Source organism: Leptospira idonii (genome assembly GCF_004770995.1).
In the GTDB taxonomy this organism is placed as follows: domain Bacteria; phylum Spirochaetota; class Leptospiria; order Leptospirales; family Leptospiraceae; genus Leptospira_A; species Leptospira_A idonii.
In genome coordinates this window covers 115,344-173,014 of record NZ_RQHW01000047.1, presented here as the reverse complement: position 1 = coordinate 173,014, position 57,671 = coordinate 115,344, and the positions used below count along the sequence as shown (strand labels likewise).

Sequence of the window (57,671 nt, the reverse complement as noted above, 5' to 3'; positions counted from 1 at the left end):
GTTCCGATATGATAACCAATAAGTCTTGGGTATGCAGATCACTCGCTTTAGATTCAAGCCAAGTATGACCGTGTTTATTATAAACTTCTATACCCCGCATGGCATCCGACATATAAGCTATGCTCTAATTACAAGGAAGTCATCGAATAAAAGTCCGTCCAACTCAGATCTCTCCAAGGTATGCAAAGCATCAGAAGGATTGCATACGATAGGCTCTCCGTGTAAATTGAAGGATGTATTCAATAAAGCTCCTACTCCCGTATGTTTTTCGAAAGCTTGAATCAACGCGTAATAATTCGCATTTCTCTCAACCGTCAAAATTTGCGGCCGAACAGTAAAGTCGGCAGGATGAATCGCAGCTGCTAGATGTTTACGAGCAAGTTCAGTCGAATCAAAGGCAACAGTCATAAAAGGAGAATCAAAAGGAGATATTAGATAATCTTTCGCACGATAATCCAATAAAGACGGAGTGAAAGGCATCCAAAAATCTCTACCTTTAATCTTCTGATTGATTTTACGCAAATTGTCGTAATTCGCAGGATTTGCAAGAATGGAACGATTTCCTAATGCTCTCTGTCCGAACTCCATTCTTCCCGCACATCGTGCAATGATTTTGTCTTCTGCCAAAAACTTAGCAACCGTATCTACATCCGGAGATTCAATTACCTTGAATTTTTCCTTTGTTCTTCTTTCTGCAATGGAATTTGCCACTGCTTGTTTGTCGAAAGAAGGACCAAGGTAGATATTATTCAAAGGATCAGGATTTTTATCCTGATTCGATTCTTTGTAATACTGATAACAAGCTCCGATACAAAGAGAACCGTCGCCGGAAATCGGATTTACGAAGATCGAATTAATCTCCGGCAAATCCTTAAGGACCTTCATCGCTTTAATATTCTGAGCGACACCACCACTGAAAACAATATCTTTAATTCCTGTTTGTTTAACGTGATAAAGCACCCAAGCACTTAAACGATCTTCAAGATAACGTTGTAATGCGCCTGCAATTCCGTCAAAACGCAATCCTTGGAAAGCTTCGATAAAATGGAAATAACTGTCAGGGATTTGACGCCCTTTTACCAAATTACCGTCTTTTACTTCCAAAAGCCCTTCAAACACGGGCAAAACTTTATTGATTTCGTATTCAGAAGCATAAGGGGCAAGACCCATTACCTTATACTCATGCTGATTCGGCTTCATGCCCAAAATCAAAGTTATATAACGATAATAATGTGCTAAATGATTTTCTTTGGTATGTGTGATTTCAGTAAGTCCTTTTTCATCGGCTATACTTACTGTTGAATTCGAATAATCGCCTTCGCCTTCACACGTAAAAACCAAAGCCTTTTTACGTATATTAGCGCCATAATAACCGTAATAAGAATGGCAATGCTCATGAGTAATAAAATGAATTTTATCTTCAGAAACACCCAAATCATCTTTTGCCTTTGCGAATCTTATTTTTCTGAATCGCTCTTGATCGACTCCGTTCAAGTCATTAAAGACTCCTTCGTAATCGTATGACTTATCATGAATATATTTCGGATTCTCGGTGAAGAGTTTATGGTATGATACTTTTTCACCCGCAAACTTCTTCTTCCAATACAGATTTTGCTCATCAACCCAATCTTTTATGGAAAAAGTGGCTTCCCTTTTGATCCGAATATGAGCGGCTGGACTATCATTCGTAGCTAACACTACAGCATCCAATTCTTTGGGGTCAATTCCTGCAAAATCCAAACAAAACCTGATTGCTTGTGATGGATAGCCCATGTCCGACTTTAACCTTGAAAATCGTTCTTCTGCTGCGGAAGCTATCACCTTTCCATCAACTAAAATTGCCGCTGCTGCTTCATGCGTATCTGAAATTCCTAATATTTTCATAATACCTGTTTATCCATGTTTATATTTTATTCTTACTTATTAACAATAATTACTTAAAAAAATCTTCTGCCAAGATGGCCATTTTGATATCGTCATAATACTTGCCGTCTATATAAATCTTCTGACGGCTAAGTCCTTCGTGCTGAAAGTTATTTTTCTCAAACATCCGTTTTGCGCTCGGATTAAATGTACCGATTTCGATTCGATTTAAATTCAATCTTAGGAAACCATATTCGACAATCAACTTTACCGCAGAAGTTCCATATCCGTTTCCCCAAGCGGATTTATCTCCGATCAATATCCCCAACTCTGCGCATCTGGCTTGCCAATGAATCGACTTCAGGCAAATATTCCCTATATGAAGTTTATCAGACTTTCTTTTGATAGAAAAATGAACTTCATCCTCTCTTTTAGAAATGTCCTTCAAAAATATCTCTAACGAAGCGCTAGTTGTGGGAAAATAGCGACGATATGAATATTTATTTACCTCTTCATCATTCAGCCAATTCAAGTAGGTTTCGGAATAATCAGAAAGAGATAAAGAACTCAAAGCAACAATATCGGATTCTAAAAATATACTTTCCATAGGAACCTTCATGCAGGAATAAATTCAGAAAGAATCTTATCGCCAATCAATTTGCAGGAATTAGAATGAAGTAGAATTTCAACGGAAGAAACATCGTTCAAAGACAAAAGTTTTTCTCTTTGATCTGGGTGAAAACTTTTCACCCAGCTTAACCTTTCTCCAATCGATAATTTTCCGGATACAAGTGAGCACAGACTGAAAGTGGGGACATTCAGAAGAGAAGATTCCAAAAGAAGCATAGAGTCGATTCCAATAACAAAGCGTGCGGATTGTATAATTTCAAATTTATCTAAATGAGTAGGAATTACCTCAATAGGAAGGTCCGAATATTTTTTTTGATCGTCTCTCGGATGAAGCTTTATAAACAATTGAATTCGATTTTGTGTCAGCCATGAAAGTTGTTGAATCAAAAAATCTTGAATCACTGTTCTTTCGTCTATTTCGGAATCACTGTGTTCATCCTGAGAAATGGGCTCGGATACAAAAACTGCGAACTCCCAACCGCTTTCCAGTTTTAAATTTTTATGAATCCTATTCTTATCTTCCGAAGTAAGTTTATGTATTTTCTTTTCTAAAGAACCTAAACCGGGATGCCCGGAAGAAATAATTTTACTCTGATCAAAACCGAATGACTCCATTTCAACTTTTGCCAAATCATCAGGTACAAAAATAATATCGGGGACTGAATCGAAACTGCCCTCTTTTTCTTCATAACGGAAGAGATAGTTGCACCAATGATCCACAATCGAATAAGATTTAATCTTCAAACGAGTTGCTTCACGCACCACAGTCTTCTCTAAGTTTCCCGAAATACTCGTTCCACTCAACACAAACTGATACTGATTCCAATCGAGAGATCTTAAATCTTCGGAACTTACATTCTCAGGAAGACAATAAGCATGAACTCTTTCTTTAAACTCTTCTTCTAAGCCGGAAGATTCGGAGGTAATAGCAAAGTCTAATTGTAAATCAGGATGTTGATTTAACAAAAAAGAAACAACAGGAAGAACTACATTCTTTCCTCCAGGATGATTGAACGTAATTAAACCCTTCAAAAATACTCTTTAGTTATTTTATCGAACATGACAGGGAAACAATCTAAAATATCATCCGTTAACGCATAAGAACATATTTCAAAAGTAAGACATTCTTTTTCATAAAGGCTTTCCGCATTGGGACAACTTCCTTTTTGATAGTTATTCTTATTCTTTTCAGAAAGTAAATTAAAAGGAAAATGATCTTTTCCATAACAAATTTGGCTTTGATAAATAGGGAACCAATACAATGGCTTATAAGAATCTGTGATCGGAAGATTCTCTAAAGCTGTGATTTTTCTGAGTTTATCTAAATCCAATCCGGTTCCTTCAAGATTGAGTCTCATAGGAAAATCATAATACACATGGGAGCAATTTTCCAAAACCACTGGGGTCTGAAGCCACTTATAACCGGACAATAAAGAAGTAAGTTTTTGCGCCTGCTTTTGTTTAGTTCCGACCAGTATGTCTATCTTTTTCGTTTGCTCAATCGCAATCGCCGCCTGAAGTTCTGTTAGGCGAAAATTCCAGCCAACAGTGTGGGATAAGTCTCCCTGGAAACCTTTTACTTCACCATGATTACGAATCAAACAAAGCCTTTCTCTAAGTTCCTCATCATTAACGACAGCGATTCCGCCTTCACCGCAATTGATGTGTTTATGAAAATTAAAACTAAAAATACCTATGTCACCGAAAGTTCCCACGTTCTGATTTTTGTAATATCCGGTAGGAGCTTGCGAACAATCTTCAATGATCTTTAAATTAAATTCCTTCGCAATCGAAAGAATTTCGGCCATATTTGCCGGATGGCCGTATAGATGAACGACAACGATAGCTTTTGTCTTCTCGGATATTTTTTCCCTAAGGGACTTAGGATCAATGCAGTATGTTTCTTTTTCTACATCGGCAAAAACAGGAATTGCAGAATATGCCAAAGCGCATGCCGCTGAAGCGGACATTGTCTGAGCAGGAACAATCACCTCATCTCCGACAGAAAGTTTCAATGCACCGATTGCAGCAACCAACCCTGAAGTCGCAGAATTGAAAGACACAGCATATTTAGTTCCGATTCTTGCGGAAAAAAGTGATTCGAACTCCCTAACCTTTTCTCCTCCGTAAAATCTTTTATCTCCGGTTGCAACGAAACCAGATAGATTGCCGGATTCTAATACTGCGATCGCAGCCTTCTTTTCCTCTTCACCGAAAGGATTATAATCAACCAATTTTCCATTGAAGGCAGGAGTATTACCTCCGTTAAATACTAATTTTGACATGGAGCCCTCATAATATCGAATAATGTATTCATCGTTGCAACACAATCATCCAGTTTAGATCGGAAATAAAGATCATTTCCAGTACGAATACCTAACACGACATCATCTATAACATTTTTCATGCTTTGATTTTGAAAACATTCTATCTTCTCAGGAACGGAAGTTAAATATTTATAATTAGGTATGGAAGGGTGATCGACTAGAGGATATCTTTTAATAGAAGTTGTTAAATCATCTATCACAAACTTATCGGATTCGGTAAAAATAGAATACTCAAAGATGCTAAACCTGCTTTCATCCAAAGCAAAGAAAGAGATTTCAAAATCATCATAGATTAAATCGAAATCAAGATTTAGGTAACCCAATCCGTCAGAATGTTCTTTCCGTTTCGTCACTTTTTTAGGAAGACCGAATAGATACAAGGACAGGTCAACGACATGTACGCCATTATGCAAAAAACCTTTCGCATATAGCACAGTAACTTTTTGAATCTTTTTTCCCACCAATTCTCTTTGAATGGAATGAACCCCAGGTTCCCATCTCAGGATATGATTGATAATGAGTTTTGTTTTTGATTTTTGAGAAAGTCTTACGATTTCCTTTAACTCGTCTTCTTTTTCCGTAATAGGCTTTTCACAAAGTACAAAAGGAATATTCCTCTCGAAAGCGGACTTTAGAATCTCAAAATGAGAGTCAGTATTGGAACAAATAGATAAAAGATCTATATTAGAAGACGAATCGAAAAAATGATTTATATCGGTAAAAGAATCTACATCTAACGACCACTTCGCTTTAAAGCGTTCCGACCTTGCGGAATCCTTATCCATTATGGAAGTTATATTGCAAAATTCATTTTGTAAAAAAGCCTTTGCATGACTATTCACATCTGTGCCTTCCGGACCAGAATCGTAATCACTTGCAATTTTACCTAGACCGATGATTCCGATATTTAATTTACGAATTTCCTTCTTTTTTCTTTTGATTTCGGAATTGATAGAAGATATCTGCTTGTTCTCATCCAAAAACTTAATAATATCCCTTAGGGAAAAATCATTCTTTTTGGGATATAAGGAATCTACAATAGACGTTAATGTAGCGTAATCTTCAGGAGTATCAAGGGTCAAAGCAAGGTCAGGACGATCCTGTTCTTCATCGGCGCGGACATTGAGTAGTTTATAACGAATAGGCCTTTCTACAATATATGTAGTTACGTGTTCTTTATCAGCTTCGGTTAAATCCTCTTCCTTATATGTATCTTTCAAAAGAGGGAGAGAAAAAACAGCTATATCCATTCCTATAGGATAGGTTCTCACCAATTCATTCGCTACATAATCATAGTTACCGTTTAAGTAGTGAGAAATACACTCATCGATCAACAAAGGATCCATCAAAGGACAATCTCCGGTAAGTTGGACGATCGTATCCGCCCCCTGAGACTCAGCAGCTCCGATCACCCTACTCAATACGTCATCCTCGCTTCCGCGAAAGCAAGGAATGCCTATTTCTTTAGCCAAAGTTTCAATAGCATCGTTTTCCGGATTAGAGGAAGTGGCGATGATAATGCCATTAAGAAGTTTGGACCTTTTCAGCCTTTCAATTAAAAACTGAAGGACAGGGACTCCGCCTAATGGCAATAAAACTTTGCCGGGAAGTCTAGTGCTTGCTAGCCTGGCCTCTATTGTGGCGAAAATCTTCTTGGTTGCCATATTTGCTTAAATCTATATCCGTCTTTTTTACTATGTAATCTTCCAAAACCAAAGCATCAATGTTAGTCCCAAGAAAACATCTTACAGCATCCTCCGGATTACATACAATCGGTTCATCCTTGATGTTAAAAGAAGTGTTCATGATCACTGGCACGCCTGTCAGATTATAAAATTCATTTATGATATTATAATATCGAGGATTAATATCTTTCTCCACCGTCTGCACCCTTCCCGTACCGTCTTGGTGAACCACTGCAGGGATTTTATCTTTAGCGAAAGGTTTCGCCTTATAAACAAGAAGCATATAAGGGGACGTATAATCGTTTTCAAAATAATCCTTACAATGATCTGCAAGAATCGCAGGTGCGAAAGGCCGGTATGCTTCCCTGAATTTTACTTTTTCGTTCACAATATCTTTCATATCTTCGAATCGAGGATCTGCAATGATACTTCTGTTTCCGAGAGCACGAGGACCAAACTCCATTCTACCTTGATAAAGTCCGATTACATTTTTTTCTGACAACATTTTGGCGGTTTCATTGGCGACATTCGCAGATTTATAAACCGGTAAATCGTACTTCTTAAGAGCTTTGATGATATCTTCTTCAGGATATTCCGGTCCTAAATATGTGTCTTTTTCTACGAAAACACGTTTCTGCTTTTTCAAAGTATTATAAACATAAAAAGCGGCGCCTAACGGCAATCCGTTGTCACCACTGGCAGGTTGGATAAAAATTTCTTTAAACAGCCCCTGCTCGACGATTTTTCCGTTTGCTACGCTATTCAAAGCAACCCCGCCTGCCAGACAAAGAGCCTTCATTTTTGTTTTATTATAGAGTGATTCGGAAATATGTAGAACAGTATCTTCTAATACTTTTTGAGCCGCAGCGGCAACATTTATATGACGAGTAGTCATTTCTTCATGTTTAGCTCTTTTGGGTCCAAAAACTTTATAAAACTTATCACTAACCCAAGTATCTCTTTTCTTGTGATATTCGAAATAGGAAAGATCCAATTCGAAAGTTCCGTCTTTTTTCAGTTTAACCAGCTTCTTGAAATCGTTATAATATTCGGAAGCATCTCCATAGGCAGCAAGACCCATTACCTTTCCTTCATCAAGCTCTGCCGTATAACCAACAAAATGTGAAATACAGGCATACATAGAGCCGAGAGAATTCGGGAAAAGTATATTATCTAATCTTTTTATTTCAGTGCCCTTACCTACTGCTTGAACACTAGTTTCATATTCACCAAGCCCGTCCAGAGTGAGTATAGCAGCTTCGTCAAAAGGAGAAACTAAAAAAGTACTTCCGATATGTGCATCGTGGTGTTTGATCAGGATAATCGGTTTATCTGTCTTCAACTCTTTACGAATATTGGATTTCAAAAACATAAATTTTGAAATCATTCTTTTCGCGTATTTAATTTCACCTAACGCATCAGGGAAGAAGCGAAACTGATGATACAAAAACCTTTGCAAAAGCCAAAGATGAGGCTGATAGGCATAGGTTATATAATCTACATCTTCAAATTTAATACCGGCTTGTTTTAAACAATAATCGATTGATAGATGAGGAAATGCTCTTGTGCTCTTTTCACGATTTAATCTTTCTTCTTCCACCGCAGCGATTAACTTTCCGTCAATCACCAAAGCTGCCGAAGTATCGTGACCGAATGCATTAATTCCTAATATTTTCATTTCTTTACTTACCTTTAAATACCTTAATCATTGCAGAATTTATTTTTTCCAATGCCTGCTCTTGCATGTTTACCTGAATCGGTATAGCAACGCTTTTATTCAATAGCTCCAGAGACTTAGGGAATGCATTTTCTAAACTATTATATTTAGAATTAAGTTCCTCAATATGATTCCATGTTCCCGCAAAATGCCAGGAAATTGCTTCCGGTAAAATCTTAGTCCCTAGTCCTTGTTCCAACATCGCTGCTCTAAACTCTTTGGCTTTTTCCGGTGTTTCCGTAAAAAAAACAAGAGCATCTGCTGTTTCTTCCCCGGTTTCAGGAACTTCCCTGAAACGAATTCCCTGAAATTGAGAAACGATAGATTTGATTTTAGCCTGATTTTTTCTTTGCGCTTCGACGATCGTATTTAGTTTTTTTAATTGAGCGAGACCTACAGATCCCTGCATCTCCGTCATACGATAGTTAAAACCGGAACTACTTCTGGAATCTTCCCATCTGGGAAGTTTGGGATTATTCTCATGACCATGGTCATGGTATGCTTTCGCTCTATCCAAAAGGTTTTGATCTTTAGCGACAATCATTCCGCCTTCGCCGGTAGTGATGATTTTGGCGAAATCAAAGCTGAAACTTCCTATATCACCCAAGGTTCCCAAATACTTACCTTGGAACTTACCGCCGCAACCCCAAGCAGTGTCTTCCATAACTAATAATTTGTGTTTGCGGGCAATCGTAAGTATCTGGTCCATTTTCGCAGGAACACCTAACATGTGCACGGGAATAATCATTTTCGTTTTCGGAGTAATCAAAGATTCCAATAAAGATGGATCCATATTAAGAGATTCATCTATCTCACAAATAACAGGAGTTGCACCTGCTTCTACGATTGCTTCCACTGTAGCTAGAAAAGTAAAAGACTGAGTAATCACCTCATCTCCTTTTCCGATTCCAGCGGCCTTTATAGCAACTTTCAAAGCTGCGGTTCCTGAAGTGACCGCCAAAGCGTCCTTATACCCGAAATGTTCGGCAAAGGCTAACTCAAAATCCCTAACTTTATAAACCCCGTTTCGAATCGCATCAAAACCATGTCTAAAAAGAATTTTACTTCTATCGAAAAGATCTTTTAATTCTTCAAATTCTTCGTTACCGATTAACTCAAACCCTGGCATTTTTTTCCTGCTTATCGAATATCTTTTTTAAAGTTGCAAACAAACTTGAATTCATTAGAAAACTAAAATTCTTTTTTGGAGATAATCCAATTAGGAAGGATGATCGCATCCAATCCACTCTTCTGAAACACTCTGTATGCGTCTTTGGAACCGTTGACAATAGGCTCACCATGCAAATTAAAAGAAGTGTTTAAGAGTCCGCCGACTCCGGTAATTTTTTTGAACTCTTGTATCAATCGGTAATATTCTTTATTCGATTTTTCCGTAACAGTATTCGGACGAATGGTCGCATCGGATGGATGAGTTGCTGCGCGCAAAGCCTCCTTTCCTTTCTGAGTAGTTTTGAAACCTATCGACATAAAAGGAGAATCGATGTCTTTCGGATTCACTGCGTAATGATTCAAATCTTCTCTTAAAACAGATGGAGCAAAAGGCATCCAGAAATCACGATTTTTAATTTTTTCGTTAATGACCGCAATCGTATCGAAATTTCTAGGATCAGCAAGAATTGCCCTATTTCCCAAAGACCTTGCTCCAAATTCACCTCTTCCGACCGACCTTCCGAAAGCAAAACCTTTCGCTAACATACCAGCCGCCAAACTTGGGCTATATTCCTTAACGAAATATTCCTTTCTTGCGGCTTCCATCACATATTTTTCCTCAGCAAGGTCCATATCGGGACCCAAATATAAATTAGCCAAAGGCGCCATGCTTCTGCTGCCTACTTCGGAATCCATATATGCATAACATGCGCCAATTGCGAGAGATTCATCTCCACCTGATCCGGGAACATATAGTTCAGTAAGTTGCGCTTGTTCGTGAAGAAGCATATTGGTTTTTATATTCATGGAGACTCCTCCAGAATAAGCAAGTTTTGACTTCTTTTTAGATTTAAGTGCGTTAGAAATATACTTAAGCATAATATCTTCGGTATATTTTTGCAATCCTCCCGCAATTCCATCGAAACGACAGCCATCTAACCTTTCTTTAAACCAAAAATAATAGTCTTTAGGTTTATTATTATAAACCATAGAAAGACCTTTCACTTGCATTGTAGAAGAAAACACTTCGTAAGCTTTCTTAAGAATTTCTTCCTTAGCATAAGGAGCAAGCCCCATTACCTTATACTCATGTTCGTTCGGCTTCATTCCTAAAATTAAAGTTACATATCTATACAAACGAGCAATGGTAAATTCGTTTGCATCGATTTGATGAACCCGCTTCAGACCGCCGTCCTTTTTAGTTACCGAAATGGTAGAAGACAATCCATCTCCAAAAGCATCCGCAGTCATCGTTAGAACATCTTCCCCTCTACTTAACGATCCCCAGTAAGCGTAAGCAGCATGGCATGTATGATGGTCCATATGAACGATAGGAACATTCTTGGTTCCTATCAAAGTATGTAGATAATCATGCAAAAATGACTTATAATGTGGCCAATCTTTGGATGAATAATAACCTTTGATGTTTTTTAATAATTTTTTCCAACGATCCGGACCGGGTGCTTGATTTAAGTCGATCTTATCTTTAAATAATTTATAAAAATCGACTTCTTTCTTTTGATAAAGTTTCGGATACCAATAATCGTTCATCGAACGTATGTAATCAGAAATCTTCCAAGAACTATAGGTTCTCATAATATGAGTGGAGATATTCAGTTCGGTTCCTGCGATTACGATTCTATCCAAATCCGCTCCGCTGATTCCTCCTGTTTCCAAAACAAAACGAATCGCTTTCTCGGGAAGAACTTCGTCGTTCTTCTTTCGAGTAAATCTCTCTTCACTCACACAGGCAATTACATTGCCGTCAATCATCAGTGCAGCAGTACTCAATTCACCTAAAGATAACCCAAGAATCTTCATTTAATACTTCCAATCATTCAATTTAATATTTATTATGCGGCCAATAATGATGTGATTAAGTCTGTGACTTAATCACTATTTAATTTAACAAAAACAGATCATATATATTTTGCAAAAATTTGCACATAAACAACGATATAATAGCGAACCCAAGCGTGACTAAAAAATAATTCAGAAAGAAATATTTATCAATCAGCTATTTTAAATATACAGCTTGTTTCAATGTTATTATTGCCCGAATATTTAACTTCCGAATGCGAAACAAGAGAAAAAGGACAGAATTTAATAAATTCTTGAAGATTGGTAAAAAAATCTACACCGTATTTTTGGCCACTTTCATAAAAATTCAAATTATGAATAAAGTAACCACCTTTAAAATATTTTGCAATATTTTCAAAGGCATTTGTTAATTTACGATCTTCCAGTATGTACCACGTTAACTCAGAAAACATGACATTCTTGTACATGGAATATTTTCCTAAAGAATCTATATCGTCGCAAAAAAAATCTATATTTGGGAAATTGTCTTTCGCTCTCCGGATTGCAGTTTCAGAAATATCAACTCCAGCAATATTAGTTGCTCCGGTAAAATTGCGAAGGAAAGAAGTATAAAAGCCCAACCCACAACCAAACTCTACAACCTCATTAATACCAAGTTTCAGCATACAAGATGCTGAAACCAGTTTAGAAGCATTCCCAAGGACACTTTCATGCCTTGACTGATTCCAAGGGTCATCACAAGCAGAATACATTTCCTCAAATTGTCCAATAAACTTTCCATCTTTTATCACATAGTCATGGTAATCTACTTTCTCTTCCATATGCAATCTCCTTGCCTAAGCTATCAATTTCGAAATCAAGGTCGTAACACTATAATTTTCCGGATTGCCTTGATAGTTAGAAAGATGTGAATTAAACAATTCATAATCGTCCAAAGTATCAATATCAAGAGAGAGCGAGGGGAATCGAAACTTCGCTTCTGCAGTGGGAGATAAAATGCGAAATTGTTTCCAATTATTCCAAATGAAACGAGTCACATGTTCTCGTTCATCTGGCAGCTTAGCATTTTTACCCATTTGAGATAACAAGTCTTTTGTGAAAATTTCAGCGCCGACCCCGTCAATGAACTTATTTTCTCCCCAAGGGATGTGATTGAACCCGTAATCATAAGAACCTTTTTCAAAATCGGAAATGAGTCCATCTATTACGGAAACATCTAAAAAAGGATTATCGGCACAAATACGAACGATATGACTTGCTTTCGAAATCTCGCAAGCGGCGACAAATCGTCCTAAGACATCTGACTCCGACCCGCGAAAAACCTTAACGCCCAACTCATTGGCATATTTTTCAAGCAGATCATCCTTAGGGGAATCTGTTGTAGCAAGGATCACATCTTCCAAACGTTTGGAGGATTTAAGCCTTCTTAAAACCCATTCAAGTATAGTATATTTTCCAAGCTTCATGGACATTTTGCCCGGTAAACGAGTAGAACCCATTCTTGCTTGTACGATTGCAACTGTTGACAATTGTCGTTATACCGAGGAAGTCAAATCTTCCCAATTTAAAATATGGTCTTCTGATAAATCGCGATTCACAACTCTTCCGATGATTTCATCCCAATGAATTGGGCTAATCCCGTGCGCAGGTCTTTTGAATGTAATATCCTTCTCTTGAATTCGAGTTCCTTTAGAAAGATCTCTAGACAACACAATGGATCTTCTCGCATTTTTACGGCTCAAATCTTCCGATTTCAATGGAGCTTTCACTTCACTGCCGATCAATGATTCATAGTCTTTTAATTTTTTCTTAAAGACTTTTAAATCTTCCTTATCCATAGCATGGTAATGATCATTTCCAGGAAGAGATTTATCGTGAGTGAAATGTTTTTCCAAAACCACCGATCCGAATAAGGTTGCGGCTATCAATGATTTCATTTCCGGATCAGGAGGAGTATGATCCGAATAACCGATCCAATGATGAGGAAAAATACGTTTCAAATCTCCTATCATTCCCAAATTCGCATTTTCAGGTTTTGTAGGATAATTCAAAATACAATGTAATAGTATAATTTCTTTCGCACCAAATGCCTTCAGTTCGTTCATCGCAAAATCAACTTCAGCAATGGTGGAACTTCCAGTAGAAAGAATAACAGGTTTTCCATGTTTGGCGACACTCCTGAGAAGTGGAACGGAGGTAATGTCGGCGGAGGCGATTTTAATGAACGGCATTTTAGAGGCTAAATTCTCAACAGCTTCCAAATCAAAAGGAGTGGAAAGAAAATCGATCCCTACCGATTGGCAATGTTTCGCCAAATCATCATATTCCTTCCATCCGAAGGAATCGTACTTTTTAAATAACTCATATTGGCTGGCGGTGGGTTCTTTCGTTCTATCCCAGTAGGATGGAGAGTTTTTAGAAGCTAAAGTTTCTGCTTTATATGTCTGAAACTTTGCCCCGTCCGCGCCACCTTCCTTAGCCTCATCTATCAAACGCTTTGCGATATCGATAGATCCTTCATGATTCACTCCGATCTCCGCAATAATATAAGGATCGAAATGTTTATTGATTAATTTATTACCTAATTGAATCGGGTTTGGCATTATACTCACCTTATTACTGATCTTGATGTTTTTTTCTTAGATTTTCCAATCGTTCGTCCATCAATTGAACGTCATTGGTCATATTGGAATCGTGTCTTCTATAGCGATAAAGAGGAAGTTCCACTCGATGAATGGAATGTTTTTTCTCAAATCGAATTCTTAAATCCTTATCCTCATGAGACAGAAATTCATCATCATAAAGACCTATATCGATCAATTGCTCGATACGGAACATAAGCCCGCAACCGATCGGATCTGTCATACAGTTCTTTCTTGTTAAAAACTCTTCATGATCATCTACTAAATAATAATCACAAGCGACCGCATCAAAATGAGGATTATAGGATAAAAATTTATGAAGTATCCCCACATAATCAGAGTTTACATAATCGTCAGCATCTACCCTTACGATAAATTGACCGACTGCAGATCGAATCCCTATATTTAAGGAAAAAGGAAGGCCTTTATTCACATCATTTTCTATAACACGAACTTCTTCGCCAAAAACTTCCAAGGCATATTTGGTCTTGTCTGTGCTTCCGTCATTTACTACGATAATTTCGTAGTCCTCTCTGGGAAAGTTTTGATTCAGAAGAGAACGGATACATCTACCTATATACTTCTCTTGGTTAAAGGCAGCGACAATGACGGATACGATCGGTTTTTTCTTCATGAGTTTTAAAAGGAAGAAAAGATGAGTTTCGTTTTTTCTCTTGTTAATATATTCTTAAAATCGCTTCCAAGAGCGTTAGTAAGTGGTTTTTCATGAATCACAGTGGAAAGGTATAATCTTTCCATCTCATCTTCATTCAAAGTAGAACATATTCCCTTGGGAAGATTGATCTTTTGCTTATCCAACATAAAATGAAATTCTTTCGTTTCTTTTGGATAAAATTCTTCCATTTGATTCATTACGATACAATTGGAAACACAATGATGCGTTCCTAAAACAACACTTAAGCCGGCAGAAAAAGGATGAACTACACCCACATAACTATTTGCTATGGCACAACCGCCTAAATAAGAAGCGACCATCAGTTTTTGACGGTTTTGATCCGACATCATATCGTCGGACAAAAACACCTCTCTGCATAACTCCAATGCTTCTCTTGAAAAAGCATCTCCAACCGGATGGCGAAAAGATCCATTCAAGGACTCAATACAGTGAATGTAAGTATCCATTCCTGTATAAAAGTATTGATCTCTCGGCACAGAAGCGGTAAGATCCGGATCTAAAATCAATTGATCATAAATCGTAAATTCACTGTTCATTCCCAACTTCAGATTTTTTTTCAAATTCATCAAAACACAAGTTCTGGATGCTTCTGCTCCGGTTCCGGAGATCGTTGGGATTCCTACCTTAAAAATTCCAGGTTTACTCAAAAGATCCCAACCCTGATAATCTTCCGACTTACCTTGATTAGGAATTAAATTGGAGACCGCTTTCGCTACATCCAAAGTGCATCCGCCCCCCAGGCCGACAATAGCACAAGGTTCTCCGATACTCCCTAAAATTTGATCTCTCAATCCATCAATATAATCGGTCTTAGGCTCGTGTGTAGAATCATAATAAAAAAGCAGATCCCCTTTCTCAACAGGTAAAGAAGATGCTAAATTTTTATCCTGGAAATATATATCGAGAAAGTAAACAACCCCTGCTCCTTTCTCCGCTCTTTTGGGCTTCAGGATTTTTTCCAAAGACTGCAAAGCACCTTTACCAAAAGCATACCTTAAAACATTTTTCGAGTTGGGAATTTCGACCATTGATGAAAAAATCCTTTTTTATATTTCGTTAAAGATTCAATTTTAAAACAAAATGACTATTTGTTCGACTGAGAGAAGTTCGCAAAAAAATCGCCATACGCAAGTTCGATGCCCTGCTTCAACTCTACCTGGTGTTTCCATCCCATCTTATGAAGTTTAGAAACATCCAATAACTTACGAGGGGTTCCGTCCGGCTTAGTCAAATCAAAAGTGAGAAGACCTTTGTAACCAACGACTTCCTTTACCGTCTCGGCAAGTTCACGAATACTTACTTCTATACCGCTCCCTACGTTCACGTGCTCTCCCCCTTTCGGGTCACCGGTCACATCGTAGTTTTTCATAAGAAAAACGCAGGCTCTAGCCATATCATCAGAATATAAAAACTCTCGCAAAGGTTTGCCTGTTCCCCAAACAACTACCTCAGGTAAGTTTTGTTTTTTCGCCTCATCGAATCTGCGAATGAGCGCGGGGAGAACATGGGAATTCTCGGGATGATAATTGTCACCCGGGCCGTAAAGATTCGTAGGCATAACCGAAATATAATTCGTGCCGTATTGACGGTTATAACTTTGGCACATAACGATACCTGCGATTTTTGCAACCGCATAAGGCTCATTTGTCGGTTCCAGTTTACCGTCCAATAACTGACCTTCATCCATAGGCTGTTTTGCAAACTTAGGATATATACAGGAGGAACCCAAAAAAACCAATTTTTTCGCCTGGAACTTATGGCAAGCATCGATGATGTTATTTTGAATTTGTAGATTGGAGAAAATAAACTCGGCAGGATACGTATTGTTCGCATGAATTCCACCTACTTTAGCGGCAGCAAGAAACACGTATTCAGGTTTTTCCTTCCGAAAGAAGTCATTCACTTTCGTTTGGTCAGTAAGATCCAATTCGGAATGAGACCTACCTATGATATTATGGAATCCTTCTTTTTTGAGGACACGTTCTATCGCAGAACCGACAAGTCCCTTATGACCTGCGATGTATATCTTTGCATTTATCTCCATTATATATTCGCCTTCAATTGAGGATCGTTTAACTTTTCCACTTCGAGCTTCAGCGCTTCGTATTCTCTTTTCTTTATTTCATAAAATTGAAGAGTCAGCCTTGCCTTCTCTTCGATACCTTGAGGAGTCAATAGATACACATAGGCCGACTTATTCTTGTTATTCTTGAAGTTATTGATTTTAACAAGCCCTTTATCGATGAGGGCATTGATGATATAATTCGTTTTGCCTAAACTGAGTCCCAAAGCATCGGAAGCCTCTCTTTGAGAAAGGTGGGGATTTGCCTGAAGCAACTGTAGAATTTTTAAACTTTGATCGTCAGCCATGGGAATCCGGATGGGAAAAAGGCGAAACTCTAGGCATAGCTTCGCCGCGTAAGTCCCATTTTTATAGAAAAATGGGCGATTTTCATCCATGTTCACGATCTGAACAAAAATAAGCAAGGACTTTTGTTCATAAATTGAACATAGCCAGGAAGCGACATAATCCTGCAGATTTTGGGTACAAGGGAAAAGAAGGAGATCCGTTTAGGAAAGTAATTTCCTAAACGGGAAAGAGTTTATTTGGATTGTTTGGAAAGATACCAATCGACCGTTTTTTCAATGCCGGATTCGAAATTTTCTTCCGCTTTCCAGCCCAAATCGTTTTCGATTTTGGAAGCATCAATCGCATAACGTTTGTCATGACCAGGTCTGTCCGCAACGTAACTGATGAGAGATTTATAAGATTTTCCGTCTTTTCTGGGAATTTTTCGATCCAAAATTTCGCAGATACAATTTACGATATAATTATTATTTCGTTCATTCCGTCCGCCTATGTTATAGGTTTCACCTGACTTCCCTTGATGATAGGCAAGATCGATCCCCTTCGCATGATCCAGCACATACAACCAGTCCCGAATGTTCGTTCCTTGTCCGTATATGGGAATGTTTTCCCCTGCCAAACTTTTACGAAGGATGGTAGGGATCAATTTTTCGGCATGTTGTTTAGGACCATAGTTATTAGAACAATTCGTAGTTACAGTATCCAAACCGTAAGTATGATGATAACTCCTCACAACAAAATCACTCCCCGCTTTACTTGCGCTATAGGGAGAGTTAGGAGAATAAGGAGTGGTTTCGGAGAATAATCCTTCTTCCCCCAAAGTTCCGTAAACTTCGTCCGTAGAAACATGATGAAAGCGACAGCCTTCGTATTCTTTCTTATATACGAAAGGTTTTTCCATCCAATGTTTGTATGCAGCATGAATCAAAACGAAAGTCCCTATCACATTCGTCTGAAGGAAAATTTCAGGATTTGCAATCGAATTATCCACATGACTCTCTGCTGCAAAATGAATGACTCCTCGAATGTCATGATCAGAAAAAAGATTTTGAACCAAAGTTTGATCTTTAATATCTCCCTGAATCAAAGTATATCTAGGATGATTTTCTATCTCCTTTAGGTGATTCAAATCACCTGCATAGGTTAATAAATCCAAATTGATGAGTTTATAGTCAGGATACTTTTCCAGGAAATAAGGTAAAAAATTGGAGCCGATAAAACCCGCTCCTCCGGTCACTAAAATAGATTTCATAAATTCGATACTTTCCTTATTGATATAGATAAAAAGAAACGATCACTTGGATCCTTTCTTCGCCTTGGAATCAAAATTAATTTTAGATTCGACTACATACAAAGGTCGGCCTTTTACCTCTTCAAAAATACGTGCGATGTATTCACCTAAGATTCCTATAGCGATAAGAATAGCTCCTCCGATGATACAAAGCAAGGTGACGATCGTCGCCCAACCGGGGTTATAGACGAGTTCCGGATATAATCCTGAATAATGCATCCATGCTTTCACAACGGATGTAATTCCTACGATAAAACCTACGATTGCGATAAAAATTCCGAAGGAAAGACTCAAACGCAAAGGTAGAGGAGAAAATGAGACTGCGGCATTCACGGCAAGCCGAAGCATTTTACGAAGAGGGTATTTTGTTTCTCCCGCTGCGCGAGGAGCTCTCTTGTAAATAACAGGAGTTTGTGGGTAACCTACCCAAGCCCCCATCCCTCTCAAAAATCGATGATTTTCTCTCATTTCTTTGAGAGAGTCCAAACAATTTCGAGAGATCAAACGGAAATCTCCGGAATCCAAAGGAAGATCTTTATGCACTAAAATTTTCATCAGGCGGTAGAAAGCCCAGGCGGAAACTTTTTTGAAAAACGTTTCCCCCGCTCTCTCTTCTCTTTGTCCGTAAACCACATCATAACCTTCCCGGTATTTGGATAACATTTCCAAAATCACTTCCGGAGGATCCTGCAAGTCTGCGTCCATAATGACGATAGCATCTCCGTTCGCATAATCCATCCCTGCAGTAACTGCGATTTGGTGCCCGAAATTTCTTGCAAAATTAATGATTTTGATTCTTTTATCTTCATCCGCCCAACGGATCAACTCCTCTACCGTATGGTCGGAACTTCCATCATTCACTAGAATCAATTCCACTTTCGAGGGAATTTTAGGCAGTATTTCCCGAATGGATTCTTTTAAGAAAGGAATCACCTTTTCTTCGTTATAACAAGGGATGATCAAAGATAATAAATTCGGGTTTTTTCTTTTTTTCAAAGAGTAATATGTAGCCAAGGGGAACCTGCTCTTATTTAATTTCCGTATAATTTTTAATTTCGTTCATACACATGGACAAACTGTCCTTCCAGTGAGGGATCTCTATCTTACAACTTTCCTTAATTTTGGATTTATTCATTACGGAATAATGAGGTCTCGCCGCAGGAGTAGGATAATCTTTCGTTTCGATAGGAAGCACTCTGCAAGAAGAGCCGCTAAAAGAAATAATTTCTTTCGCAAAATCATACCAGCTTGCCACTCCTTCATTCGAATAATGATAGATTCCCGAAAGATCGGTTGAAATCAATAAAAGAGAAAGATGTGCCAAGTCTTTGGCCCAGGTAGGAGAACCTATTTGATCGAAAATCACCTTTAACTCTTCCCGTTCCGATCCCAGCTTCAAAATGGTTTTTACGAAGTTTTTACCGAACCTGGAATAAACCCAGGAAGTTCTGACGATGATCGCATTTGAGTCGTTAGATAAAATGCGATCCTCACCGTCGGACTTCGTTTTCCCATAAACGGAAATAGGACTTTTAAAATCGTTCTCTTTGTACGGCAAAGAAGACTTTCCATCAAACACAAAGTCGGTGGAAAAATGAATGAGTTTGATTTTTTTCTCTTTTGTGAGTCTAGACAAAAGGGAAGGATATGTTTCGTTGATTCGCTTAGCTTCTTCCGTTTCCTTTTCCGCCAAATCAACCGCAGTATATGCAGCAGCATTGATGACGGAAGAAATTTCATTTCGGTCCAAAAATGAAGAAAGACTTTTCTCATCTAACAGATTCAAATCGTTCCTAGATACAAAAACGAACCGGTCTTTTTCAGAGTGAACCGAAGAAATTTCTTTCAACTCGTTTCCCAACTGCCCGGTGGAACCTGTTACAAGAATCTTAGACATAAAGATCCTGAAAGGAAAATACTTCCGCCTCGGAAAAGGCTTTCGCATTGATGTCTTTTTCAGACAACTGCACCTCGCCAGGGTTTACTCCCCAATTTACACCGATATCCGAATCGTTCCAAAGAATGGCTCTGTCACATTCTTTGGAATAATAATTATCCACTTTATAGGCGAAGATCGCAGAATCGCTCAAAACAAGGAAGCCGTGTGCGAATCCCCTAGGAATGAATAACTGTCGTTTATTGGTTTCGGAAAGTTCGATAATGGTATGTTTTCCAAAATGAGGAGATCCTTTTCGGATATCGACAGCTACGTCTAGAACACTCCCTTTAATGATACGCACCAATTTAGTTTGGGCAAAAGGGGGCAATTGATAATGAAGGCCACGTAACACTCCCTTTGTGGAGAGAGATTCGTTGTCTTGCACCCAATTGATCTTTCCTATTTTTTCTTGGAAAAGATCATCTCTATAACTTTCAAAGAAGTAACCTCTTTCGTCACCGATCACTTTCGGTTCGATGATGAATACTCCCGGTAGATTTGTTTCTTCAATTTTCACGTTTTATTCTTTTTGGTTGCCGAATTTTTTCTTTCTATTAGTTTCAATAGGTATTGGCCGTATTGATTTTTTTTCAACGGCTCTGCTAGTTTGGACAATTGTTCCTTAGAAATGTATCCCATCTCAAAAGCGATCTCTTCCAAACAGGCGATCTTCAAACCTTGTCTTCTTTCAATCACTTCGATGAAGTTGGATGCTTCCAACAAACTTTCGTGAGTTCCTGTGTCCAGCCAAGCATACCCTCTGCCCATCAAAGTGACATCCAATTTACCTCGATCCAAATACAATTGATTTACGGTGGTGATCTCCAACTCTCCTCTTGCGGAAGGCTGTATGTTTTTTGCGATCCCTACTACGTCAGATGTATAAAAATACAACCCGACGACTGCGTAATTACTCTTAGGCTCTTGAGGTTTTTCTTCGATGGAAAGCGCTTTGCCATTTTCATCGAAAGCGACCACTCCGTATCTTTCCGGATCGTTCACATAGTATCCGAATACTACGGAGGTTCTCTCTTCTTTCACTTTTTTCACCGAATTACGAAGTAACTCGGTAAAGCCATGACCATAGAATATATTATCACCTAAGACAAGACAGGCGTCATCTCCCGCCAAAAACTCTTCTCCTAAAATAAACGCCTGAGCTAGACCGTCAGGGGACGGTTGGATTTTATATTCGATTCGGAGTCCTAAGTCTTTTCCGTCACCGAAAATATCTTTGAACCTGTCCGTATCTTGCGGAGTGGAAATGATCAAAATTTCACGAATCCCCGCAAGCATCAAAACCGACATAGGGTAATAGATCATCGGCTTGTCATAAACAGGGAGAAGTTGTTTGACCACTCCTCTTGTGATGGGATAAAGACGGGTCCCGGATCCCCCCGCCAGAATAATGCCTTTCATTCGATAAATACGGTTCCTTATTTTGGAAAAACCGGAGTTTCCCCCGGTGGATTTCAAAATGCCTGAGAAAGGGGGATTCGTCAAGCAAAGCGTTCAAATACTGAACCTAGTAAGAAGAGTTTCCTCTCGGAATATATTTCTTTTTGACAGACACTGAGGCTGTGAATTTTCTACACTGTGTCCGAAACAAACCAATCTCGCCAAATATTACTTATACGATGCTCCGACCATACAGGTTTGATCCATTCTATCACGGGGCTTCTTTTGGAAAAAAATTGTAATATCGTTTCCAATCACGAATTTGTGGAGCCGATCGATTCCATATTTTTTATGAGAACCGAATTTTTCGGCAACATCGCCAATGAAGAGTTAGTTCGGGAGTTAAAAAAAGTTCTTCCCGCCGACTCTTGGATTCAAATCCACAAGGAAAAAAAACCGAAGGTGATTCTTTTTGCGACGAAAGAAAGTCATTGTTTGGGAGATATACTTCTCAGATACAGATTCAAAGAACTGGATATTGAAATACCTTTCGTTCTTTCCAATCACAGAGAGTTGGAATCTTTAGTGAAAGATTTTCACATTCCTTTTCATTACGTGGGTCATGAGAATATTTCCAGAGAAGAACATGAAAAACAAATCTTATCCATCCTCGAAAAGCACTCATTCGACTACATCGTCTTAGCAAAATATATGAGAATTCTTTCCCAGGAATTCGTCTCTCATTTCCCTGAAAAAATTATCAACATCCACCACTCCTTTCTCCCCGCATTCATAGGAGCCAACCCTTACAAACAAGCGTATGACAGAGGTGTAAAATTAATCGGAGCCACCGCCCATTTCGTTACGGAGTCCCTGGACGAAGGGCCGATCCTGGCACAAGATGTGGTGGCGGTAGATCACAGTTTCACAAAAGAAAAACTAATGTTAAACGGAAGAGACATTGAAAAAATCGTTTTAGCTAGAGCACTTCGTTACGTATTAGAGAATAAAGTGATCGTTTGGAAAAACAAAACAGTCGTTTTCCGCTAAAGGAAAACGACGATCTTCGTTAAACATATTCAATCTTTCTATCCAGATAATAAGCATACACATTGAAGGCAATATAAGCGATCAATGCCTGAACTCCTACTTCCGCATAATGTCCAGGCAAAGGCATCACAAGAGGAATCAAATTCATGAGCACTAGAACGATTCCTAAAATATAAATCTTCTTTTTGCTATCCTCTTTCAGCTTCTTCGCATACAAAACGATAGTAAGTAAAATAAGTCCGTTTTCCAAAGCTAAAGAAATATATTTATAGTCCCAGATTCCGAATCCAAGTTTGATTCCGGCATCTAAGAATAGCGGTAGATCTTTCTTATGCATGGGAAGATCCAGGGCAAAATGGGAAAATACACAAAGCCCTACCACGAAAGCCGGCAATATAGCTTCTTTGATTTTCCATTTTCGAAATACGAACAGAAGATAAACGAGAAAAACGACCGCAGACCAAAGAAATGCCCCCACCAAACTATGAGAAATGGGCATATAATACAAGTCGTAAGGATTGATTTCCGTAAAACCCGGGACGATTCTCATTTTTTCAATTCCCAGAAGAAGGAACGTCATGTATAGATAGTCCAAAAATTGAACCGCAAAAAACAGATGGAACAACCCTACTTTGGGAAATATACTTCTGAAAAAAATGGCAGGTGCGTAGTGTCCTGTGAACATATTTTGAATTCCTCCCTAGGGTTGGTTCGATTTAAGCCTAAAAATGAACTAGAAAGATTATTTCACCAATCGTTCCGATTGTTTTGCCAGTTCGTCTATATTTTCCCTGAGGTTAGAAGAGTTACCCGCCAAACTAGAAGCAGACTGCTCGATAGTAATCAATGCTCTGGAAACTTCTTCCGTTCCCGTTTTCTGTTCGGATGCGATGGTTTCCAATTGTTTGGAAAGATCAAATAACTCCTGAAACGATCCTAAAAAAGTATCGTGAATGGTTCCTTGTTTTTGAACTCGATCTTTCAATTGGTTTAAGTTGCTTACGAGTATGGAAAAATTCTCGTATTGAGTGCCCATCTTTTCCTTAGTCTCAGACGCAGCCAAATTACCGCTGGCAATTTGTTTCCCTGCTTGGGAGATGATCTTGGAGATAAGGGAGGCGTTTTCGGACGCACTGTCCGCCAATTTAGCGACTTCCTGTGCGACTACGGCGAACCCTCTTCCATGTTCCCCTGCTCTCGCAGCCTCAATAGAAGCATTTAATGCAAGTAAGTTGGTTCGATCCGCAATTTCCCGAAGGATTTGATTCACATCTTCCACCTTTTGGAAAGATTCTTTGATATCGATAAAATTAGAACTCAAAAGATCCATCGCGCCGGAAACTTCAGTTCCGTATTTTCTGGATATCTCAGTCGTTTGTTCCAAGGAAAGAGTGGCGCTTCTTACCTCGGAAAGGATTCGGTTCAAAATCTCACTTTCCCGATTGAGCTCGCCGATTTTTCCGAATTGGGATTTTACGAAACTGGATGCATTGTCCATGGATGCCGCAAGTTCTTCCACTGAGGCACTGATCTCTTCCACACTAGATACTTGCGTTTGGATTTCAGAGTTCAAAGAATCCATAGAACCTTGCATCAAAGCAACATTTCGATTGAGAGAGTCAGCTTCCGTTTGGATTCTTTGCTGCGTCTTAAATGCTTCTTCCGATTTTTTTTCGGAGTCTTCTGCGGAATTTGCAGCAGCTTCCGTTGCTGCCGCCATAAAACGAACCACAGAACTTGTGATATGTACTCCCATGCAAAATGCGATCAAGTTGACTCCCACGAGGAGAGCGGACATATCTTTAGGAGATTCCGCCATAAAAGGAATCCTTGCGCCGGATAACACTGGCACGAAAGCCATCATCGCAAGAAAGAAAACTCCCATATATCCGACAACTAACGTAAGTCGATGGGACAGCATAAATCCGGAATACATCACGATAAAAATCATCGCCATCATGAAAAAAGGAAGATTGGCCATGGCGATTTTTTGTTCAATAGAAGGAGAGGTCACTTCGATCAGAAGAAATACGGAGGAGTAAATGATCATGTCCAAGATGATCATTCCAAGAGCAAGCCAATGCGAATATCTTCCTTGTCTGGAAAGATACACCAAATAGATTCCGTAACCTAAAACGGATGCCTCTAAGAAGGTATTTAAAATACTAACCCACATTGTGTCCGAAGCGGGGATGGTCAATAATGCGAAGATATTGATAGATACCATCACGGTGGAAAATGCAATTCGGACTTTATTGGCAAGAAGAGTTCCTTTCTCGCGGAATTGGGCGTTGTTATCGGACATACAGAAAGCAGGTCTCCCCAGGGCTTAAGTTTTTTCAAACGGACAGGTTCGTTTTCTGATTTAAGATTCCTTTTTTAGAATCCACTTATGCAAGTATAATTTTTTTACAAGTTCATATTAGAGAAAATTCAAATTGACCTGGGCGATTCCAAGTTAGAATGCAAGTAATCACTACTAATATGAAACCCAAAAAACGCACTTTAACCTACGATTTCCTCATTAAACTTGTTTCCTTTACCAAGGGTTTGGCTTTTCACTCCATAGAGGAACATTTCCAAGAGAACAGAAAGGATTTCGATTCTCCTTATCCTTCCGCACTCCTCGCCAACCATGTCTCCGAAGCGGACATAATCGCACTTTCTATCGTTTACCCTAGGTTGAATCCCAAAATCAAAATGATCATTCCGGCAAGGGAGGATATCCTTAAGAAAGATTTTCTCCAAAAGGAGTTTCGAGCCAAGGGGCTTTTGAAATTGATTTTTACACTCATTGATAAATCCAGTATTATTCCTTTGCTTTTGGGTTATATCGGCTGCGTACCCATCAAACGACCGTTTCGTGACAATTCCAGAGAACTTTTGAAAAAAGGAGAACTTAGGGAAACTGTGGATGCGGAATGGAATGATCTGGTGGTAAACATCAATTCGGGAAGAAACCTTTTTATGTTTCCCGAGGGCACCTACAATCAGGATGGATTTCTCAATCAAATCAAAAAGGGCGCTTATTATTTAAAAACCAAAATTACGGACATTCAATTTAATTCGTTCACATTCACCTACGATCATTTAACTTATCCCAAACTAAAACTCCATATCAGTTATGGTTCTCCGTTTCGTTTGACGCAAGAACAGGATGTAGATTCCGTCACGAAAGCGATCAAGGAAAAATTCGGTAAAAGTTATGTTCTGACTCTAGGCAACCTAACATCCTTTATTCTTTTGAAACTGGGGCATCATACAAAGATCACTCAAGAAAAACTTTTTTCCGTGATCGAATCAGTGAAAGAAAAGGTGCAGAAAAAATATCCTGAAATTCTAATCGCCAGTGAACTAAAAAAAGGACTGAATTCCGGCTCTCTTTCCACACTCCTTACTAAATTGAAATCGGGAAAATACATCGATTGGAAAGAAGGTGAAATTCAAATTCTTGAACCTTTGGTTACGATTCCCAAAACTCTAAATAATTTAAAAAAATCGAATATTGTTCTGTACCATAAAAACCAACTGACTCACCATTTGGCTTCTTTGGATGGAATTTGGGATTCTCTTCCGGAAGCATCCGGTGTGGTACCTACCACTTAGGTGGTGAGTTTTTCGTAAAAGTAGAGTCGTAGGAGGAAATGTAGTACCTCCTACAGCCCCGCGCCAGCCAGTATAGCAACAAACACCACAAAATATCTCCAAAATCCTGTTTTTCCGGTCTTTGTGGTATCTACCACGCCGCCACCTATTTTTCCAGTTGACAAAATCCGATCTTCCCAGGATTTGAAAACCATGGATTATTTCAATATTATTGAAATAATGAAATAATCAGGGAGATCAAAATGGAACTCATCAAACAATTGAATTGGCGTTATGCCGCCAAACGAATGAACGGAGAAAAAGTTCAGAAAGAGAAAATCGACAGAGTCTTGGAAGCCATCCGCCTCTCTCCATCCTCAATGGGCTTTCAACCCTATACTGTTTATGTCATTGAAAACGAAGAGGTTCGCCGCAAAATCTATGAAACATCCTGTAAGCAGCCTCAAATCCTGGAAGGATCCCACTTAATCGTATTTGCAGCATGGACTCATCCCAACCAAGAAGATGTGGAAAAATACATCCAACTGATTGCGGACGAAAGACAAATTCCTACATCCTCACTTGCTGATTTTCAAAAATCGATTTCCGGAGTAGTGACATCCAGAACCCAAGAACAACTTTTAGTATGGACAGCCAAACAAGCGTATATCGCACTTGGCACCGCAATCGCAGCAGCGGCTTTGGAAGAAATCGATGCAACCCCGATGGAAGGATTTCAATCCGACAGCCTGGATGAAGTTTTAGGCTTGAAGGAAAAAAACCAAAAATCAGTCGTACTTCTTACATTAGGCTACAGAGACGAAGCCTCCGATCCTCTCGTAAAAGCAAAAAAAGTGAGAAGACCGAAAGAAGAACTATTTGTGAACATTTAAGATCGAAAAATTATAGTTCTATGACTAGACCGTTTCACCACCCAAGATTGGAAGAAATCACTTTGGACGGATTGCTCCATGCACTTTCCGACCCGATCCGCCGCCAAATCGTATTTAACTTGGTAGGCTGCGAAGGAAAAAGCTGTAACAAAACGTTCGAAGGGTTGGCACCGTCCACTTTGTCCTTCCACTATAAGGTGCTTAGAGAAACAGGACTAGTCCGCTCGGAGAAAAAAGGAGTAGAGGTCATCAATTTCATCCGCAAAGAGGAAATTGAATCCAAATTCCCTGACCTATTAAAAAAGGTGTATCAGTTTCACCACCCAACAAACGTTAAAGAACAATGAATTCATTATTTACACCCCTTACGATCGGCGATGTCACGTTATCCAACCGAATCATCATGTCCCCTCTCACACGCTGCAGAGCGGTAAACGAAAGAATCCCCAACGATCTAATGGTAGAGTATTATACCCAAAGAGCCACTGCGGGACTCATCCTTAGTGAAGCGACGGCAGTCACCCCTATGGGAGTCGGTTATCCGAATACCCCAGGAATCTGGTCAGAGGAGCAAGTAGAAGGTTGGAAAAAAGTCACAGAATCTGTTCATAAACAAGGAGGAAAAATCTTTCTACAGCTTTGGCATGTAGGACGTATTTCCGATCCGTACTATTTGAACGGAGAACTTCCCGTTTCTGCAAGCGCCATTGCTCAAAAAGGCCATGTCAATCTTCTCGGTCCTAAAAAAGGTTATGAAACTCCCAGAGCTCTTGAAATTAAAGAAATCAAAGAAACAGTGGAATCCTATAGAAAAGGTGCCGCAAATGCTAAGTTAGCTGGTTTCGACGGAGTGGAAATTCACGGTGCGAACGGCTATCTAATCGACCAGTTTCTTCAGGATGGAAGCAATATCAGAACCGACGAATACGGTGGCTCCATAGAAAACAGAGCCAGGTTCCTTTTGGAGGTTACGGATGCAGTGATTTCCGTATGGGGTCCGGGAAGAGTCGGACTTCATATCGCTCCCAGATGCGATGGGCAAGCGGGAGGAGATTCCAATCCTACAGCTTTATTCAGTTATGTGGCAGAAGAAATGAAAAAGAGAAAAATCGCTTTTTTATGCGCCAGAGAATACGAAGGCAAAGACTCCCTTGGTCCAAAACTCAAAGAGATATTCGGAGGAGTTTACATTTCTAACGAACAATTCACGAAAGAATCCGCAGAAAACGCTATAAAAGAAAATAGAACGGATGCGGTCGCTTTCGGAAAAACTTTTATCGCAAATCCAGATCTGGTGAAACGTTTTAAGGAAGGTCTAAGTTTAAACGAGCCGAATCCTTCCACATTTTACGTTTCAGGAAAAGAAGGATACACGGACTATCCTTTCGTTTCTTAGGAGGAAAAATGAATCTTTCGGAAATCCCGCTTTCTGTTCTGGATCTTTCTCCTATCGTAAGCGGATCCGATACTTCCGTCGCACTGCATAATAGCCTAACACTTGCTAAAAAATCAGAAGAATTAGGCTATAACCGCTTTTGGCTGGCGGAACATCACAATATGCCGGGGATTGCCAGTGCGGCAACCTCCGTCATCATAGGCCATATTGCGGGAGGGACTTCCCGCATACGAGTGGGTTCCGGAGGGATCATGCTTCCGAACCATGCGCCTATTGTCATCGCAGAACAATTCGGAACCCTAGATGCATTGTATCCAGGGCGAATCGATTTGGGTTTAGGAAGAGCTCCAGGAACGGATCAAACCACCACACAAGCGTTACGAAGAGATCAAATTTCGGGAGGAGTCGAATTCTCCGATCTTTTGGAAGAATTAAGATACTTTTTAGCGGAACCCTATCCTGGGCAAAAGGTAAAAGCGATTCCTGCCATGGGAAGAGAAATCCCTATCTGGCTTTTGGGTTCCAGCGGCTACAGTGCGGAGCTTGCAGGAAGATTAGGGCTACCGTTCAGTTTTGCAGGACATTTCGCACCGGAACAAATGATGTATGCGGTAACACTCTATAGACGGGTTTTCCAACCTTCGGAACATTTGGAAAAACCTTATATGATGATGGGAGCGAACGTTTTGTGCGCAGATACGAACGAAGAAGCGGAGATTCTCATCAGCTCTCAGATTCTGAGTTTTTTAAGTCTGATCAAAGGAAACCCAAAACCGATGGAACCTCCTGTCAAAAATTATTTGGAAAAATGCAACGTTCAGGAAAAGGCATTTATAGAACAAAGACTGTCTTCCGCAATCATAGGAGACAAAAACACAGTTAAACAACAATTAAACGATTTGATTCAAAGAACTGGTGCGGATGAACTTATCATCAATACGATGGTGTACGACTTTGAAAAACGTTTGAAATCGTATGAAATTCTGATGGAGGCAAAAAAAGAAGATTGTATTCGGGTCTGAATGGGATAAACTTCTAAAGGTTCGAGAATAAACCGGAAGATTTATGATTCTGATTCCATTGCCCCATACAGATTTTGATCCCAGCGAAGCGGCTTTGCCTTGGAAACTTCTTTCCAAGGAAGGTTTCCGCTTCCAATTCGCCACTCCAGACGGAAAAAAAGCATCCGCAGACGACCGTATGTTGACAGGAAGAGGTTTAGGCGTTTTTAAAAACAGCTTTATGGCAAGACAAGATGCGATTGACGCTTATTCGGAAATGGAATCCTCCTCCGTATTTTCCAATCCCATTCCCTATTCCGAAATCAAAGAACAAGACTATCAGGCGTTGCTCCTTCCCGGCGGTCATGCTCAAGGAATGAGACCATACTTGGAGTCGGAAAAATTACAGAACTCTGTCGTAAGTTTTTTTGCATCCAATAAACCCGTGGCTGCGATTTGCCACGGAGTTTTGCTTGCGGCAAGAAGTATCGATCCCAAAACGAATAGATCCGTTCTTTACGAAAAAAACACTACCTCTCTTCTCAAAGTTCAGGAACAAATCGCCTATTACTCAACAAGACTTTGGTTAGGTGAATATTACAGAACCTATTCGATCACCGTCCAAGACGAAGTGATGAGCTTCCTAAAAGATAAGAACCAATTCAAAACAGGGGGCAGTTTGTCCGCAAGAGACAGTAAGGAAGACATAAAGGTAGGATTCACAGTGAAAGATGGAAATTATCTTTCCGCAAGATGGCCGGGAGACGCCTATCAATTTGCGGAAACCTTCCGGTCCATGCTGGGATAAATGAATCTATGTTTTGTGATAAGTTAAAGCCATAGCGATACAATCTTTTAATTCCTTCACAGGAACTTTTTCGCCGATCGTAAAATGAATGCTTCGGTTCCCTCCGAAACGAAAGACTTTGGGATATTTGCTTCGAAACCGGGAAACAAGATCCGTCTGGCAAATAAAGTACATTGCGTATTCTTCTCCCATAACAGGTTTATGATGGATTCGTACAGTGCTTCCCAATTTAGTTTCCTGGGTGAGGTAACTAGGTTCCCCCCATTTCAAAGTCTCTTCAATCCGACCCACTCCCGTTTCTTCCGCTGTTTCCAAAATCAGATCTCTCAAATCCAATAATTTTTCCCGGATCAAATCGGGGTATTCAGCAAACACTTCCGCTACAGATTCCGATCCAAATCGGATTTTTCGGGCGGTTTTTCCGGAAGATTTCTTTTTCATAAGATATAAACTAACATTACTTCAATGAAAATAAAGCGAAAAAAACTGTAGCAGTTAAATCCTTGCGGAATTACATTTGCATTTTCGAAACAGGAGGAAACTTTCCATGAAAAAATTACTTCTATTCTCTTCCTTATTCCTCATAGGATGCGGATCTATCTCCAGAGGGTGCGCCAAATATTTCGGTTCCGATGAGATATGCATCGACGGAGTCAAATACATCCAATTCACTTCGGGCGCCAGCGTAAAATACAACAAAGACGGAAGCATTGCTACCTGCAAATAAAACCTGCCAGGCGGGGACAAACCTCGCCGAACACTAGATCCACCTATTCTTTGAAACGTGATTCCATTATGAAAAAAACTTTTTATCTCTTTTTACTCACCGGTTTCCTTTTTGTACCGGCTTGCTCTAAAAAAACGGTCACAAAGTACGAACGACCGCAAAACATCTATTTCATTCAATCGAATGCGGAGATTTCCCTTTTTAAGGAAACCGGCTCCGGTTCGGAAAAACTAGGAACCATCCAGGAAACGGATTCCGTAGAAGTGATTTCCCAAATCGTAACCAAAAACAAAGACCAAGATTGGGTCGATTATGAAATCAAATGCCCCGAAAGGTTTTCTGAAAAATGCAAAGAAGGATTAGGTTACCTCAGAGACGATGAAATCATCTCAGCAGTTTATGTTTCCAAAATCCAAAACGGACATGCAAACATCAGGGATGTTCCAGGAAAAAAAGGCACGATCCTGCCTAAAACCACAGTGGAATCCGCAACTTCCACACGAAATTGGATTTCAGAACCTAACAAACAATTATCGGTAGTCGTAGACAAAGAAAGTTTTTTCTTCGTAGTATCTTCACTGTTCCCCAATACGGATGATCAATTTAGAATTTGGGGAGAATTGGAAATCTTTTCCGAACTTTTAAACGACCCTTCCTATAAAGATTCCCGTTATGAAGCGGTTTTTAAAAAATATTCCATCCTAAAAGAATTGGAGAAAAAAAAGAAAAAGCCGAGCAAAGAAGATACCACAACCCCTTCTCTTTCCGGTTTCGATCCGATCATCATAGAAGGAATCCGATCCAGAAAAGAAGAAGCAGAAAAAAACTATTTCAGCGGCTTTCCAATGAGATCCCCAACTTACAAAGGATTGGTGTTTCAATTTAATAAAGCGAAACAATACCCCTTCGTTCAGGAAAAGTTATTCCTGGAAATCTCCAAAAATGCCGCCTACCAGATTACAGGTGGTCCTGCCGGATTGAATTTATTCACAAATACGGAATCGGCAACGGACGCTGTGGAGAAATTGAAGTCCGCAGGACAATCCTTGGAATCAGGAACGATAATAGGAAACGGAAAGATCGAAATTTTAGGTAAAGAAGGTTCCAGATTCCTTCTCACACAGTTGGATTTTCAAGGGAAAGAACGTTCCGTACAAAATTATGAAATCAAATCAATTGTTGCTGAAGAATCAGGCGGTTCCGTAGGATTCCGATTCAAACTGGATCAAACGGAAATAGTCTTAACTCCTTTGGTCGTTTCCGATTATCTGCTCGCATCGGGACAAGGTTTTAAGGAGTTTTTAGCTACCATTCCGAACGACTATAAGGAAATTCTCAAGAACAACTCATATAACAAAGCATTGGTGCTAATTGCCGTAAAATTCGGAGCGGGGGGTTTCGACGAACTCACAGGGAAAATGAAGTATTCCATCCCCTCCTCCACTCGTTATTGGACCGTTTTGGAACTAGTGCGTCTTCATCCGAACATCACAAGAACGGGAGACTATTCCGGTTCGTTTGCGGACAATAGTTACGAAAGCAAACAAGGACGATACACCGATCTGAAATGGAGACAACCCAAAGGGCAGTTTTATATCTCAGGTCAATATTCTCCGGAAGACGATTCGGATGTAAAATACGATCGAACAGAGGATCTTTGTTTTACGGAATCAGGAAGCGACGATTTGGAAATTAGTTTTTCACCTTCGGAAATGAGATCGGAACATCCGAACGTGAGAGTTCTGTTCACTAAGGAGTTCGGAAATTTATGCGATTATTTGAATTCTTATTTATTCGGAGCTTCTGAGGAAGGGTAACTTTCGTATTCTCTTCGGTCTCCGACGGAAACCGAAGAGAATTAAATCTTTTTTAACGATTCATCTCGTAAGTATCCACCAAAGTCATCAGTTGATTCTTGTAGATGCGTTCGAATCTTTCTTCGTTCAAAATAGGCTTACGTAATATCTTCTTGCAAATCTCTTGTTGTGCTTCCGTGCTGGTAGGCTTGGAATACAATTGAGTCGCATACTTAGAGAAATCACGAACCAAAAAGTCGAAGATTTGATCGATGATGTCTTCTTCTACTTTCTCCAATTTTGCGTTTTCTAAAACCAATTGTCCGTAAGCCACGAGTGTGAACATTTCTCCGACAGTCAGCATAAAACCGATGTCTTCTCTCTGTCCTTTCGTAGGTTCCGCTTTTTCCAATAATTCCTTAAAGAGAGCGATTTGTTCTCTGAATATTTTAATATTCGGGAGTTGGTATTGAGAATAAGCGATGTTATAGTCGTGGAATTTGATTTTATCGAATCCCTTCGTAGTCGCACCTTGATTGAAGAGATAAGTATCGTCCTTGATATCGTAAACCTGTCCGATCTCTGGCAGTGAAGAATCAGGGCTGAAAAAATAATTCTGCATGAATCTCATGATCAGAACCATATTCACATGAACGGTTCCTTCCAATCTAGGAAGCATTTGAATGTCTCGGATCGCCATTTCGAAGTAAGCGTCTTTATTCAATCCTTTTGCCGCGATGATATCCCAAAGATTGATGACTACCTCTTCCCCTTGCGTAGTTACTTTCATTTTTTCCATCGGGTTGAATAAAAGATAACGTTTATCCGTAGCGGATGCGGTTCTCATATAATCGGTAGCTCTCCTTGAGAACATCTTCATCGCCAGAAGTCTGGTGTAAGCATCCATAAACAACTGTTTGATATGAGGGAAGTCCGTCACATATTGATTGAAAAGTCTTCTGTGAGCGGCGTGGTTGAGTGCTTCATAAAACGCATGAGTGCAGATTCCCACGGAACCCCAGCCCAAATTGAACTTACAGAATGCGATTGTTGCCAAAGAAGTGTCCCAAGCGGCACGTCCTTTGGAAATGATATCCGCTTCCGTAATCGGATAATCGTGAAGTTCGAATTCGGCAACATAGTTCTGTGAAGTTACGATGTTTTGTTTAAGTTCGTAGTTTTTGTGTTGGGAATTGACTCCGAAGAATACGAATTCTCCTGTATCCTGCATTTTACCGAAAGTGGAAACGATCGCGGCTTTGTTTCCGTTTCCGATATAAAATTTATCTCCGCTCGCTTTGTAAGTTCCGTCTCCGTTAGGGATGAGCATCATATCGCTTCCGATCAAATCGGCACCGTGCTCTTTTTCGGAAAGACCGAATGCGAAGATCTCTCCATCTTCCAAAAGTTTGGCGGCTTTCTTTTTGATCTCTTCGTTTTTGCTGATCCAAATCGGACCGAGGCCGAGCATGGTCACCTGCCAGGTGTACCAATAACATAGTCCGTAAAATCCTAAAATTTCATTGAACGCCATGATTCGATTGCAGTCCCAACGGGAATCGGACGGGCCGTATCCGCTCGGAGTCATTAGGATCGAAAATGCTTTTTCTTTCTTAACAAATTCCAAAAAATCAGCATACCAGACCTTATCGTGGTCATCCTGCATCAGTTTCATTTTTCCTTTTTTCTCAAAGAAGTCGATGGTCTTAAGCATCAGATTTCTGGATTTTTCATCGAGATGGGAATAAGTTTCGTTTTTAGGATTGAGTAGTTTCATAGAGTAATCAATGAACCTAAAAACTTCTAGGAAAGTAAAGGGCTTTTTGTCTATATCTAACTCTGATAGCTAGAAGGACAGATCGACATTGAGAGGAAAATTCGCCCGCCTTTCCAAAACGAAAAGCGGACGAAAACGGAGGGAAATTATTTATAGAGAAGCGGCAAGTCTTGTGCCTTGATCAATAGCTCGTTTAGCATCCAATTCAGCAGCCAGATCCGCCCCACCTATCAAGTGTACAGTGAGTCCCGCTTTTTGTAAAGGCTCCAATAATTCCCTTCTGGGATTTTGACCTGCGCAGACCACGATCGTATCCGCAGGGATTTTCATTTCCTTTCCCTTCACTTCGATTTGGATTCCTTCCGAATCGATGGATTTATAAATCACTCCGGAAATCTGCTCTACTTTGCGGTCTTCCAAAGATGTTTTATGAATCCATCCGGTGGTTTTTCCCAAATTCGCGCCGAACTTGCCGGAAGAACGTTTCAACATAGTGATTTTTCTATCCGACTTTGTTTCCGTTTTGGAAGTGAGTCCCCCGTTGTTTGGAATACTGGAATCGATTCCCCATTCCTTTAAATAGTTTTCTTTGGTAAAAGGATGGCCCGCATCGGAAAGATACAGACTCACATCGAATCCGATTCCTCCCGCTCCCATCACTGCCACGTTTTTTCCTGCCGGTTTACCATGTAACACTAGATCGACGTAATTCATCACGTTCGCACTTTCGATTCCTGGAATCTCCGGCTTACGAGGTGTAACTCCTGTCGCTAAAACGATCTCATCGAAAGATTCGGCGATTAGATCGTCTGCGGTAACTTTTTTCTCAAGGAATAATTTAACTCCCATTTGATTCAGTTTATTGGAAAAATAACGGATGGTTTCCTTAAACTCCTCTTTGCCGGGAATCCTTCTGGCGATGTTCAATTGACCGCCGATTTCTTTGGCAGCATCGTAAAGATAAACTTCATGACCTCTTTCCGCCAAAGTGGAAGCGCAAGACATTCCGCCGGGACCAGCACCTACTACCGCAATCTTTTTCTTTTTTGCAGTCGGAGAGATCACAAGTTCCGTCTCATGGCAGGCTCTTGGGTTCACAAGACAACTTGCCGTTTTGCCTACGAATATATGATCCAAACAAGCTTGGTTGCAAGCGATGCATGTATTGATTTCTTCCGATTTACCTTCCATCGCTTTTTTAACGAAATCAGGATCTGCCAAAAACGGTCTGGCCATGGAAATCATGTCCGCATCTCCTCTGGCTAAAACTTCCTCTGCGACTTCAGGCGTATTGATTCTGTTAGATGTAACAAGAGGGATTCCCACATGACCTTTTACTTTCGCAGTGACCCAAGTGAATGCGGCTCTAGGAACCATCATGGCGATGGTAGGAATTCTTGCTTCGTGCCATCCGATCCCAGTATTGATGATGGTGGCCCCCGCTTTCTCGACTTCCTTTGCCAAATGAAGAACTTCTTCTATATTACCGCCTTCTTCTACAAGATCTAACATAGACAGACGGTAGATGATGATGAAATCCTTTCCTACTTTTTTACGGACAGCTTTAATGATTTCCAAAGGAAAACGGATTCTATTTTCGAAACTGCCGCCCCAATCGTCTTCCCTGTTATTGGTTCTTTTAGCGATGAACTGGTTGATTAGATATCCTTCCGAACCCATAATCTCCACTCCGTCGTAACCGGCTTCTCTCGCCAAACTTGCGCAAGTTGCAAATTCTTCGATTGTGGAAAAAATCTCTTCCTGAGTCAAAGGATGAGGTCGGAACATATTGATAGGCGCTCTTAAAGGAGAAGCTCCTACGATTTTATCATGATAACCGTAACGCCCTGTATGCAGAATCTGCATGGCGATTTTACCGCCTTCGCGGTGTACCGCTTCCGTAACCGGTCTATGGTGATGAGCCTCTTCCAAAGTATTCATCACGCTTCCGCCGACTCCTACCCGCCCGGCTTCGCTAGGTGCGATTCCTCCCGTAACGATCAAGGCACATCCGCCTTTCGCTCGTTCGCCGTAGAATGCGGCCATTCTTGCATATCCGTTTTCCGCTTCTTCCAAACCGGTGTGCATAGAGCCCATAAGTGTTCGATTGCGAAGAGTGGTAAACCCCAGATCCAAAGGAGATAATAGATGAGGAAAAGATTTCATTCCATCCAAGCATCAAAATGACACAGTTTTGGCAAGAGAAACGGAAAATAGAAGTTGAAACCGAGTCTCAATGAGAGCTGAGTAGAAATCTCTTGCCCCGCCGCAACAAGAGCCTCAGTAATGATCCAATCTCATGTTTTCCTCTTTCCCGTTCTTAATTTCGATTCGTTCTTTTTTCTTTCTCATCTCCTTCTTTTCTTTTTCCTTCGGCGGAGGATGTACCACAATCGGCATCCCCGATTCTTCCCAAAGGAATGCGATGGATTTCGGGCAGATTGCGGAAATGAAAGTCTGTACCATTCTGGAAACGGGAGTCTCCGAAGAAGATATGAACGAATTGTTCGATCATTGGAACGACGAACTAGAGTTATATACATTGAAGGCGGTTCCTTATGTTTACGGAAAAATGGATCGTCCAGGTTTTATGGGGCAGAGCATTTTAACTTATCTTTACAATCTCAAACTTGAACCAGGCTGCGATAGAATCCTATATTTAAAAGGAAGAACCTGGGGAGACATTGTTTTCGAATTTTTTACATTGGGAATTTTCGCAGGTATAGGAATCAAATTGGAAATCCAGGGAGCGGTGGATTCGGAAACCCATTCCAGAGGATATATCAAATCGAAATACATATCCACCTTACAGTTATTATTTTCCAGTCCTAAGTCTACCCTTGTACATGAAGGTTACCACCTTCTAGGCTGCGGACACCAATTGTTTATGGAGGAATGTTACGTTACCATCAGAAACCTAAAAAATCTGGCGAAGGATCAAAACACGGAACAGGGATTTTTCCCTACCCTCACTTCCCGGGGACAAAAGTTTCAAACTAGAAGAAAAGTAGATTCTCAAATGTAATAAACAGAAACAGAACCTACTCATTTTAGGGACAACATAGAACAACTGTCAAAAATTTATTTATTTTGCTTTCATAGGAAAACCGGTTCTTTTACTCTCCATTTTAAAGATCATGGAAGTAAGTCCCTTTTATCCTAAAAACACAGGAATTTTGCTTTTGATGCATCTGGTTTTATTCTGCAAACCGGCGTTAAATGATAACTTATGTGATCCTAATTCGGAAGAATACAGAAACGTTCTTCTTCTCAAAACAATTCTCAATGATAAAGCAGCGTTTTGCGGAAAAAAGCAGCAAGTCATAGCGCCTACACAGTTCCAATGTGCCGCCGATTCCTCACTGATACGAAACGGACAAGAGATTCTTCTGGAAGTAACAACAAACGGAACCGAATTAACCTATTCCATCAGCCCGAATCTTCCCAGTGATTTGAAACTGGATACTTCCTCCGGAAAAATCACTGGTTCTTACCTGGGCTATAAAAGTTCATCCCAAGAATACACCATCTCCGCTTCCAATTCGGAAGGTTCCGCATCCTGCTCATTCTCTCCCAAATTTCTAGGAAAACCTCCCATCAAAACGAACGTCAGTTCTTGCTGGGACAGTTCGGGTGCAAGTGATCCTAGCTGCTCGAATCCTGCAAATCAGGACGGTGCCGTTCAAGCGGGAAGTTCTATCAATTTCTCCGGACCCACTTTCGTCGGGTCGGATATGATCACGAAAGACAATGTAACAGGACTTACATGGACATCTTGTTCTTTCGGGCAATCCGGTGCAGGTTGTTCTGTCGGATCTGCAGGGGCTTATGATTATGCCACTGCCGCTTCATTATGTGAAGGACTAAACACAGCCAATAGCGGTGCAGGATATGCCAACCTAACAGGATGGAGAGTCCCTGATATGGATGAATATACGAGCACTTTCGATTTCAATGCATACTATCCTGCCATTTTCACAGCCTATTTTCCAGCAACACCTTCTTTTAATTTTAAAACGAGTACCGCCACAAAAGGATCGGGAGGAACATCACATTGGTATCCTACCTACGAAGAAGGAACATTAGGTGGTGGATCCGTCACAGACGGACATCACCTTAGATGTGTGACAGGTGGATTCGATTCCTCGAAAAAATACTTGGACAATCAAGATGGAACCGTCACCGATCTCAATACATCCTTAGTATGGCAGAAATGCACGGTTGGTCTTTCCAATGTTACAAATTGTACAGGGGGAACTGCAGCCAGCACAAATTGGACCACAGCCATAACTGCATGTAATTCCCTAAGTTTAGCTGGAAGAGTCTGGAGGCTTCCCAACATCAACGAACTAAGAAGTTTAGCTGATATTCATACCGCTTCATTTCCTGCGATGATCGATCCTAATTTTTTTCCAAATACGATGACGAGCGGATCAGACCAATATTGGTCTTCTAGCACCAGAATGTATTCGAAATCAGATGCTTTCGGTGTCTCCTTCGCCAACGGAGGGAATAGTCTCACAACCAAGGTTACCAACACCGCCTCTTACACTCGCTGCGTATCTTCTTATTAAAGCTGCTCTCCAGATCGCTTTACGCCCATCCGATACACCGAGGAAAAACGATTTGTTTTCCGGGAACTCATCTTCAATAAAAAATTGACTATGTATTAAGAAAGGACCTGTAAAAAATGACGAACACATATATAAATTTAGTCTTCCGCATCATTCCGGGTTTTTAGAATTTAGGAACATTTGCCTGCAATCGTTCTCGTATTCTTTATCCCGTTAGAAACAAATTAATTCGATCGGACATAACAGAAACCTGGTATGTGTAAAAAGGCTATATGATACGTTATTTTCTTTTTCTAACTCTATTCGCCTCTCTCAATCAAAACTGTAACCCCCTACACACTTCCAATGTTTGCGACACTAGGCAGAAAGATTTTTTCAATATAATGTTTTTGAGAATGGCATTGGACGACTCTAGTACACTCTGTAACTTTCAGATTTCAAAATCGGCGTCAACAACGAATGCCTGTGATATGAATTACGAGAAGATCGCAGATCCATCTAACTGGGCAATAGTGAAAGAAGAAATGAATCGTCAGTTTGCCAAAGGAAGCAGTGCTTCGGAAACGATTTCCACTTTCGGTCCTACAGTCACAGTCGTCAACGGAGGAAATTCTACGGAAGCATTTCAGGGAGCGGTTGCGGCACCGAATGGAAAAATTTATCTGATGCCATACGCAGGGATCCGAATTCAACAAATCGACCTGGCAACACAAACCCCTTCTACAGTGGGAACCGCACAAGCTTATGTTGCGTCTATCAGTGGCGCACTCGGCCCAGGAGGTAAAATTTACCGCGCCCCTCACCAAGAGGGAGACTTTGTGGCACTGAATACAAACAATAATGTTTTGGAAAACTATGGAACAGATACCAATTTGAGTTTAGGTCTCCAAGCCTATAGCAATTCTGTAGTTGCACCTAATGGAAAGGTGTATTACATTCCGGGAAGTGAATCTTATGTGCGTTATTTGAACTTAAGTGACAATACTGTGGGAAGGATCCCTACAGTCCTTGCAGGAGGTTTTGGATCGGGAATACTCGCTCCCAACGGGAACATATATATGACTCCGTTTGGCAGTAACTATATTCAATATATAGATACAAAAGACGATACCATTCATACGATCAATACAAACATTCCTGGATCCGATAAATACATCGGAGGCATTCTTGCTCCGAATGGGAAAATTTATCTAGTTCCTTTTAACAGCACGGACTTCCGCTATATCAATACGGAAGATAATTCCACGAACACATTCGGTCCAACACTTCCCGGCTCTCCCGCAGGGAAATTCAACGGAAGTGTTCTTGCTCCCAATGGAAAAATTTACTTAGTTCCCTACAATGAAACCAGTTTCTACTCCATAGACACTGCGAACGATTCCGTTTCTACTTTCGGTGCCAATCCGGGTACAACGAGCTTCCGAGGAGGAGCCCTTTCTCCAGACGGAAAAATTTATTTAGCTCCCCACCTTCAAGACAACTATTACTATATCGACACCAAATCTGTGGGTAGCTTCTGCGATCCCATCCGACTCTCTTATTATTGGAACAAAATGTAAAATCAACGTTTCAATATTTCTTCCCTTTTTTCTTTCAAAAAACTGAGAAGAGGGATTCGTTTTCCTTGGTAATTGATTTGAATTTTATATTTTTCTAATTTAGAAAGAGCATCCTTTTCCTCTCCCAACTTGGATTTATATAAATAATACTGTAGAACTCCCGCAAGATTCGGATCGTTTTTAGCGGTATCTGTTTGTTTTGCTGAAGAACCAAAAATAGAATCAATCTTTTTTTCCGCAGACTCAAAGTAAGGCTGTAAAAGAAACCGATTTTGTTTTTTAAAACTAACATTCGCCAATTCATACTTACCTTTTATGTTTTTATCCAAGATGAAAAACTCAGGAAACACAATTTCGCCGAATCCCGTTTGATATAAAGGTTCGAAAGACCAATCTTCTCTTCCGTAAAATAGTTCGTTGAACCTCATCATCTCTTCTTTCCAATAAGGATGAAGATGAATGATTTCTATTTTCCCCCGACCACTCGCTTCCAAGGATACGATTCGTTTTACGGATCTTCCGTTATGATCATAAAGATCCAATTGATAACTTCCTCCGCTCTCTCCTCCCGAATGATAGTAATTATAAAATAAATTCCCAAACTTCGATTTATATAATCCTATTTCTCCTGAAGAGCCGATTTCGGAATGGTCGATTTTAAACACAGATTGTTTCGATTTTTTGGGACGAAATACAATGATCTTCTTTTCTTTATCTTCATAGGAAATCAAAAGATTATCCCACACCAAAGACGGCTTTTCTTCGGCAGATACATTTGTAGTGAACAGAATCAAACTGAAAAAACTGAATAATAGGAACTTCATTCTTAAAGACTTTCCAGAAATGTCTCCTTTTGACAACAAAACAATCCCCGAAAATCTCCTAGCTTCTGCCTTGACAATCTGCCCTCAGATTCGACTTTTAACCAAGTTACCTAGCAATTAACCGCTAGATTCCACCAATGAGACAAGGAAATCCATGAAAGTCCACGAATACCAGGCCAAAGAAATCCTACGTAGACACAATGCCAACACCCCCTTCGGAAAAGTAATCGATAACGCAAACGATTGGGAAAAAGCATATAACGAAGTCGTTCAAAAATCACCAGTAGTAGTGGTGAAAGCTCAGATCCATGCCGGAGGGCGAGGGAAAGGAGGAGGAGTAAAGGTTACAAAAACCAAGGAAGATGCAAAAGCTGCAATCGATAAAATCCTAGGTATGCAACTCATCACTCCTCAAACAGGGCCTGAAGGTAAAAAAGTTTTAAAAGTTTACCTCGAACAAGGTGTTGAAATCGCAAAGGAATATTATCTTTCCATTCTTTTGGACAGAGCTTACCGCAAAACAATCATTATGGCATCTACGGAAGGTGGTATGGAGATTGAAGAAGTAGCGGAAACTCATCCCGAAAAAATCATCAAAATCCAAATCGATCCGGGCATCGGAGTGCAAGGTTCTCAAATCAGAGAATTGGCATTCGCATTGGGGATTCCTGCGGAAGCACAAAAATCTTTTACAAGCCTTGTGAGTGCAATTTACAACGCTTATATCAAAGAAGACTGCGCTCTTCTTGAAATCAACCCACTCATTCTCACCAAACAAAACGAAATCATCGCAGGTGACTGTAAGATGGACTTGGATGAGAACGCTCTTTACAGACATACCGACAACGAAGCTTTCCGTGACGTAACGGAAGAAGATCCTTACGAAGTACAAGCGAAAGAGTTCAACCTAAACTACGTAAAACTGGATGGTAACATCGGTTGTATGGTAAACGGAGCGGGACTTGCGATGGCTACTATGGACATCGTAAAACTAGCAGGTGCAGAACCGGCTAACTTCCTCGATGTGGGAGGCGGAGCGAATCCTGTAACAGTTGAAAACGGTTTCCGTTTGATCCTTTCCGATCCGAACGTAAAAGGTATCTTCGTAAATGTCTTCGGTGGAATCGTTCGTTGCGATCGCGTAGCAATGGGTGTGATCGAAGCTGCCAAAAAAGTAAACATCAGTGTTCCCGTTGTAGTTCGATTGAAAGGAACCAATGCGGAAGAAGGTAAAAAAATCCTGAACGAATCAGGACTCAATATCGTAGGAGTCGAAGGACTTCGTGATGCAGCCGACAAAATCGTCGCGCTCATTAAAAAGTAGGGAGAAGATATGACTGTTTTAGTAGATGCTAATACAAAAGTAGTAGTCCAAGGGATCACTGGGAAGGAAGGAACTTTCCATGCGACTCAAATGTTGGAATACGGCACAAAAGTCGTGGCAGGTGTAACTCCTGGAAAGGGAGGACAAACTTGGACTTCCGAAACAGGTAAAACCGTTCCTGTACGCAATACCATCAAAGATGCGATGAAAGAAGACGGCGCCAATGCAGCCATCATCTTCGTTCCGCCTCCATTCGCTGCGGATGCCATCTTAGAAGGAATCTTCGCTGAGATCCCTCTTGTGGTATGTATCACAGAAGGAATCCCTACCCACGACATGTTGAAAGTCTACAGTGTTCTTAGAAATTCTAAGACAAAACTAGTAGGACCAAACTGTCCAGGTGTGATCAATCCTCTTCATAAAGTAAAAATGGGAATTATGCCAGGTTTCATCCACAACCCAGGTAAAATCGGAATCGTATCTCGTTCCGGAACTCTTACTTACGAATCCGTTGCAGCTTTGACTGCCGCAGGTCTAGGTCAGTCCACTTGTATCGGAATCGGAGGGGATCCGGTTCCCGGTATGAACCATACCGAAGCAGTTCGTCTTCTCAATGAAGATCCGGACACAGAAGGAATCGTGATGATCGGTGAAATCGGGGGAACTTCGGAAGAAGAAGCCGCCGCTTACATCAAAGCTCACGTGAAAAAGCCGGTAGTCGGTTTTATCGCAGGCCAAACGGCACCTCCTGGCAAAAGAATGGGGCACGCAGGTGCGATCATTTCCGGAGGAATGGGAACTGCCACTTCCAAAATCGCCGCAATGAAAGACGCTGGAGTCAGCATCTGCGCTCATATCGGTGAAGTGGGCGAAAAAATGAAGGCAGCTCTAGGAAAATAAAGAGAGATTTTTTAAGGGAGGGAGTCAAATTAGTAAATATGGAACGTCGTTCACTACTTTCATTGGCCATTCTGACTCTCTCTTCTTATGCCCTTCTGGCTTTAGAATCGGACAAACCCTTCGAACTCAGCCTCAAAGAGGCGGTTCGTTATGCGATTGATAACAATCGTGAGGTGATGCGAGCAAGACTAGAACTTGCCAAAGCCGACACAGAATTAATGAAATACGAAGGAAAATATTCTTGGAGAGCTCTCGCAAATGCGGACATCAACCAGAACAAATTTCCTTTCAACCAAAACAACATCTTCACGGGAACTAAAACCCAAACCAATAACTACAGTGCCGGTTTCGATAAACTGTTCACTACAGGAACTTACTTCAAAGTAGAAGCGAAACAAACCCGTTTCGACTCGAACGCATTTGAAGATGCTTCTAAAACACCTGCCGGTTTCGGCGCTTTGGGAATTCCTCCCCTATTTACCGACTCTTTGTCCGTAACCATTTCTCAAGATCTTTTGAAAAATGCATTCGGTTACAAAGACAGAAACATGGAAAAGATGTTGGAAAACCAATCTGAAATCCTAAAAGATCAGATGGAAGAACAAGTGGCTGCGAAAGTAGTCGATGCACTTGTAGACTATTGGAATTTCACTGTCAAAGATTCAGGTTATCTTACCTTCGAACAACTTCATAAAAATACGAAAAATGTGAGAGATCTTACTATCCGCAAACAAGGATTAGGTCTTTCCGAATCTTTCGAAGTCAACCAATGGAACGCTCTTATGGCGCAAGTGGAAGGACAAATGGCGCAAGCCATTGCGGAAAGAGAAGAAGCCAAAAGAAAACTCATCCGTTCTTTGAATTTGGCGGATACGACTCAGTTTTCAAAAACAACTCCTCTTTCGGAAGAACTTCCTAAAGATTTGGATTATAATAAAGACATCGCTTATGCATACGCACACCGTGCCGACTTCAGAAGCATCCAAAGAAAAAAGGACAACGCAGAACTTTCCTTAAAGAATGCTAAAAATGACGCTCTTCCTAGTTTGAAAGTAGCGGGAACTTACGGATACCAATCCCAAAATATAGCATATCCTAATAACGGATTCTCCGGAAGCAAAGGCGGAGTGTTCGCAGGAACTTTCCCTGTTATGCAAGGTTCCGTAGAAATGAGCTACCCGATCGCAGATACGGGAGTCAAAGCTGGACTCAGAGACGCTGAAATCCAAAAACGCCAAGTGAACTTGGAAGAAGACGATCTTACTAAATCCGTAGCAGACGATGTTCGCACCAGAATCGACGTATTAAAGGCATCTTACAAAGTGATGGAAAATGCCAAAAAAACGGAAGACGAAGCCAAAAAATATTACAACGGAGTTCTTAGATCTTTCCAACAAGGAAGATTCAACGCTCTGACAGTGAAAACTGCTTTGGATACTTTGGTGCAAGATCAACTTGCTCTTGTTCGTGCGAAAGTAGACTACAACATCAATTTGCACCGTTACTATGTTGCGAAAAACGCTTTATTTGAAGAATACGGAATCGATCGTTCCCAACTTCTTCCAGAAGACTTTCAAAAATAAATACAGAGGGATTTGAGTATTGATCAGGTCCCGTGTTTTTTTTGCGATAGGTATAATCTTCTTATCCGTCTCTCTCCTTGTCTATTTACTGGTAGATTTTAGAGACAAAGAAGACAAAGCCTACTCCTACTTCACCGAACAAAGATACGAAAAAGTTTTAGAACTCTACAGAGGACAATCCTTCGTAGATTCGGAAGTAGTATTATCCCTTCTTTCTCAATCCGTTTCCCATCTGGAAAAAAAGGCAAACGATAGAAAAACGGGAGAAGAAACTCTTCGATTCTTAGAAACATTCCCTGAAATCCAAAAAGAGATCTGGAATACGGAACGAGGAGATTATGTTCATCTCAAAGATCCTTATCTCCCATTGCTCAGGAAACATGGGTTAGCTTACAAACAATCCATCGTCACAAAACTTTCCTCTTTTTCCAAACCCATCCCCAAAAACAAAGCGGCCTATTTTCTTCTGCTTTTGATTGTGGAAGACCCGAGAGGGATGGAAGATTCCTTCAGCTCCGCATTGGCAAACATTCTGAAATACCCTTTGGATACTTTCGGAGAGATCGAAGGTAATTTCCTTTTGGAAACACTTCATTATCTCAGCTCCTCCGCAAACTCTTCGTTTTACGATCATTTGTTTTCGATCCAAGGAACGAATGTAAATCTAAGAAGCGGTCCGGGAAAAGAAAACAAAGAAGTGGGAAAAATCAGTTCTCCCGAACAAACCTTCTGTTTTGAAAAAGACAATGCGGAAGAAACATTGGCAGGTAGATCCGGCCACTGGACTTGGTGTTATTTTCCAGTGATCGGAAGATCCGCCTGGATCTTTTCCGGCTTTCTCCAAAAATCGGAACCGGATTCTAAGCTCTTGGAAACCTTTTCTTCCAGATGGAAATCATCCGAGTCGGAAACCAAAATCGATTTCGAAGCTTGGACGGGAGAATCCATCCCCCCTACTTTTTTCGGCAAATACATCTCCAGAGAAAGAGTCGTCAGATCGGGTGTACCAGGCTTTCCCATTCCATCTTCTTCAGACAATCGATATGAAAGAATCTGCAAAAAGCTGACAGGAGAAATCAATTATTTTGATTTCTCTTTCGAAAGATCGAATTCGAAAAAAACTCCAACCCCTCTTATGGAAATCTATTTGGATTATGCGGGAAGCGCTCATCTGGCATACCGGATCGATACGGATTTGGAATCAATTTTGGTAAACAGAAATCGATACATTCTGGAAGCTGACAGAGGGAAGGAAAATTTCACTTTAAAGATCGGATCGAAACAGGGAGATAAACTGACAGGAAGCCTTTGGAAAAGAAATGCGAATCTACTTTCCTCTCTTTCTTCGGAATCTCTGGATCCTCAAACTCTACAGTCGGGAAAATACTCCTGGCAAATTTGCCTTCCTTTGGCGCTTTCTCCCAACCGCGAAAGAGCGTTGCTTTTCGAAATTAGAACCGGCACTCATTAATTTTTTGAAGGAAGTTATAGTTATATGGCAACTTACGATTACAACTGTAAAAGCTGCGGAAAACAATTCGAATATGTTCAGTCTATGAAAGACGATCCGATCACAAAATGCATCTTATGTGGAACGGAAGGAAGCGCAGAAAGAATGATCACTGGAACTGCGGGAATCATCTTCAAAGGATCCGGATTTTACGTAACCGATTACAAAAAAGATTCTGGTAAGTCGAATTCAAGTTCTCCCTCAGTCACTTCCACAAGCACTTCGCCTAACTCTGAATCGACTGCTGCACCGAAAACAGAATCTTCTTCAGATTCAAAAACCTAATTCAAGTTCATTTTAAATGGGAAGATTAGCGATCATTGCGGGCGGAGGTGAGCTGCCCCATATAGGTATGTCGGAAGCCTTGGAAGCGGGAGAAGACCCTCTTTTTTTAGGACTGAAAGAATCCGATTTTACGCCAAGAGGAAAGGAAGATAGAACCATTCCCGTTCATATCACCCAAGTAGGAAAAATTCTAAAGACCATCCAAAAGGAAAAGGTGGATCGAATTTTGATGTTAGGCAAGGTAAGAAAAGACCTTCTGTTCCAAGGACTCAAATTCGATCTCAAAGCTCTCGCCATTCTTGCCAAAACTATCAATCGAAACGACTACCCTATCTTTCTAGCGATCGCAGACGAATTCGAAAGTATGGGAGTAAAAGTCATCTCCCAAAAAATATACCTACAGTCCTTACTTCTTCCGGAAGGAAGATACACTCCTAAAAAATTCGATAAATCGGAACTCAAAGACATCGAATTCGGAATGGGTTATGCGGAAAAAATGGCGGATCTAGACATAGGACAACTTGTAGTCGTATGCGACGAATCTATCATCGCAGTGGAAGCTGTAGAAGGAACGGATGTCACCATCAAACGAGGCGGAGAATACACGAAAAAGAAAGGTTCCGCAGTTGTCTGTAAGTCCGCAAAATCGAAACAAGACGAACGATTTGATCTTCCTACGATAGGAGTCCACACCTTGGAGATCATGAAAGCGAGCGGATGCAAAACCTTATGCATTCGGGAAGGAGAAACTTTGGTCGTAAACCCGAAAGAAGTTGTGGACTATGCCACAAAAAACAAATTACATTTTGCTGTGTACGGACCCTCCGGTGTGAAAGGACTCAATGGTAGCCAAAAAAAAATCAGTTAACCCGAAAACAAATCAGCATAAAGAAGAATCCGTTCTGGTTCTAACGGGGGAACATTCCGGAGACCTTTTGGGGGGAGACCTCTTAGGGGAACTGAAACATATACGCCCTGAACTCTCCTTTTACGGAATCGGGGGAGAGTCCATGGCAGCTCACGGTTTCGAATCCTTGGAAGATTTGGAAAAACTAAGTGTCATCGGTTTTTCGGAAGCGATCCAAAAATACAGTTATCTGAAAAAACTTTTATTCTCCATCGTAGACGAAGCCAAAAGAAGAAACACAAAATTCGCAATCCTAATCGACTATCCAGGATTTAACTTACGCTTGGCGAAAGAATTAAAAAAGATAGGAATCCCTTCCGTATTTTACGTATCCCCTCAAATTTGGGCTTGGAAATTCAAAAGAATTTTTTTCATCAAGGAAAACATCGCACTTATGCTGACTCTTTTCCGATTCGAAGAGGAAATCTATAAAGAGTACGAAGTGAACGCAAAATTCGTAGGTCACCCTATTTCCAAAAGAATTCCGGAAAAGATGAAAAAAGAACCCCAACTACCCTCTCATTTGCCCGAGCTCGATGAAGGGTTCGTGATCGGGCTACTTCCCGGTTCCAGAACGGGAGAAATCCAACGACTGTTAGATCCCATTTTAGGAACTGCAAAACTTCTTCACGGTTATATGTCCGAAAAAAAGAAAAAGCTGGTTTTTCTTCTTCCGAACATCAATTCCAAACAAGAATCTTATATCAAAAAGAAGATAGAAGAACTTCAAAAAGAAGTACCGGACATACAAATCCATTATATTTGGGACGGATCTCTTAGAGTTATGAATGCGAGTGATCTTCTTCTCATCGCTTCCGGAACAGCCACTTTGGAAGGATTGTATTTCGAAAAGCCGATGGTGATTTTATATAAGGTGAGCTGGTTTACCTATCTTCTGGGATCTCTTCTCATGCGTTCCAAATTCATCGGACTTGCGAACATCCTTTCCGGCCAAGAAGTGTGTATGGAAATTACACAAAATGAATGTAAACCGAAATACATCTTCGAAGAAGCAAAACGAATTTTAGAAAATTCCAGATTCAGAAATAAAATGATTCAGATTTTGGGACAAACCAAAGAAAGAGAATTAGGTTCTACGAACGGAGCCAAACTTGCCGCCAAAGAAATCGCCCATTTTTACGATTCGATTCCTGAGGATATTATAGGTTAGAGAAAAATTTTCAAAAATTCAGAGAAAACAAAAGGAATAGTAGTGAAAGTAATGTTAATTTCTTTTCATGTAATTCCGATTTGATTGATACCAAAACAAACAGAAAAAAAAGAGTTAAGGAAAAGAACATAAACAAGCAGTCCCCTTCCTTAACTGAATTTTATGTAATCAAAAACTTATAAACAATCAACTGTTGAGTTACTAATCGTACAACTTTTGGTCGTATTCGTCGCACTAAACTTAACAGTAGAAGCAGAACAGAGAGTTTTAGAGCTAAAACTTGCCTGTACGGAATAAGATGGAGTAGAAGAAATGCCCTGAAAAGTGACGAAAGTTTTTGAAGTTGAGTTACTGTTAGAATAATAAACCAGTGAATCAGACTTTACAACATTACCTTTACAACCTGCTTCATCATAAACAGAAACACTTACTACCGTATTCGTAATTCCAGTGATACTAACACTCAAATCACCAGGTCGCAACGACAACAATAGATAAGAACACGCAAAATCATCCGCACAATTGGTCTTTTTCTCCGATTTACACGCAATCACACCCGATAACAAGCACACAGACACAGCAAACAACGTTATACTACGAAACTTCACTTTCACAAACACTCCTTTGATTTTACAGAAATAAACTTACGCCAAATAAAGCATCGTCGTAAATTATATTTTGCCTACTATCAGGCAATAAACCTAACAGTCGAATAGAAGCAGGGAAAAACAATAAATAATTACATACAATTTCAGAATATACTTAAAAATAATATTACCCAAAAGAGTATTTTTTCAACTTACTGTGCAATAAAAAGAATTTGATTGGAGATTAAAGAAAAACAGAATCCTATCTTGTTAGCCGAACAACTCGGTCTTCCCAAGTTCCCACCCAGGTTTTTTCTTTGATTTCGGAATATAAAAAATAACCTACAGCGTTCTCTCTATCGAAAGGGCGAATGCGAACTCCCAAAGAATCCATCTCCAAAGAATATTCCTCTTCTCCCAAGTTCGCTTTTTTCGTGTCCGGATCTAAGATCAAAACGTAAGAAATCGGAGATCCTTTTGTGTCCAAGGAAATTGTGTCGGATTGAGTCTCTTCCATCCTCCATTGTCCCGAAAAAGAAGGGAGAGTCTCCAAAGGAGGAGCTTCATCAGCCAACTTCGATTTATCTTTGCAAAAAAAGGAAAATAACAAGGATACGAACAAAACGATTTTTATTATTTGATGATACATCTTCCGTCTTCCTCCGTAAAAGACCAATTTCCCTTAGCCTCACCCATCTGGCCGTAAAGAGAGAATGCGTACAACCCGGATTTATTGGTTCCGTATCCTTTCAAATCGACCGAGGAAGAAGAAACAGCAAGATTACGAAGATAGTCAGATTCGAAATAATGATCCATATTGAATTCGATCACATAACTATCTTTATATGAATTTTCAGGGAGATTCATTTTGGTCCATAAATCCTGGCCTCTCCAATTCGTATTTTCCAGCTTCAGATAATAATTGATACGAGCATCTTTGGAAAGAGTATAATAATCACTTCCTTGACTGGCGAAACTATAATCCATAGTAACGGAACCTGGAACCACCTCCATTCCGCAAACATCCATCCAAGGTTCACTCCATGGATAGGCATCCAAAGAAAGTCCGAAACTGAAATTGGGAGTTTTGGTCGCAAAATAGGAGGACATAGAGATTTTAGAATTGGTTTTTGGAATTCCCAAACCGAAGGCAAACCTTCCGTCTTTGACTAAAATATTTCCTTTTGCTTCTCCTAAAGTTTTAGCGCCTTCAAAAGGAAAAAACCGATTTATGTTCAAAGACAAATCGAAGTTCATCGATTCCAAAAAGTATTTATATACTTTTTTCTGATAAAAGTATTCTTCAGGAATTAATTTTTCCTGACGTTCTTTGATTTCTTCCCATGTTTCTTTTTTCCAAGACTCGAAAAGAGGAGTCCAATTTCCGGCAACAAACTCTTGTATGGTTAAACTTCCCTTCGTCCTGGAATAGAGAGGGTAATAAAAGGAACCGTCCGTTTTTTTAGAGCGGCTCCAATCCAATCCTGAACCGATTTCCAATGTGCTGGGTTTGTTAAAAATTTCAGACTTTAAAATCAAAGAAAGGTTATTCCCTTCTGTAAACTTCAAATTCAGATTTCCGTTCTGAACTTGGATTAAGGAAGAAACCCAATCCAAGTTCTCTCCTTGGATGTCTCCTAAAACCTTGAACCACTTGTTCCTGTCTCCCGATTCGGTAATATCCAGACTTCCCCTGATTTTACCGGAAAGAGGAAGCCTATTCCCGGTCCCTATTTCTTGAAAGGAAGATGTAAGAGGTTCCAAATCATCTACATTGAATTCTATTTTTTTATGAAGAAGGGTTTCTTTGGCTTGTGTCCATTCATCCGCTATCTTGATTTGAAAGTCATAAGAACTGTAATTTCTTTCCTCTTTATCGGAGGTAAAAAAGAATTTTTCCTGAAGTCTAAGCCCGGAAACAATATAGGAAGATATGTTCGGAAGATAAAAATTAGCGTTTTCAAATTCCACATTACCTTTTACCGTATAACCTGAGTTTGGAGTTTTTTCCCAAACAGCCTCACCGGTAAGAACTGCGGACTGCAAATAAAAACCGAACAAATAGTTCACCAAAAAAGGAGCCTCTTCCGATGGATAATTCTTCCATACGATAGAGAAAGAATATTCATTCAAACGATCATTCGTGAAGTAACCTTCTCCCTTCACTCTAGTTGCATTAGGAACCCAGAACCATCCGTTGTCATAACTCACATATATTTTATCGTTTTTGCGTTTGAATCGAATGTCCCAACCTTCTTTCCAATCCAGAACAACGAAGTCTCCTTTTTTCAGGCTGATCCTTGTATCGTGAAAAACGACTTCCTTGAGCTTGGAACTTTGAAAGTAATCGAGAAGTTGGTTCTCCAACTCCGTTCCGCTGTTCAAAATCAATTGAGGGCTGTAAAAATCGACCCGATCCACACTGGGAGTTTCGCTGAAATAAGAAGATAGATGAAAGGTAACTTTCTTTACTTTTAAAAGGTTCGTGTTGAAGGAAAAATCCTCTTCCTGGGAGATCACTAAATCTTCCAAGATCAAACCTTCTCTCAAAGAAAAATCGACAACTCCCAAATCCACTGCCTTTCCAATCTTTTGATTGATTGTAGAAGTGACAAGTGCCCGCAAAGGAACCAAAGGAATTCGCTTTGTCTTTAGATAGTATTCAAAGCCTAAATACATCAGGCAAAAGCAAAAGAATACAAGGACTAGAGCCAGGAAGGAGAAGATTATTTTTTTTTGTTTTTGAAGAAAAACGAAAAGATGAGAGAGGATGACCCTTAGATCTATTTTCGATCTAAGGGTAGTCAGAAATTCCAAGCGGGATTAGAGTTTGCCCTCCGGCTGAAGCACTTCCAAACATTCTTTTTGGATGGAACGAAGTGTTTCATTCTCAGGGAAGTCTTCTAAACCAAGGTTCGCTACCTGAAGACTTTTTTGGTAGTGACCTATGCTTTTGCTTTCGTATCCCATTTTTAGATAGGACTTAGCTGCCGTTTCATAGAAAAATTCGTCTTTCTTTTGGTTTCCTTTATGGTACGCCTTAGTCAAAGCAGCAAGAACATGGTAGTATTCTTTTTCAGCCATAAGGGACTGAACCACTAACTTTCTGCGTTCCACGGAATTGTAGTTTTTATCAAATTTTTCGGATTGGTTCAGGTGCTGAATTGCCTTCGCATATTGGTTTTTACCGATATGCGCCTTACCTAAATAGAGATTTAACTCGGAATTGTTTACATTCGCATTTTTTAGGGAAGAAATTTGATTGAGAGAGGAAATAGATTCGTCGTATTTACCTAGCTCCAGGTTCAAACGTCCTTTTCTCAGTAATAATTTTGCTTTGGTTTCGTCAGTTGGGTTGGATTTTAGCTCCGAATCGATGGATTCGATTTGAGCAAGGTGGGAGCTTGTGTTTATTTTAGGGGATCCACCTTGGGTGCGAACGGTGTCTTCCGTTGACGCACAGTTTCCAATTGCCACAGCCAACACTATAAATAGGGTCAGTGGGTAAAGTCGTTTCATTAGCCTACCTTCAGTTTCTCTAATTCCTCAAGGAAATTCTGTGTTTCCGCCTCCCGATCCTTCGTTTCCATAGGGAAAAAAAGAACCACGTCCCGGGAAAGCTCTTCTATAAATCGAGAAGGGGCGCTCTCAATTTGTTCACCAAATTTGCGTCTTGTACGAGCCGCGGTCAAGTATAATTTTCGACGGGGACGGGTCATACCGACATAGAGAAGTCTTCTTTCTTCATCGACAACTTCTCCTTCTTCTATAACACGCGAGTTCGGTAAAATTCCCTCTTCCAGACCCACTAAAAACACCAAATCGTATTCCAACCCCTTCGATTGGTGCATTGTGAGGAGTTGGACTCGTCTGTCCTTCTCCTCTTCTTTAGGGTCATCCTCCATCAGAAGGGCTAATCTCTGTAAAAAGTCAAAAATACTGGGTTTGGACTCCCTTTCCTCACTCTCAAAATAGGAGAGCATGTTCACAAGTTCGCTCAGATTGTAAATTCTGGCCTTAATGACCTTTTCCTCGGACTCTTCCAAGGAAATCTCCCTCTCAAACCCGATTTGAGTGATCATTTCCTTCAGTACAGGGGCCAATTTGGGAGAAAGTGCGAATTTCTTCTTAAATGTCTCCACCAGCTCCACAAAATGATAGATTTCCTGACGCACCTTGGTTTTCACCTCTGTCAGATAATCCACATTTTCTATGATCTTATGAAAGATTTCGAATAAGGATACGTTTTTGGAATACGCTTCTTCTTGTAGTTTGTTGATGGTAGTGGGGCCGATCCCTCGTTTCGGATAATTGAGGATTCGCAGGAGAGAATAATCATCCTTGGGGTTGGCCACATAACGAAGGTAAGAGATACAGTCTCTTACTTCCTTACGATCGAAGAAATTGTATCCCCCTACTACTTTATAAGGAATACTTCTGTTTCTTAGTTCTTCTTCAAAAGGTCTGGATTGGAAATTAGTGCGAAACAAAATGGCGATCTCATTTCCTTGGAATTCGTTTTTGATCATCACCGACTGGATGCGGCTTGCGACAAAAATAGCTTCTTCTCTTTCATCCGCAGTTTCATAATATTCTACATTTTCATTAGAATAAATGCGGCTGAATAATTCCTTTTCCTTTCTGCCTTTGTTGTTTTTGATCAAGGAATTGGCGGCTACGATGATAGGAGTGGTAGAACGGTAGTTTTCCAAAAGACGCACCGTCTTTGCATGAGGAAATTCCCTTTCGAAATTGAGGATCAGCTCTACATTCGAACCTCTGAATGCGTAAATACTTTGGTCGTCATCTCCTACGACACAGAGATTGTCGCTTGCTCCCCGAAACAAGGAAAGAAACTCATATTGAAGTTGATTCGTATCTTGGAATTCATCCACAAGAAAGTATTTGTATTTTTTATGATAACTTTCCGCCACTTCAGGGAATTCCGAGAGAAGTTTTTTGGGAAGCAGGATCAAATCGTCGAAGTCGATCGCATTTTTTTCCTTCAAACCTTCTTCGTACATAGGAAACAATTCCTGGGCAATGAGTCCGAATTCTTCGGATACTTCCAAGGATGCGTTTTTAGAAAGCCCCATCGTATTTTTTGCATACGAGATTCTTCTTAGAATTTCTTTCGGAGGAACTTTTTTAGGATCTATCTTTTTGATTTTTAAAAGTTCGGAAACGAAAGATTCCTGATCTCCTCCGTTGAACAACAAAAAGGTTTCGTGATATCCTAGTTTGGTGATATGATCCTTGAGGATGCGAAGTCCTAAGGAATGGAATGTGGAAAGAATGATTCCTTTCAGTTTTTCTCTGGGAACCATTTTACGAAGGCGATCCGCCATCTCCGCAGAACTTTTGTTCGTAAAAGAAAGTGCTACAATCTTGGACGCAGAGATATCCTTATCTTGGATCATATGCGCGATTCGATTGGTAATGACCCTGGTTTTCCCGGAACCAGCTCCTGCAAAAACCAAAAGAGGCCCTTCTACCGTGTGAACGGCTTCCATTTGTGCTGGATTGAGTTTCATAAGATAAGTCCGAGTCCTAAGTAAGTGACATAATTTGAAAAATCCGACTTAGGTCGAGTGAAAAATGGAGAAGGAAAATCTCTTTCCGGGAAACAAGGGAATCCTTAGGCTTTGTTTGATTATGAAAATTCACGAAAGAAAAAACTGGAAAGAACTCTATCCTACACCTATCTACACTCTCTCCAGCTTCGATATGGAACTTCCCAGAGTGCAAAAAACGAAAACCTATTATGTTCTCAAATCGAAAGACTGGGTGAATGTAGTACCTGTTACAAAAGACGGAAAGATCCTACTCATCCGCCAATTCCGCCACGGATTGGGAGAAATCAGCCTGGAAATCCCGGGAGGGATCGTAGATGAATCCGGGGAAGGTGCTTCTCTAATCTCCGCCAAAAGGGAATTGAGAGAAGAAACAGGATTCACGGCACCCGATGCAAACTACGAACTTTTGAGTAAGTTTTCAGGGAATCCTGCTATGTTTACGAATTGGTCCTACTCTTACATTGCGACCGGAGTGGAAAAGACGGATGAGGTAGAGTTTGATGAAGGAGAAGACATTGAAATTCTGTTAGCCGAACCCAAGGAAGTAAAAGAGTATTTGAAAAACGGAACCATCCATCATCCTCATATGGCCGCTGCGTTAGGCTTGTATTTCCTCAAATACGGGGACACATAGGTTTAGTACATATACAAATGGAAAAATTCACCGGAACCACGAAAGAGCTGGAAATTTTTATCTGTTTCCCTAGAATGTGATTTATGGCTAACAAAACAATCGCTTTCCTTTTGTTTCTGGGTTCCTTGCTCATCTCTTCTACCGCTTCTTTAGTCGCGGAAGAAGGTCCCAAACTAGAGCCGATTACAATCACCGTACAAAAAGGAGAAAACCTCTCCCTCATTTCCAAACGGCACCTCTCCGATCCGAATCGTTGGCCGGAACTTTTGAAATTCAATAAAATCCCTAATCCAAATTTGATCAAACCGGGTCTCTCTCTCACTGTTCCCGTTTTCCTCCGCAAACCGGTGCTAGGTGTTGCAGAATTCGTAATGGGTACGGTAGAATGGAACGGTGCTGGTGGCACTGGTCCTTGGACTACTTTGAAATTGGGTCAAGAACTTCATGCACAAGATCAAATCAGAACGAGTGCAAAAGGCAAAGTTGATTTACATATCAACGAAGTGGGTCTAGTTCGAGTTTTCCATGACAGTCTTTTCGAAGTTAGAGGAAAAGAAACTCCGAACTCCGCAGCTTCTCTTGCTTTAATGAAAGGAAGCTTGGATGCAAAAGTAAACAAGTCTCAAGAAAAACCGAAAGATTACAAACTAACAATCGTAACTCCGTCTTCTACGGCGGGTGTAAGAGGTACAGAGTTTAGAGTGGAATTGGATCCGAAACTCAACAGTACGGTTTCTTGTTTCGAAGGTTTGGTAGATGTGAATGCAGAAGGCAAAACAGTTGCACTGACACAAGGTATGGCGACTTTCGTAGAGAAAGGAAATGCTCCTGCTGAACCTTACCAAATTCCGGAAGCTCCAAGACTTAAATCCGAATAAGGAATCGAATGAAACGAATCGGGATTCTTTTTCTCTTTTTTTGTCTTACATCTGTTATTTGGTCTCAACCTAAGAAAGAACTTCGGATACTCATCGATGCATCCGAAGATTCCAATTTCGAATTGGAACTCTGGAAAGAAGCTCCGGGAGAAGATGATGCTGTGACTAAATCGGTTCCCGAAGTGATTTTCATCAAAGGGAACCGAATCAATGTAAACCCGAAAGACGAATTCGTTTTTTTCCGTGTCAGAAGGATTGGAAAATTCGGAGCCAAAGGGTTTTGGACGCAAGTTTATTCCACAACTGCAGATACGAACTCCCCTCTTTCCGTTCCTAACGAATACAAAGTAGAAAAGCCTGTTGTCGTTGTCAAAAAAGAAGTTCCCAAAATCGATCCTCCCGTTGTGAATACGGACAGTTTCGTTTTGGTTCCGAACAATTCCGGAACGGTTTCCCGATTTCTCACTAGAGAAAAGTTGAATGTTTCCGCACAAACGAACACTAAAATCGCTGGCACGAAGTATCGAATCAACGGAGGCAATTGGCAAACCACTCCGGACGGGCAAGCTCTCGCATTTCAAGAAGAAGGCGAATACGATTTGGAATACTATTCCACTGATTTACTAGGAAACAAAGAACCGATCCGCTCCATTCAGTTCATCAAAGATACAAAAGCACCTAGAACAAACGTTCAATGGAACGACCCGAACCAAGGCAATTTGGATGTTCCCAAATTCATTTCTTCTGCGACTAAAATTTCTTTGCAAGCAGTAGATTC

General features: G+C 40.4%; 52 protein-coding genes and 1 pseudogene (2 of these 53 cut by a window edge). 22 read left to right on the top strand and 31 right to left on the bottom strand.

Annotated elements, in window-relative coordinates:
- The 21 genes from EHS15_RS12660 to rfbA form a co-directional block, all read right to left on the bottom strand.
- A protein-coding gene (locus EHS15_RS12660; RefSeq protein ID WP_246052140.1) for a class I SAM-dependent methyltransferase crosses the window boundary here: on the bottom strand, nucleotides 1-100 show its 5' end (the start). Its footprint begins 530 nt before the window's first position; the window shows 100 of its 630 coding nt (coding positions 1-100); the start codon lies at nucleotides 98-100; the stop codon falls past the left edge of the window.
- Nucleotides 101-117: 17 nt separating this feature from the next.
- The gene (locus EHS15_RS12655; RefSeq protein WP_135760943.1) at nucleotides 118-1,884 is read right to left on the bottom strand and encodes a carbamoyltransferase C-terminal domain-containing protein; all 1,767 of its coding nucleotides are present in this window, start codon (nucleotides 1,882-1,884) and stop codon (nucleotides 118-120) included.
- 49 nt (nucleotides 1,885-1,933) lie between these two features.
- Nucleotides 1,934-2,470: a GNAT family N-acetyltransferase gene (locus EHS15_RS12650; protein WP_135760942.1), complete on the bottom strand. Its 537-nt coding sequence runs from the start codon at nucleotides 2,468-2,470 to the stop codon at nucleotides 1,934-1,936.
- An 8-nt stretch (nucleotides 2,471-2,478) separates the two neighbouring features.
- Nucleotides 2,479-3,525: a polysialyltransferase family glycosyltransferase gene (locus tag EHS15_RS12645; RefSeq protein ID WP_135760941.1), complete on the bottom strand. Its 1,047-nt coding sequence runs from the start codon at nucleotides 3,523-3,525 to the stop codon at nucleotides 2,479-2,481.
- Entirely contained in the window at nucleotides 3,522-4,778 is a 1,257-nt protein-coding gene (locus EHS15_RS12640) for a DegT/DnrJ/EryC1/StrS family aminotransferase (RefSeq protein ID WP_135760940.1), read from the bottom strand. Before EHS15_RS12640 ends, EHS15_RS12645 begins: the two co-directional genes overlap by 4 nt.
- Entirely contained in the window at nucleotides 4,766-6,484 is a 1,719-nt protein-coding gene (locus tag EHS15_RS12635) for a cytidylyltransferase domain-containing protein (protein WP_135760939.1), read from the bottom strand. Before EHS15_RS12635 ends, EHS15_RS12640 begins: the two co-directional genes overlap by 13 nt.
- Entirely contained in the window at nucleotides 6,432-8,183 is a 1,752-nt protein-coding gene (locus EHS15_RS12630; protein WP_135760938.1) for a carbamoyltransferase family protein, read from the bottom strand. Before EHS15_RS12630 ends, EHS15_RS12635 begins: the two co-directional genes overlap by 53 nt.
- Before the next feature lie 4 nt (nucleotides 8,184-8,187).
- Entirely contained in the window at nucleotides 8,188-9,351 is a 1,164-nt protein-coding gene (locus tag EHS15_RS12625; RefSeq protein WP_135760937.1) for a DegT/DnrJ/EryC1/StrS family aminotransferase, read from the bottom strand.
- Nucleotides 9,352-9,413: 62 nt separating this feature from the next.
- Nucleotides 9,414-11,213: a carbamoyltransferase C-terminal domain-containing protein gene (locus EHS15_RS12620; protein WP_135760936.1), complete on the bottom strand. Its 1,800-nt coding sequence runs from the start codon at nucleotides 11,211-11,213 to the stop codon at nucleotides 9,414-9,416.
- A 188-nt stretch (nucleotides 11,214-11,401) separates the two neighbouring features.
- Entirely contained in the window at nucleotides 11,402-12,034 is a 633-nt protein-coding gene (locus tag EHS15_RS12615; RefSeq protein WP_135760935.1) for a class I SAM-dependent methyltransferase, read from the bottom strand.
- A 15-nt stretch (nucleotides 12,035-12,049) separates the two neighbouring features.
- On the bottom strand, nucleotides 12,050-12,742 hold the full coding sequence (locus EHS15_RS12610) for a cytidylyltransferase domain-containing protein (protein WP_281277632.1): 693 nt from the start codon (nucleotides 12,740-12,742) through the stop codon (nucleotides 12,050-12,052).
- 6 nt (nucleotides 12,743-12,748) lie between these two features.
- On the bottom strand, nucleotides 12,749-13,816 hold the full coding sequence (locus EHS15_RS12605) for an N-acetylneuraminate synthase family protein (protein ID WP_135760933.1): 1,068 nt from the start codon (nucleotides 13,814-13,816) through the stop codon (nucleotides 12,749-12,751).
- A 13-nt stretch (nucleotides 13,817-13,829) separates the two neighbouring features.
- Entirely contained in the window at nucleotides 13,830-14,489 is a 660-nt protein-coding gene (locus tag EHS15_RS12600) for a glycosyltransferase family 2 protein (protein WP_135760932.1), read from the bottom strand.
- A 5-nt stretch (nucleotides 14,490-14,494) separates the two neighbouring features.
- Complete coding sequence (locus tag EHS15_RS12595) at nucleotides 14,495-15,580, bottom strand: iron-containing alcohol dehydrogenase family protein (RefSeq protein ID WP_135760931.1); 1,086 nt, start codon at nucleotides 15,578-15,580, stop codon at nucleotides 14,495-14,497.
- A gap of 56 nt (nucleotides 15,581-15,636) precedes the next feature.
- Nucleotides 15,637-16,596: a GDP-L-fucose synthase family protein gene (locus EHS15_RS12590; protein WP_135760930.1), complete on the bottom strand. Its 960-nt coding sequence runs from the start codon at nucleotides 16,594-16,596 to the stop codon at nucleotides 15,637-15,639.
- The gene (locus EHS15_RS12585; RefSeq protein WP_135760929.1) at nucleotides 16,596-16,922 is read right to left on the bottom strand and encodes a MarR family EPS-associated transcriptional regulator; all 327 of its coding nucleotides are present in this window, start codon (nucleotides 16,920-16,922) and stop codon (nucleotides 16,596-16,598) included. The genes EHS15_RS12590 and EHS15_RS12585 overlap by 1 nt, the downstream gene beginning before the upstream one ends.
- A gap of 233 nt (nucleotides 16,923-17,155) precedes the next feature.
- On the bottom strand, nucleotides 17,156-18,172 hold the full coding sequence (gene rfbB / locus EHS15_RS12580) for a dTDP-glucose 4,6-dehydratase (RefSeq protein ID WP_135760928.1): 1,017 nt from the start codon (nucleotides 18,170-18,172) through the stop codon (nucleotides 17,156-17,158).
- Nucleotides 18,173-18,214: 42 nt separating this feature from the next.
- Nucleotides 18,215-19,225: a glycosyltransferase family 2 protein gene (locus EHS15_RS12575; RefSeq protein WP_135760927.1), complete on the bottom strand. Its 1,011-nt coding sequence runs from the start codon at nucleotides 19,223-19,225 to the stop codon at nucleotides 18,215-18,217.
- 13 nt (nucleotides 19,226-19,238) lie between these two features.
- Nucleotides 19,239-20,108, bottom strand: coding sequence for a dTDP-4-dehydrorhamnose reductase (rfbD, locus tag EHS15_RS12570; RefSeq protein ID WP_135760926.1), 870 nt, complete (start codon nucleotides 20,106-20,108; stop codon nucleotides 19,239-19,241).
- Nucleotides 20,101-20,667 (bottom strand): dTDP-4-dehydrorhamnose 3,5-epimerase, encoded by a 567-nt coding sequence (rfbC, locus tag EHS15_RS12565; protein ID WP_135760925.1) that lies wholly within the window; start codon nucleotides 20,665-20,667, stop codon nucleotides 20,101-20,103. Before rfbC ends, rfbD begins: the two co-directional genes overlap by 8 nt.
- Nucleotides 20,664-21,578 carry a glucose-1-phosphate thymidylyltransferase RfbA gene (gene rfbA / locus EHS15_RS12560; RefSeq protein ID WP_342775528.1) on the bottom strand — a complete coding sequence of 305 codons (915 nt, stop codon included), beginning with the start codon at nucleotides 21,576-21,578 and terminating at the stop codon, nucleotides 20,664-20,666. The genes rfbC and rfbA overlap by 4 nt, the downstream gene beginning before the upstream one ends.
- 168 nt (nucleotides 21,579-21,746) lie before the next feature.
- On the opposite strand from rfbA, the gene purU reads away from it, so the two are divergent.
- On the top strand, nucleotides 21,747-22,598 hold the full coding sequence (gene purU / locus EHS15_RS12555; protein WP_135760923.1) for a formyltetrahydrofolate deformylase: 852 nt from the start codon (nucleotides 21,747-21,749) through the stop codon (nucleotides 22,596-22,598).
- 19 nt (nucleotides 22,599-22,617) lie between these two features.
- Here purU and EHS15_RS12550 read toward each other — a convergent pair whose 3' ends face one another.
- Together EHS15_RS12550 and EHS15_RS12545 are read right to left on the bottom strand one after the other, a co-directional pair.
- Nucleotides 22,618-23,283, bottom strand: a complete 666-nt coding sequence (locus EHS15_RS12550; RefSeq protein ID WP_135760922.1) for a hypothetical protein — start codon at nucleotides 23,281-23,283, stop codon at nucleotides 22,618-22,620.
- A 57-nt stretch (nucleotides 23,284-23,340) separates the two neighbouring features.
- Nucleotides 23,341-24,903 (bottom strand): methyl-accepting chemotaxis protein, encoded by a 1,563-nt coding sequence (locus EHS15_RS12545; RefSeq protein ID WP_135760921.1) that lies wholly within the window; start codon nucleotides 24,901-24,903, stop codon nucleotides 23,341-23,343.
- A 179-nt stretch (nucleotides 24,904-25,082) separates the two neighbouring features.
- Between EHS15_RS12545 and EHS15_RS12540 the strand changes: the two genes are divergently transcribed.
- The 6 genes from EHS15_RS12540 to EHS15_RS12515 all read left to right on the top strand — a co-directional run bounded on the left by EHS15_RS12540 (nucleotide 25,083) and on the right by EHS15_RS12515 (nucleotide 30,281).
- Nucleotides 25,083-26,204 carry a 1-acyl-sn-glycerol-3-phosphate acyltransferase gene (locus tag EHS15_RS12540; protein WP_135760920.1) on the top strand — a complete coding sequence of 374 codons (1,122 nt, stop codon included), beginning with the start codon at nucleotides 25,083-25,085 and terminating at the stop codon, nucleotides 26,202-26,204.
- Nucleotides 26,205-26,446: 242 nt separating this feature from the next.
- Complete coding sequence (locus tag EHS15_RS12535; protein ID WP_135760919.1) at nucleotides 26,447-27,076, top strand: nitroreductase family protein; 630 nt, start codon at nucleotides 26,447-26,449, stop codon at nucleotides 27,074-27,076.
- A gap of 20 nt (nucleotides 27,077-27,096) precedes the next feature.
- The gene (locus EHS15_RS12530) at nucleotides 27,097-27,423 is read left to right on the top strand and encodes an ArsR/SmtB family transcription factor (protein ID WP_135760918.1); all 327 of its coding nucleotides are present in this window, start codon (nucleotides 27,097-27,099) and stop codon (nucleotides 27,421-27,423) included.
- Complete coding sequence (locus EHS15_RS12525; protein WP_135760917.1) at nucleotides 27,420-28,472, top strand: alkene reductase; 1,053 nt, start codon at nucleotides 27,420-27,422, stop codon at nucleotides 28,470-28,472. The genes EHS15_RS12530 and EHS15_RS12525 overlap by 4 nt, the downstream gene beginning before the upstream one ends.
- An 8-nt stretch (nucleotides 28,473-28,480) precedes the next feature.
- On the top strand, nucleotides 28,481-29,494 hold the full coding sequence (locus EHS15_RS12520) for an LLM class flavin-dependent oxidoreductase (protein ID WP_135760916.1): 1,014 nt from the start codon (nucleotides 28,481-28,483) through the stop codon (nucleotides 29,492-29,494).
- 43 nt (nucleotides 29,495-29,537) lie between these two features.
- Nucleotides 29,538-30,281, top strand: coding sequence for a type 1 glutamine amidotransferase domain-containing protein (locus tag EHS15_RS12515; RefSeq protein ID WP_135760915.1), 744 nt, complete (start codon nucleotides 29,538-29,540; stop codon nucleotides 30,279-30,281).
- A 6-nt stretch (nucleotides 30,282-30,287) separates the two neighbouring features.
- On the opposite strand, the gene EHS15_RS12510 is transcribed toward EHS15_RS12515, so the two are convergent.
- The gene (locus EHS15_RS12510) at nucleotides 30,288-30,722 is read right to left on the bottom strand and encodes a DUF1801 domain-containing protein (protein WP_135760914.1); all 435 of its coding nucleotides are present in this window, start codon (nucleotides 30,720-30,722) and stop codon (nucleotides 30,288-30,290) included.
- 106 nt (nucleotides 30,723-30,828) lie between these two features.
- On the opposite strand from EHS15_RS12510, the gene EHS15_RS12505 reads away from it, so the two are divergent.
- Both EHS15_RS12505 and EHS15_RS12500 read left to right on the top strand, forming a co-directional pair.
- Nucleotides 30,829-31,008 carry a hypothetical protein gene (locus EHS15_RS12505; RefSeq protein WP_135760913.1) on the top strand — a complete coding sequence of 60 codons (180 nt, stop codon included), beginning with the start codon at nucleotides 30,829-30,831 and terminating at the stop codon, nucleotides 31,006-31,008.
- A gap of 68 nt (nucleotides 31,009-31,076) precedes the next feature.
- Nucleotides 31,077-32,825: a hypothetical protein gene (locus EHS15_RS12500; RefSeq protein WP_135760912.1), complete on the top strand. Its 1,749-nt coding sequence runs from the start codon at nucleotides 31,077-31,079 to the stop codon at nucleotides 32,823-32,825.
- Between the two features lie 52 nt (nucleotides 32,826-32,877).
- Here the strand turns inward: EHS15_RS12500 and EHS15_RS12495 are convergent, their stop codons facing one another.
- Both EHS15_RS12495 and EHS15_RS12490 read right to left on the bottom strand, forming a co-directional pair.
- Complete coding sequence (locus EHS15_RS12495; protein ID WP_135760911.1) at nucleotides 32,878-34,581, bottom strand: acyl-CoA dehydrogenase family protein; 1,704 nt, start codon at nucleotides 34,579-34,581, stop codon at nucleotides 32,878-32,880.
- A gap of 150 nt (nucleotides 34,582-34,731) precedes the next feature.
- Nucleotides 34,732-36,747: an NADPH-dependent 2,4-dienoyl-CoA reductase gene (locus EHS15_RS12490; protein WP_135760910.1), complete on the bottom strand. Its 2,016-nt coding sequence runs from the start codon at nucleotides 36,745-36,747 to the stop codon at nucleotides 34,732-34,734.
- 133 nt (nucleotides 36,748-36,880) lie between these two features.
- On the opposite strand from EHS15_RS12490, the gene EHS15_RS12485 reads away from it, so the two are divergent.
- The 3 genes from EHS15_RS12485 to EHS15_RS12475 all read left to right on the top strand — a co-directional run bounded on the left by EHS15_RS12485 (nucleotide 36,881) and on the right by EHS15_RS12475 (nucleotide 40,714).
- Nucleotides 36,881-37,606: a hypothetical protein gene (locus EHS15_RS12485; RefSeq protein ID WP_246052137.1), complete on the top strand. Its 726-nt coding sequence runs from the start codon at nucleotides 36,881-36,883 to the stop codon at nucleotides 37,604-37,606.
- A 112-nt stretch (nucleotides 37,607-37,718) separates the two neighbouring features.
- On the top strand, nucleotides 37,719-39,155 hold the full coding sequence (locus EHS15_RS12480) for an Lcl C-terminal domain-containing protein (protein WP_135760909.1): 1,437 nt from the start codon (nucleotides 37,719-37,721) through the stop codon (nucleotides 39,153-39,155).
- 470 nt (nucleotides 39,156-39,625) lie between these two features.
- Entirely contained in the window at nucleotides 39,626-40,714 is a 1,089-nt protein-coding gene (locus EHS15_RS12475) for an NHL repeat-containing protein (protein WP_135760908.1), read from the top strand.
- A gap of 2 nt (nucleotides 40,715-40,716) precedes the next feature.
- On the opposite strand, the gene EHS15_RS12470 is transcribed toward EHS15_RS12475, so the two are convergent.
- The gene (locus tag EHS15_RS12470) at nucleotides 40,717-41,538 is read right to left on the bottom strand and encodes a hypothetical protein (RefSeq protein ID WP_135760907.1); all 822 of its coding nucleotides are present in this window, start codon (nucleotides 41,536-41,538) and stop codon (nucleotides 40,717-40,719) included.
- A gap of 154 nt (nucleotides 41,539-41,692) precedes the next feature.
- On the opposite strand from EHS15_RS12470, the gene sucC reads away from it, so the two are divergent.
- From sucC to lpxB, 7 genes and pseudogenes are all read left to right on the top strand, one after another.
- Nucleotides 41,693-42,862, top strand: coding sequence for an ADP-forming succinate--CoA ligase subunit beta (sucC, locus tag EHS15_RS12465; protein WP_135760906.1), 1,170 nt, complete (start codon nucleotides 41,693-41,695; stop codon nucleotides 42,860-42,862).
- Between the two features lie 9 nt (nucleotides 42,863-42,871).
- Nucleotides 42,872-43,762: a succinate--CoA ligase subunit alpha gene (gene sucD / locus EHS15_RS12460; RefSeq protein WP_135760905.1), complete on the top strand. Its 891-nt coding sequence runs from the start codon at nucleotides 42,872-42,874 to the stop codon at nucleotides 43,760-43,762.
- A 38-nt stretch (nucleotides 43,763-43,800) separates the two neighbouring features.
- Nucleotides 43,801-45,345: a TolC family protein gene (locus EHS15_RS12455; protein WP_135760904.1), complete on the top strand. Its 1,545-nt coding sequence runs from the start codon at nucleotides 43,801-43,803 to the stop codon at nucleotides 45,343-45,345.
- A 19-nt stretch (nucleotides 45,346-45,364) separates the two neighbouring features.
- The gene (locus tag EHS15_RS12450; RefSeq protein ID WP_135760903.1) at nucleotides 45,365-46,816 is read left to right on the top strand and encodes an SH3 domain-containing protein; all 1,452 of its coding nucleotides are present in this window, start codon (nucleotides 45,365-45,367) and stop codon (nucleotides 46,814-46,816) included.
- A gap of 24 nt (nucleotides 46,817-46,840) precedes the next feature.
- A pseudogene (locus EHS15_RS12445) lies at nucleotides 46,841-47,074 on the top strand (FmdB family zinc ribbon protein); the annotation flags it as partial.
- Nucleotides 47,075-47,156: 82 nt separating this feature from the next.
- Nucleotides 47,157-48,008, top strand: a complete 852-nt coding sequence (locus EHS15_RS12440; protein WP_135760901.1) for an LpxI family protein — start codon at nucleotides 47,157-47,159, stop codon at nucleotides 48,006-48,008.
- A complete protein-coding gene (gene lpxB / locus EHS15_RS12435; protein ID WP_135760900.1) occupies nucleotides 47,983-49,218 on the top strand; it encodes a lipid-A-disaccharide synthase in 1,236 nt (411 codons plus the stop codon). Before EHS15_RS12440 ends, lpxB begins: the two co-directional genes overlap by 26 nt.
- Before the next feature lie 849 nt (nucleotides 49,219-50,067).
- On the opposite strand, the gene EHS15_RS12430 is transcribed toward lpxB, so the two are convergent.
- From EHS15_RS12430 to EHS15_RS12415, 4 genes are all read right to left on the bottom strand, one after another.
- The gene (locus EHS15_RS12430; protein WP_135760899.1) at nucleotides 50,068-50,454 is read right to left on the bottom strand and encodes a hypothetical protein; all 387 of its coding nucleotides are present in this window, start codon (nucleotides 50,452-50,454) and stop codon (nucleotides 50,068-50,070) included.
- Nucleotides 50,439-52,484 (bottom strand): LIC_12586 family protein, encoded by a 2,046-nt coding sequence (locus EHS15_RS12425; RefSeq protein ID WP_246052135.1) that lies wholly within the window; start codon nucleotides 52,482-52,484, stop codon nucleotides 50,439-50,441. The genes EHS15_RS12430 and EHS15_RS12425 overlap by 16 nt, the downstream gene beginning before the upstream one ends.
- Before the next feature lie 144 nt (nucleotides 52,485-52,628).
- Entirely contained in the window at nucleotides 52,629-53,324 is a 696-nt protein-coding gene (locus EHS15_RS12420) for a tetratricopeptide repeat protein (RefSeq protein ID WP_135760898.1), read from the bottom strand.
- On the bottom strand, nucleotides 53,324-55,339 hold the full coding sequence (locus EHS15_RS12415; RefSeq protein WP_135760897.1) for an ATP-dependent helicase: 2,016 nt from the start codon (nucleotides 55,337-55,339) through the stop codon (nucleotides 53,324-53,326). Before EHS15_RS12415 ends, EHS15_RS12420 begins: the two co-directional genes overlap by 1 nt.
- A gap of 121 nt (nucleotides 55,340-55,460) precedes the next feature.
- On the opposite strand from EHS15_RS12415, the gene EHS15_RS12410 reads away from it, so the two are divergent.
- The 3 genes from EHS15_RS12410 to EHS15_RS12400 all read left to right on the top strand — a co-directional run.
- The gene (locus EHS15_RS12410) at nucleotides 55,461-56,015 is read left to right on the top strand and encodes an NUDIX hydrolase (RefSeq protein WP_425460644.1); all 555 of its coding nucleotides are present in this window, start codon (nucleotides 55,461-55,463) and stop codon (nucleotides 56,013-56,015) included.
- An 83-nt stretch (nucleotides 56,016-56,098) separates the two neighbouring features.
- Complete coding sequence (locus tag EHS15_RS12405) at nucleotides 56,099-56,893, top strand: FecR family protein (RefSeq protein ID WP_135760896.1); 795 nt, start codon at nucleotides 56,099-56,101, stop codon at nucleotides 56,891-56,893.
- Nucleotides 56,894-56,901: 8 nt separating this feature from the next.
- Nucleotides 56,902-57,671: the 5' portion of an LBF_2017 N-terminal domain-containing protein gene (locus EHS15_RS12400; RefSeq protein WP_135760895.1), read on the top strand. The gene runs 211 nt beyond the window's last position; only the first 770 of its 981 coding nucleotides appear in the window; its start codon is at nucleotides 56,902-56,904; the stop codon falls past the right edge of the window.

Coding starts and splice junctions, on each gene's coding strand:
- EHS15_RS12585 (WP_135760929.1), bottom strand. CDS start 16,922: ATGGCTGACGATCAAAGTTTAAAAATTCTACAGTTGCTTCAGGCAAAT.
- EHS15_RS12550 (WP_135760922.1), bottom strand. CDS start 23,283: ATGTTCACAGGACACTACGCACCTGCCATTTTTTTCAGAAGTATATTT.
- rfbD (WP_135760926.1), bottom strand. CDS start 20,108: ATGTCTAAGATTCTTGTAACAGGTTCCACCGGGCAGTTGGGAAACGAG.
- EHS15_RS12605 (WP_135760933.1), bottom strand. CDS start 13,816: ATGCCAAACCCGATTCAATTAGGTAATAAATTAATCAATAAACATTTC.
- EHS15_RS12525 (WP_135760917.1), top strand. CDS start 27,420: ATGAATTCATTATTTACACCCCTTACGATCGGCGATGTCACGTTATCC.
- EHS15_RS12625 (WP_135760937.1), bottom strand. CDS start 9,351: ATGCCAGGGTTTGAGTTAATCGGTAACGAAGAATTTGAAGAATTAAAA.
- EHS15_RS12515 (WP_135760915.1), top strand. CDS start 29,538: ATGATTCTGATTCCATTGCCCCATACAGATTTTGATCCCAGCGAAGCG.
- EHS15_RS12420 (WP_135760898.1), bottom strand. CDS start 53,324: ATGAAACGACTTTACCCACTGACCCTATTTATAGTGTTGGCTGTGGCA.
- EHS15_RS12505 (WP_135760913.1), top strand. CDS start 30,829: ATGAAAAAATTACTTCTATTCTCTTCCTTATTCCTCATAGGATGCGGA.
- EHS15_RS12655 (WP_135760943.1), bottom strand. CDS start 1,884: ATGAAAATATTAGGAATTTCAGATACGCATGAAGCAGCAGCGGCAATT.
- EHS15_RS12615 (WP_135760935.1), bottom strand. CDS start 12,034: ATGGAAGAGAAAGTAGATTACCATGACTATGTGATAAAAGATGGAAAG.
- EHS15_RS12475 (WP_135760908.1), top strand. CDS start 39,626: ATGAATTACGAGAAGATCGCAGATCCATCTAACTGGGCAATAGTGAAA.
- EHS15_RS12440 (WP_135760901.1), top strand. CDS start 47,157: ATGGGAAGATTAGCGATCATTGCGGGCGGAGGTGAGCTGCCCCATATA.
- EHS15_RS12530 (WP_135760918.1), top strand. CDS start 27,097: ATGACTAGACCGTTTCACCACCCAAGATTGGAAGAAATCACTTTGGAC.
- EHS15_RS12500 (WP_135760912.1), top strand. CDS start 31,077: ATGAAAAAAACTTTTTATCTCTTTTTACTCACCGGTTTCCTTTTTGTA.
- EHS15_RS12635 (WP_135760939.1), bottom strand. CDS start 6,484: ATGGCAACCAAGAAGATTTTCGCCACAATAGAGGCCAGGCTAGCAAGC.
- EHS15_RS12595 (WP_135760931.1), bottom strand. CDS start 15,580: ATGGTCGAAATTCCCAACTCGAAAAATGTTTTAAGGTATGCTTTTGGT.
- EHS15_RS12470 (WP_135760907.1), bottom strand. CDS start 41,538: ATGAAGTTCCTATTATTCAGTTTTTTCAGTTTGATTCTGTTCACTACA.
- EHS15_RS12650 (WP_135760942.1), bottom strand. CDS start 2,470: ATGGAAAGTATATTTTTAGAATCCGATATTGTTGCTTTGAGTTCTTTA.
- sucD (WP_135760905.1), top strand. CDS start 42,872: ATGACTGTTTTAGTAGATGCTAATACAAAAGTAGTAGTCCAAGGGATC.
- EHS15_RS12520 (WP_135760916.1), top strand. CDS start 28,481: ATGAATCTTTCGGAAATCCCGCTTTCTGTTCTGGATCTTTCTCCTATC.
- EHS15_RS12640 (WP_135760940.1), bottom strand. CDS start 4,778: ATGTCAAAATTAGTATTTAACGGAGGTAATACTCCTGCCTTCAATGGA.
- EHS15_RS12480 (WP_135760909.1), top strand. CDS start 37,719: ATGGAAGTAAGTCCCTTTTATCCTAAAAACACAGGAATTTTGCTTTTG.
- EHS15_RS12490 (WP_135760910.1), bottom strand. CDS start 36,747: ATGAAATCTTTTCCTCATCTATTATCTCCTTTGGATCTGGGGTTTACC.
- EHS15_RS12600 (WP_135760932.1), bottom strand. CDS start 14,489: ATGAAGAAAAAACCGATCGTATCCGTCATTGTCGCTGCCTTTAACCAA.
- EHS15_RS12510 (WP_135760914.1), bottom strand. CDS start 30,722: ATGAAAAAGAAATCTTCCGGAAAAACCGCCCGAAAAATCCGATTTGGA.
- EHS15_RS12620 (WP_135760936.1), bottom strand. CDS start 11,213: ATGAAGATTCTTGGGTTATCTTTAGGTGAATTGAGTACTGCTGCACTG.
- EHS15_RS12405 (WP_135760896.1), top strand. CDS start 56,099: ATGGCTAACAAAACAATCGCTTTCCTTTTGTTTCTGGGTTCCTTGCTC.
- EHS15_RS12495 (WP_135760911.1), bottom strand. CDS start 34,581: ATGAAACTACTCAATCCTAAAAACGAAACTTATTCCCATCTCGATGAA.
- EHS15_RS12430 (WP_135760899.1), bottom strand. CDS start 50,454: ATGTATCATCAAATAATAAAAATCGTTTTGTTCGTATCCTTGTTATTT.
- lpxB (WP_135760900.1), top strand. CDS start 47,983: ATGGTAGCCAAAAAAAAATCAGTTAACCCGAAAACAAATCAGCATAAA.
- EHS15_RS12630 (WP_135760938.1), bottom strand. CDS start 8,183: ATGAAAATATTAGGAATTAATGCATTCGGTCACGATACTTCGGCAGCT.
- EHS15_RS12545 (WP_135760921.1), bottom strand. CDS start 24,903: ATGTCCGATAACAACGCCCAATTCCGCGAGAAAGGAACTCTTCTTGCC.
- EHS15_RS12455 (WP_135760904.1), top strand. CDS start 43,801: ATGGAACGTCGTTCACTACTTTCATTGGCCATTCTGACTCTCTCTTCT.
- EHS15_RS12425 (WP_246052135.1), bottom strand. CDS start 52,484: ATGTATTTAGGCTTTGAATACTATCTAAAGACAAAGCGAATTCCTTTG.
- EHS15_RS12485 (WP_246052137.1), top strand. CDS start 36,881: ATGTTTTCCTCTTTCCCGTTCTTAATTTCGATTCGTTCTTTTTTCTTT.
- EHS15_RS12590 (WP_135760930.1), bottom strand. CDS start 16,596: ATGGAGATAAATGCAAAGATATACATCGCAGGTCATAAGGGACTTGTC.
- EHS15_RS12540 (WP_135760920.1), top strand. CDS start 25,083: ATGAAACCCAAAAAACGCACTTTAACCTACGATTTCCTCATTAAACTT.
- sucC (WP_135760906.1), top strand. CDS start 41,693: ATGAAAGTCCACGAATACCAGGCCAAAGAAATCCTACGTAGACACAAT.
- EHS15_RS12415 (WP_135760897.1), bottom strand. CDS start 55,339: ATGAAACTCAATCCAGCACAAATGGAAGCCGTTCACACGGTAGAAGGG.
- EHS15_RS12535 (WP_135760919.1), top strand. CDS start 26,447: ATGGAACTCATCAAACAATTGAATTGGCGTTATGCCGCCAAACGAATG.
- rfbB (WP_135760928.1), bottom strand. CDS start 18,172: ATGAAATCTATTTTAGTGACCGGAGGAGCGGGTTTTATCGGCTCCAAT.
- EHS15_RS12410 (WP_425460644.1), top strand. CDS start 55,461: ATGAAAATTCACGAAAGAAAAAACTGGAAAGAACTCTATCCTACACCT.